The 55763-nt window shown below is 62.0% G+C and carries 57 protein-coding genes and 1 tRNA gene (2 of these 58 cut by a window edge); 21 read left to right on the forward strand and 37 right to left on the reverse strand.

The genetic code is table 11. The features are described 5' to 3' along the window. The 3 genes in view from CN673_RS02015 to CN673_RS02025 are tightly spaced (at most 25 nt apart) and all read left to right on the forward strand, a layout consistent with a single transcriptional unit that may run on beyond the window. Window positions 1-380: the 3' portion of a type III secretion system chaperone family protein gene (locus CN673_RS02015; protein ID WP_099864539.1), read on the forward strand. 121 nt of this gene lie to the left of the window's left edge; only the last 380 of its 501 coding nucleotides appear in the window; the start codon falls outside the window, past its left edge; its stop codon occupies window positions 378-380. Window positions 381-405: 25 nt separating this feature from the next. After that, window positions 406-1224, forward strand: a complete 819-nt coding sequence (proC, locus tag CN673_RS02020) for a pyrroline-5-carboxylate reductase (protein ID WP_099865005.1) — start codon at window positions 406-408, stop codon at window positions 1222-1224. A 4-nt stretch (window positions 1225-1228) separates the two neighbouring features. Continuing rightward, window positions 1229-1570: a tRNA-binding protein gene (locus tag CN673_RS02025; RefSeq protein ID WP_099864541.1), complete on the forward strand. Its 342-nt coding sequence runs from the start codon at window positions 1229-1231 to the stop codon at window positions 1568-1570. A 12-nt stretch (window positions 1571-1582) separates the two neighbouring features. Here CN673_RS02025 and CN673_RS02030 read toward each other — a convergent pair whose 3' ends face one another. The 3 genes from CN673_RS02030 to CN673_RS02040 form a co-directional block, all read right to left on the reverse strand. Further along, a complete protein-coding gene (locus CN673_RS02030; RefSeq protein ID WP_099865006.1) occupies window positions 1583-2965 on the reverse strand; it encodes an ATP-binding protein in 1383 nt (460 codons plus the stop codon). A 76-nt stretch (window positions 2966-3041) separates the two neighbouring features. Continuing rightward, a complete protein-coding gene (locus tag CN673_RS02035) occupies window positions 3042-3752 on the reverse strand; it encodes a response regulator (protein WP_370852995.1) in 711 nt (236 codons plus the stop codon). Window positions 3753-3857: 105 nt separating this feature from the next. Then, a complete protein-coding gene (locus CN673_RS02040; protein WP_099865007.1) occupies window positions 3858-4331 on the reverse strand; it encodes a MarR family winged helix-turn-helix transcriptional regulator in 474 nt (157 codons plus the stop codon). A gap of 198 nt (window positions 4332-4529) precedes the next feature. Between CN673_RS02040 and CN673_RS02045 the strand changes: the two genes are divergently transcribed. After that, on the forward strand, window positions 4530-5420 hold the full coding sequence (locus tag CN673_RS02045) for a branched-chain amino acid aminotransferase (RefSeq protein ID WP_099865008.1): 891 nt from the start codon (window positions 4530-4532) through the stop codon (window positions 5418-5420). A 154-nt stretch (window positions 5421-5574) separates the two neighbouring features. Then, window positions 5575-6222: an MBL fold metallo-hydrolase gene (locus CN673_RS02050; RefSeq protein WP_099864546.1), complete on the forward strand. Its 648-nt coding sequence runs from the start codon at window positions 5575-5577 to the stop codon at window positions 6220-6222. Window positions 6223-6310: 88 nt separating this feature from the next. Here CN673_RS02050 and CN673_RS02055 read toward each other — a convergent pair whose 3' ends face one another. From CN673_RS02055 to CN673_RS02065, 3 genes are all read right to left on the reverse strand, one after another. Then, entirely contained in the window at window positions 6311-6733 is a 423-nt protein-coding gene (locus CN673_RS02055; protein ID WP_099865009.1) for a BA14K family protein, read from the reverse strand. A 202-nt stretch (window positions 6734-6935) separates the two neighbouring features. Further along, a complete protein-coding gene (locus CN673_RS02060) occupies window positions 6936-7151 on the reverse strand; it encodes a cold-shock protein (protein ID WP_099865010.1) in 216 nt (71 codons plus the stop codon). A gap of 283 nt (window positions 7152-7434) precedes the next feature. Then, window positions 7435-8337: a DMT family transporter gene (locus CN673_RS02065; protein ID WP_099864550.1), complete on the reverse strand. Its 903-nt coding sequence runs from the start codon at window positions 8335-8337 to the stop codon at window positions 7435-7437. 117 nt (window positions 8338-8454) lie between these two features. Here CN673_RS02065 and CN673_RS02070 point away from each other — a divergent pair, with 117 nt between their 5' ends. Next, window positions 8455-9513, forward strand: coding sequence for a DUF1176 domain-containing protein (locus CN673_RS02070; RefSeq protein WP_157928759.1), 1059 nt, complete (start codon window positions 8455-8457; stop codon window positions 9511-9513). Here CN673_RS02070 and CN673_RS02075 read toward each other — a convergent pair. Next, window positions 9468-10001: a DUF1499 domain-containing protein gene (locus tag CN673_RS02075; protein ID WP_099864556.1), complete on the reverse strand. Its 534-nt coding sequence runs from the start codon at window positions 9999-10001 to the stop codon at window positions 9468-9470. The two genes, CN673_RS02070 and CN673_RS02075, sit on opposite strands and share 46 nt — an antisense overlap. A 57-nt stretch (window positions 10002-10058) precedes the next feature. Next, a complete protein-coding gene (locus tag CN673_RS02080) occupies window positions 10059-11009 on the reverse strand; it encodes an EAL domain-containing protein (RefSeq protein ID WP_099864558.1) in 951 nt (316 codons plus the stop codon). Between the two features lie 188 nt (window positions 11010-11197). Between CN673_RS02080 and CN673_RS02085 the strand changes: the two genes are divergently transcribed. After that, window positions 11198-12400: a pyridoxal phosphate-dependent aminotransferase gene (locus tag CN673_RS02085; RefSeq protein ID WP_099864561.1), complete on the forward strand. Its 1203-nt coding sequence runs from the start codon at window positions 11198-11200 to the stop codon at window positions 12398-12400. 162 nt (window positions 12401-12562) lie between these two features. On the opposite strand, the gene CN673_RS20785 is transcribed toward CN673_RS02085, so the two are convergent. The 3 genes from CN673_RS20785 to trxB all read right to left on the reverse strand — a co-directional run bounded on the left by CN673_RS20785 (window position 12563) and on the right by trxB (window position 14798). Beyond that, a complete protein-coding gene (locus CN673_RS20785; protein WP_157928760.1) occupies window positions 12563-12763 on the reverse strand; it encodes a hypothetical protein in 201 nt (66 codons plus the stop codon). 107 nt (window positions 12764-12870) lie between these two features. Continuing rightward, complete coding sequence (locus CN673_RS02090) at window positions 12871-13773, reverse strand: LysR family transcriptional regulator (protein WP_099864564.1); 903 nt, start codon at window positions 13771-13773, stop codon at window positions 12871-12873. 50 nt (window positions 13774-13823) lie between these two features. Beyond that, complete coding sequence (trxB, locus tag CN673_RS02095; protein ID WP_099864566.1) at window positions 13824-14798, reverse strand: thioredoxin-disulfide reductase; 975 nt, start codon at window positions 14796-14798, stop codon at window positions 13824-13826. Window positions 14799-15052: 254 nt separating this feature from the next. On the opposite strand from trxB, the gene CN673_RS02100 reads away from it, so the two are divergent. Continuing rightward, window positions 15053-15523, forward strand: a complete 471-nt coding sequence (locus CN673_RS02100) for an Lrp/AsnC family transcriptional regulator (RefSeq protein ID WP_099864569.1) — start codon at window positions 15053-15055, stop codon at window positions 15521-15523. 7 nt (window positions 15524-15530) lie between these two features. Here CN673_RS02100 and CN673_RS02105 read toward each other — a convergent pair whose 3' ends face one another. Beyond that, window positions 15531-16400 (reverse strand): FkbM family methyltransferase, encoded by an 870-nt coding sequence (locus CN673_RS02105; RefSeq protein WP_099864572.1) that lies wholly within the window; start codon window positions 16398-16400, stop codon window positions 15531-15533. 76 nt (window positions 16401-16476) lie between these two features. Between CN673_RS02105 and CN673_RS02110 the strand changes: the two genes are divergently transcribed. Further along, window positions 16477-17271: a glycosyltransferase family 2 protein gene (locus CN673_RS02110; protein WP_157928761.1), complete on the forward strand. Its 795-nt coding sequence runs from the start codon at window positions 16477-16479 to the stop codon at window positions 17269-17271. Window positions 17272-17274: 3 nt separating this feature from the next. Here CN673_RS02110 and CN673_RS02115 read toward each other — a convergent pair whose 3' ends face one another. The 5 genes from CN673_RS02115 to CN673_RS02135 form a co-directional block, all read right to left on the reverse strand. After that, entirely contained in the window at window positions 17275-18213 is a 939-nt protein-coding gene (locus CN673_RS02115; protein ID WP_099864575.1) for a glycosyltransferase, read from the reverse strand. Next, complete coding sequence (locus CN673_RS02120; protein ID WP_245409741.1) at window positions 18210-19241, reverse strand: glycosyltransferase family 4 protein; 1032 nt, start codon at window positions 19239-19241, stop codon at window positions 18210-18212. Before CN673_RS02120 ends, CN673_RS02115 begins: the two co-directional genes overlap by 4 nt. Window positions 19242-19310: 69 nt before the next feature. Then, window positions 19311-19787, reverse strand: a complete 477-nt coding sequence (gene greA / locus CN673_RS02125; protein ID WP_099864577.1) for a transcription elongation factor GreA — start codon at window positions 19785-19787, stop codon at window positions 19311-19313. Window positions 19788-19976: 189 nt separating this feature from the next. Then, entirely contained in the window at window positions 19977-23489 is a 3513-nt protein-coding gene (carB, locus tag CN673_RS02130) for a carbamoyl-phosphate synthase large subunit (RefSeq protein WP_099864578.1), read from the reverse strand. A gap of 191 nt (window positions 23490-23680) precedes the next feature. After that, window positions 23681-23905: a helix-turn-helix domain-containing protein gene (locus CN673_RS02135; RefSeq protein ID WP_099864579.1), complete on the reverse strand. Its 225-nt coding sequence runs from the start codon at window positions 23903-23905 to the stop codon at window positions 23681-23683. 284 nt (window positions 23906-24189) lie between these two features. On the opposite strand from CN673_RS02135, the gene ypfJ reads away from it, so the two are divergent. Both ypfJ and CN673_RS02145 read left to right on the forward strand, forming a co-directional pair. Further along, entirely contained in the window at window positions 24190-25092 is a 903-nt protein-coding gene (ypfJ, locus tag CN673_RS02140; RefSeq protein WP_099864580.1) for a KPN_02809 family neutral zinc metallopeptidase, read from the forward strand. Between the two features lie 116 nt (window positions 25093-25208). Continuing rightward, a complete protein-coding gene (locus CN673_RS02145; RefSeq protein ID WP_099864581.1) occupies window positions 25209-26873 on the forward strand; it encodes a vWA domain-containing protein in 1665 nt (554 codons plus the stop codon). Here the strand turns inward: CN673_RS02145 and CN673_RS02150 are convergent. The 8 genes from CN673_RS02150 to CN673_RS02185 form a co-directional block, all read right to left on the reverse strand. After that, window positions 26863-27660: a bestrophin-like domain gene (locus CN673_RS02150; RefSeq protein ID WP_099864582.1), complete on the reverse strand. Its 798-nt coding sequence runs from the start codon at window positions 27658-27660 to the stop codon at window positions 26863-26865. The genes CN673_RS02145 and CN673_RS02150 overlap by 11 nt on opposite strands. A gap of 157 nt (window positions 27661-27817) precedes the next feature. Next, entirely contained in the window at window positions 27818-28633 is an 816-nt protein-coding gene (locus CN673_RS02155; RefSeq protein ID WP_198585859.1) for a lipid II flippase Amj family protein, read from the reverse strand. Window positions 28634-28731: 98 nt separating this feature from the next. Beyond that, window positions 28732-29436, reverse strand: coding sequence for a response regulator (locus CN673_RS02160; RefSeq protein WP_099864583.1), 705 nt, complete (start codon window positions 29434-29436; stop codon window positions 28732-28734). After that, window positions 29433-32135, reverse strand: a complete 2703-nt coding sequence (locus CN673_RS02165; protein ID WP_099864584.1) for an ATP-binding protein — start codon at window positions 32133-32135, stop codon at window positions 29433-29435. The genes CN673_RS02160 and CN673_RS02165 overlap by 4 nt, the downstream gene beginning before the upstream one ends. A 4-nt stretch (window positions 32136-32139) precedes the next feature. Further along, complete coding sequence (kdpC, locus tag CN673_RS02170; RefSeq protein ID WP_099864585.1) at window positions 32140-32736, reverse strand: potassium-transporting ATPase subunit KdpC; 597 nt, start codon at window positions 32734-32736, stop codon at window positions 32140-32142. Window positions 32737-32747: 11 nt separating this feature from the next. Then, window positions 32748-34784, reverse strand: coding sequence for a potassium-transporting ATPase subunit KdpB (kdpB, locus tag CN673_RS02175; protein WP_099865013.1), 2037 nt, complete (start codon window positions 34782-34784; stop codon window positions 32748-32750). An 11-nt stretch (window positions 34785-34795) separates the two neighbouring features. Continuing rightward, complete coding sequence (kdpA, locus tag CN673_RS02180) at window positions 34796-36502, reverse strand: potassium-transporting ATPase subunit KdpA (protein WP_099864586.1); 1707 nt, start codon at window positions 36500-36502, stop codon at window positions 34796-34798. A 9-nt stretch (window positions 36503-36511) separates the two neighbouring features. Then, entirely contained in the window at window positions 36512-36601 is a 90-nt protein-coding gene (locus CN673_RS02185) for a potassium-transporting ATPase subunit F (protein ID WP_099864587.1), read from the reverse strand. A 338-nt stretch (window positions 36602-36939) separates the two neighbouring features. On the opposite strand from CN673_RS02185, the gene CN673_RS02190 reads away from it, so the two are divergent. Then, window positions 36940-38319, forward strand: a complete 1380-nt coding sequence (locus CN673_RS02190) for a TrkH family potassium uptake protein (RefSeq protein WP_198585861.1) — start codon at window positions 36940-36942, stop codon at window positions 38317-38319. 79 nt (window positions 38320-38398) lie between these two features. Here the strand turns inward: CN673_RS02190 and CN673_RS02195 are convergent. Continuing rightward, window positions 38399-38475 (reverse strand) — tRNA-Ile (locus tag CN673_RS02195). Window positions 38476-38632: 157 nt separating this feature from the next. Between CN673_RS02195 and CN673_RS02200 the strand changes: the two genes are divergently transcribed. Further along, window positions 38633-39394 carry an SIMPL domain-containing protein gene (locus CN673_RS02200; RefSeq protein ID WP_099864589.1) on the forward strand — a complete coding sequence of 254 codons (762 nt, stop codon included), beginning with the start codon at window positions 38633-38635 and terminating at the stop codon, window positions 39392-39394. Between the two features lie 77 nt (window positions 39395-39471). Here the strand turns inward: CN673_RS02200 and CN673_RS02205 are convergent, their stop codons facing one another. The 8 genes from CN673_RS02205 to CN673_RS02235 all read right to left on the reverse strand — a co-directional run bounded on the left by CN673_RS02205 (window position 39472) and on the right by CN673_RS02235 (window position 46828). Next, window positions 39472-39825, reverse strand: coding sequence for a hypothetical protein (locus tag CN673_RS02205; RefSeq protein WP_099864590.1), 354 nt, complete (start codon window positions 39823-39825; stop codon window positions 39472-39474). 147 nt (window positions 39826-39972) lie between these two features. Continuing rightward, a complete protein-coding gene (locus tag CN673_RS02210; RefSeq protein ID WP_157928763.1) occupies window positions 39973-40380 on the reverse strand; it encodes a nuclear transport factor 2 family protein in 408 nt (135 codons plus the stop codon). 25 nt (window positions 40381-40405) lie between these two features. Further along, window positions 40406-40657 carry a hypothetical protein gene (locus tag CN673_RS20790; RefSeq protein ID WP_157928764.1) on the reverse strand — a complete coding sequence of 84 codons (252 nt, stop codon included), beginning with the start codon at window positions 40655-40657 and terminating at the stop codon, window positions 40406-40408. A 135-nt stretch (window positions 40658-40792) separates the two neighbouring features. Continuing rightward, window positions 40793-41173: a hypothetical protein gene (locus CN673_RS21030; RefSeq protein ID WP_198585862.1), complete on the reverse strand. Its 381-nt coding sequence runs from the start codon at window positions 41171-41173 to the stop codon at window positions 40793-40795. Between the two features lie 105 nt (window positions 41174-41278). After that, entirely contained in the window at window positions 41279-41689 is a 411-nt protein-coding gene (locus CN673_RS02220; protein ID WP_099865014.1) for a secondary thiamine-phosphate synthase enzyme YjbQ, read from the reverse strand. Between the two features lie 66 nt (window positions 41690-41755). Beyond that, a complete protein-coding gene (gene rpoD, locus CN673_RS02225) occupies window positions 41756-43792 on the reverse strand; it encodes an RNA polymerase sigma factor RpoD (RefSeq protein ID WP_099864592.1) in 2037 nt (678 codons plus the stop codon). Between the two features lie 460 nt (window positions 43793-44252). Beyond that, window positions 44253-46232 (reverse strand): DNA primase, encoded by a 1980-nt coding sequence (dnaG, locus tag CN673_RS02230; RefSeq protein ID WP_099864593.1) that lies wholly within the window; start codon window positions 46230-46232, stop codon window positions 44253-44255. 146 nt (window positions 46233-46378) lie between these two features. Beyond that, window positions 46379-46828, reverse strand: a complete 450-nt coding sequence (locus CN673_RS02235; protein ID WP_099864594.1) for a GatB/YqeY domain-containing protein — start codon at window positions 46826-46828, stop codon at window positions 46379-46381. A gap of 289 nt (window positions 46829-47117) precedes the next feature. Between CN673_RS02235 and carA the strand changes: the two genes are divergently transcribed. Next, entirely contained in the window at window positions 47118-48338 is a 1221-nt protein-coding gene (gene carA, locus CN673_RS02240) for a glutamine-hydrolyzing carbamoyl-phosphate synthase small subunit (RefSeq protein ID WP_099864595.1), read from the forward strand. 7 nt (window positions 48339-48345) lie between these two features. On the opposite strand, the gene CN673_RS02245 is transcribed toward carA, so the two are convergent. Further along, window positions 48346-48786, reverse strand: a complete 441-nt coding sequence (locus tag CN673_RS02245) for a MarR family winged helix-turn-helix transcriptional regulator (RefSeq protein ID WP_099864596.1) — start codon at window positions 48784-48786, stop codon at window positions 48346-48348. A 97-nt stretch (window positions 48787-48883) separates the two neighbouring features. Here CN673_RS02245 and CN673_RS02250 point away from each other — a divergent pair, with 97 nt between their 5' ends. Together CN673_RS02250 and CN673_RS02255 are read left to right on the forward strand one after the other, a co-directional pair. Next, window positions 48884-49963, forward strand: coding sequence for a WD40/YVTN/BNR-like repeat-containing protein (locus tag CN673_RS02250; RefSeq protein ID WP_099865015.1), 1080 nt, complete (start codon window positions 48884-48886; stop codon window positions 49961-49963). A 10-nt stretch (window positions 49964-49973) separates the two neighbouring features. Then, complete coding sequence (locus CN673_RS02255) at window positions 49974-50267, forward strand: MoaD/ThiS family protein (RefSeq protein WP_099864597.1); 294 nt, start codon at window positions 49974-49976, stop codon at window positions 50265-50267. A 9-nt stretch (window positions 50268-50276) separates the two neighbouring features. Here CN673_RS02255 and CN673_RS02260 read toward each other — a convergent pair whose 3' ends face one another. Continuing rightward, on the reverse strand, window positions 50277-50561 hold the full coding sequence (locus CN673_RS02260; RefSeq protein ID WP_157928765.1) for a DUF6074 family protein: 285 nt from the start codon (window positions 50559-50561) through the stop codon (window positions 50277-50279). A gap of 126 nt (window positions 50562-50687) precedes the next feature. Beyond that, a complete protein-coding gene (gene cysQ / locus CN673_RS02265; RefSeq protein WP_099865016.1) occupies window positions 50688-51470 on the reverse strand; it encodes a 3'(2'),5'-bisphosphate nucleotidase CysQ in 783 nt (260 codons plus the stop codon). Between the two features lie 210 nt (window positions 51471-51680). Between cysQ and osmF the strand changes: the two genes are divergently transcribed. From osmF to CN673_RS02290, 5 genes are all read left to right on the forward strand, one after another. Next, window positions 51681-52595 carry a glycine betaine ABC transporter substrate-binding protein OsmF gene (osmF, locus tag CN673_RS02270; RefSeq protein WP_099864599.1) on the forward strand — a complete coding sequence of 305 codons (915 nt, stop codon included), beginning with the start codon at window positions 51681-51683 and terminating at the stop codon, window positions 52593-52595. Window positions 52596-52706: 111 nt separating this feature from the next. After that, a complete protein-coding gene (locus CN673_RS02275; RefSeq protein ID WP_099865017.1) occupies window positions 52707-53897 on the forward strand; it encodes an ABC transporter permease in 1191 nt (396 codons plus the stop codon). Continuing rightward, entirely contained in the window at window positions 53894-54832 is a 939-nt protein-coding gene (locus CN673_RS02280; RefSeq protein WP_099864600.1) for an ABC transporter ATP-binding protein, read from the forward strand. Before CN673_RS02275 ends, CN673_RS02280 begins: the two co-directional genes overlap by 4 nt. After that, a complete protein-coding gene (locus tag CN673_RS02285; protein ID WP_099865018.1) occupies window positions 54829-55584 on the forward strand; it encodes an ABC transporter permease in 756 nt (251 codons plus the stop codon). Before CN673_RS02280 ends, CN673_RS02285 begins: the two co-directional genes overlap by 4 nt. Window positions 55585-55611: 27 nt before the next feature. After that, window positions 55612-55763 carry the beginning of a protein adenylyltransferase SelO gene (locus CN673_RS02290; RefSeq protein ID WP_099864601.1) on the forward strand. Its footprint extends 1282 nt past the window's final position, so only the first 152 of its 1434 coding nucleotides appear in the window; it begins with the start codon at window positions 55612-55614; its stop codon lies beyond the right edge, outside the window.

Below are 55763 nucleotides of genomic sequence, written 5' to 3' on the forward strand. Positions count from 1 at the left end.
TCGACGGCAAATGGGCCGACTATCACATCTCGTTTTCCTGGATGGAGGAGTTCGAGGCGCTTCATCTTGCATGCGCATTCGACATGAAGGTCGCGCCAAGCCGGGTCACCGAGGTGGTTCGTCTCCTGTCGCAGATCAACAGCCAGGTGCTGATGGGACATTTCGATTTGTGGGAGCAGGAGGACGTCGTTATCTTCCGGCAGTCACTGCTGCTCTCGGGCGGTGCGGAGCCCACGAACCAGCAAGTGGAAGTCTTGCTCTCCAGCGCGCTGGAAACCTGCGAGACCTATTTCCAGGCCTTCCAGTTCGTCGTCTGGTCGGGCATGGAAGCCAAGAGCGCCCTGGAAACCGTTCTTTTCGAGACCGTCGGCGAGGCCTGATGTGCCGGACAGCAAGTCTGATGCAATGACCGAGGCCGGTCCCGTCGTTCTCGTCGGAGCCGGCAACATGGGCGGTGCGATGATGCGCGGCTGGCTCGATGCCGGGTTGTCCGGGTCGGATGTCGTGGTCGTTGATCCATCTCCTTCCGAGCATATGCGGGACTTCTGCAATGCCAGAAAGGTGCAGGTGCTCGCCGCCGCGAGCGATGACCTGAAAGCCGGCGTTCTCTTTCTCGCGGTAAAGCCGCAGATGATGGGCAAGGTCCTGCCCGGTCTGCGTTCCTTGGTGGGACCGGAGACTGTTGCCGTTTCCGTTGCCGCCGGAACAACGATCGATGCGCTTCAGCGCGGACTTGGCGATGTCGCGATCGTTCGTGCCATGCCGAACACCCCGGCAATGGTCGGGCGGGGCATCACAGCCGCGGTGCCCAACGGAAGGACGAACGCCAGGCAGCGTGCGGCCGTCGACGCGCTCTTGAAGGTATCCGGGCCGGTCGAGTGGCTCGACGACGAATCCTTGATCGACGCGGTGACGGCTGTCTCGGGCAGCGGTCCGGCTTATGTCTTCTATCTCGCCGAATGCATGGCGGAGGCCGGACGCAAGGCTGGTCTTCCCGCCGATCTTGCCATGCGGCTTGCACGGGCGACCGTGTCGGGTGCAGGCGAACTGATGCATCGTTCGGACGACGAGGTGGCGACGCTGCGAAAGAACGTCACGTCACCGAACGGTACGACAGCGGCCGCGCTTGAGATGCTGATGGCCGAAGACGGGATGCAGCCGCTTTTCGACAAGGCCGTGGCAGCGGCCAAGCGGCGGGCACAGGAACTGGCCAAGGACGACTGACGGCATGAGCGATACGATCAGCTGGGACGATTTCGAGAAGATCGATATCCGCGTTGGGACGATCGTGGAAGCAGAGCCATTTCCCGAGGCCCGCAAGCCTGCCATCAAGCTGCGCATCGACTTCGGGGATGATCTTGGCATCAAGAAATCGTCGGCGCAGATTACAAAGCACTACGTGCCGGACGAACTGGTGGGCCGGCAGGTGATGGCCGTGGTCAATTTTCCACCGCGTCAGATCGGACCGATGCGGTCCGAAGTGCTGACGCTCGGTTTTCCCGACGATGAAGGGGCGGTCGTCCTGGCGGCGATCGACAAGACGGTGCCCAACGGCGGCCGATTGTTCTGACGCCATGCCGGTCTAGGACGGCACCCGGATAATGGCACGCAAACCGCCCATCGGGCTTGCTTCCAGTGTCACATCACCGCCGTGGCTGCGCGCGATGTCGCGGGCGATTGCGAGGCCGAGACCGGTGCCGCTCTCGTTGAGATTGCGCGCCTCATCGAGCCGGAAGAATGGCTTGAACACGTTTTCCCGTGCACTCTCCGGGATGCCCGGCCCGTCATCATCCACGGTGATCGTCAGCCAGCGCGGCCCGTGGCTGGCCTTTAGCCGAACGCTGTCGGCATAGCGAAATCCGTTCGACGTCAGGTTGTTGACGAGCCGCGAGAATGCGTTCGGCCGAACGTTGACGAAGGGTTCGCCCTCTATCGCGATGTCCAGCTTCGTTTCCAGCAAGGCCGCGTCTTCCTCGATCCTTGCGAACAGCGCGCGAAGGTCGAGTTGGCCGATGTCCTCTTCGGCTTCGCCGCGGGCAAAGGAGAGATAGCCCTCCAGCATGGATTGCATGTCCTCGACATCCTGATTGAGGCTCTGCACCTCCGGCGTATCGTCGAGAAAGGCGAGTTGCAGCTTGAAGCGGGTCAGAATGGTCCGCAGATCGTGACTGACGCCCGACAGCATCGCTGTGCGCTGCTCGATCTGGCGTTCGATGCGCTGTCGCATCTGGATGAAGGCCTGGCCGGCGCGGCGCACCTCATCGGCACCGCGCGGCTGGAAATTCTCCGGCATCTTTTGGCCCTTGCCGAAGCTTTCCGCCGCTTCGGCAAGCTTAAGAATGGGGCGGATCTGGCCGCGCAGAAAGAGAATGGCGATGGCCAGAAGCACCAGCGAGGTGATCACCATCCACAGAAGGAAGATGTGCGTGTTGGAGGCGTAGGCCTGGCTGCGCCGGGCGAACACGCGAAGGATGGCGTCATCGAGCTGGATCCGAACCTCCACCAGATCGGAGTTTCCGACGGTGTCGATCCAGAATGGACGGCGCACCTGTCGGGACAGCTCTTCAGAGAGAATCCGGTCCAGGATGGAAAAGAACGGCTTGGGCCGCGGCGCCGGCAGGTCGCCTGGCGGCTCTATCGCGATATTCAGCGCCAGGCGCTCGCGGGCGATGCGAATGATTGCGGCGTGGTCGTCGTCTTGCGGATAGGTCTGGATGATGTCGATGATGGCCGCGATGTCGCGCGTCACGGCCGTCGAGAGACGCTGGGTCACCGTTTGCCAGTGCCGCTCCATGAAGTTGAATGCGATGACCGATTGCAGCAGCACCATCGGCACGATGATGATCAGCAGCGAGCGGGCATAGAGACCGGTCGGAACCCGTTTGCGCAACCACCGGCTCAGACGGCGCCACCCACGCGCCGGGTAGGTCTCGTATTCGCGTCTGATCGTGTCGAGTGGCGTCATCCCTGCATCGGTCCTTGCCGGATTGCGCAAGTGAGCGGACCGTGTCCCTCCCAGCCCTCGGCGCGCAAAGGCAACCTTATTCGACGCTCAGGCGATATCCAATGCCCCGCACAGTCTGCAGCCAGATGGGATTGGCGGGATCTGTCTCGATCTTGCGGCGAAGGCGATTGATCTGGACGTCGATCGTGCGCTCGCCGACGTCGGCATCGAGGCCGACCAGTTCATGGCGCGGAATGGTTTCACCGGCGCGCTCGGCGAACTGCGCCATGATCTCCTGCTCTCGGTCGGTCAGTCTGATCTGCTCGGCGCCGCGCTTCAGTTCCCGCTTGGTGATGATGAACGTGTAGGGGCCGAACACGACCTGCTCGATCTTGGGTGTCGAGGGCTGAGCGCCGCGCTTGAGGATGTTGTTGACCCGCAGCACCAATTCGCGCGGATTGAAGGGCTTGGGCAGATAATCGTCCGCCCCGGCCTCCAGGCCCTCGACGCGGTTGTTGGCCTCCGTCAGGGCCGTGAGCATGAGAATGGGGACATCCTTGATCTCTCGCAGGCTCTTCGTCAGATCGATCCCGCTTTCGCCGGGCATCATGACGTCCAGGATCAAGAGATCGAAGTCTATGCCCTCGAGCTTGCGCCGCGCCTCCGCCGCTTCGCTCGCAGTCGTCACGCGGAAGCCGTGCTCGGACAGATACCGCTTCAGGAGGTCCCGGATGCGGGTGTCGTCGTCAACGACCAGCAAATGCGGGGCATCGTCCGACAAGGGTTCGATCTTCGTCTCGGTTGTCACGCCTGTCCTCTCCCAAAGCGCCGACGCAAGGGTGCCGGGCATGCTGCAGTTCTCTGGCGGACGATTGGTCCGCATATTAGTGATAGCATCTGGAAACCTGTAGCTCTAGACGCTCGTCTTTCCCACCATCCCGGCAAGAAATCTGGCGACCGTGCGCCTGCTCTCCGGCCCCGCGGCTTCCAGTGCCTTGGCGATACGGCGAGACTGTGGCTCGGCAAGCGCCATGGCGAGCCTGTGGCCTTTTTCGGTGGTGTAGAGCTTGCGCTGGCGTCGATCCTCGGGACCGGCGACCTGGTCAATGTATCCGGTGTCAACCAACTGCTTGAGCACCCTTGCAAGGCTCTGCTTCGTGATCCTGAGCGTGTCGAGAAGATCGGCAACCGTCAGTCCCGGCTGACGGTCCACGAAATGCACCACGCGGTGATGCGCCCGGCCAAAATCGATGCCATCGAGAATCTGATCCGGGTCCGACGTGAAGTCGCGATAGGCGAAAAACAGCAGCTCGATAAGCTCGAAATCGATTGCGTCGTCCTCAAGCGCCGAGGACGTCAAAGGGTTGATTGTTACGCCTGCAGGCATTTCGAATTCCGTTCCTTGCAAATATGTCAGCCATGTTGACATATTTTTACCGAATTGCTAGCCTTGAGGTGCATTTCCGGTTTACGTTTCGGTGATGCGACCACGCGGATTGCGCAGACGTGTTCGCTCGCGACTGCCCGCAAGATGCGCTGCAAAGCTCAAAACACAAGAGACGCCCAGTCGGCGGAGGAAACTACGATGGCATCCGTTCCTTTTGATCAGCTTGACGGCCATATCTGGTTCAACGGCGAGTTCGTAGCCTGGAAGGATGCCAAGGTGCACGTGCTGACGCACGGTCTGCACTATGCGTCTGCCGTGTTCGAGGGCGAGCGGGCCTATGGCGGCCGGATCTTCAAGTTGACCGAACACACCGAGCGGCTGGTCAAATCTGCCGAAATTCTCGGCTTCGAGATCCCCTACAGCGTCGAAGAGATCGACGCGGCATGCAATGAACTGTTGGAGAAGCAGGGTTTTGCGGATGCCTATGTGCGGCCGATCGCCTGGCGCGGTTCGGAGATGATGGGTGTTTCGGCCCAGGCCAACCGCATCAATCTCGCCATCGCGATCTGGCAGTGGCCGAGCTATTTCAAGCCGGAGGAACGGCTGAAGGGCATTCGGCTCGATCTGGCCGAGTGGCGCCGTCCCGATCCGCGCACCGCGCCATCGAAGTCGAAGGCGGCCGGCCTCTACATGATTTGCACGCTTTCCAAGCACGCCGCGGAGAGGAAGGGATATGCCGACGCCCTGATGCTCGACTGGCGTGGTCAGGTCGCGGAGGCGACCGGCGCCAACGTGTTCTTCGTCAAGGACGGCGTCCTCCATACACCAACGCCCGATTGCTTCCTCGATGGCATCACCCGCCGCACGGTCATCGAACTGGCAAAGCGTCGGGGCTATGAAGTGGTTGAGCGGGCAATCATGCCTGAGGAGCTGGAAAGCTTCGAGCAGTGCTTCCTCACCGGTACGGCCGCGGAGGTGACGCCTGTATCGGAGGTCGGCCCTTACCGTTTCAGCGTGGGCGAGATCGCCAGCAACCTGATGAACGACTATATGGCCGAAGTGCAGCCCAAGCGGATGGCCGCAGAGTAATCAAGCCTTGTTTGGTGGCGCGCAGAGTTCGAGCAGGCGCCTTCCGGCGCCCGTCTCGTGCGTGCTTACGATTATCGGACATATCTGATAGGCGATGCCGGAGATCGGGCGCGGCCAAGGACGCGGCGCCCGTCTCCAGGCATAGGAGGTCCATTTGGGACAGTTACAAGCCGGAATCGTTCCGGTCACACCTTTCCAGCAGAACTGCTCCATCCTTTTCGACGCTGAAACCAAGATCGGCGTCGTCGTCGATCCAGGCGGGGAGGTGGCGAAGATCAAGGAAGCGCTGACCACGCAAGGCATCACGATCGAGGCCATCTGGCTGACGCACGGCCATATCGACCATGCCGGCGGGGCGATGGAACTGAAGGAAGCGCTCGGGGTGGACATCGTGGGTCCCCATCGCGATGACGATTTCCTGCTCAAGGGATTGGCCGTTCAGGCGCAGCAATTCGGTCTCGACGGAGCGGTGCGAAACTGCACGCCCGACCGATGGCTGAACGAGGGCGAAACGGTCTCCTTCGGAGGGCACGATTTTGAGGTTCTGCACTGTCCGGGCCATGCGCCGGGCCACGTCGTCTTCGTCAACCATGCAGCCAAATTCGCCCATGTCGGCGACGTTCTGTTTCGCGGCTCGATTGGCCGCACGGACCTGCCTGGTGGCAACCACGATCAACTGCTTGCTTCCATTCGCGACAAGCTGCTGCCGCTCGGGGATACGTTCGGTTTTCTGTGCGGACACGGACCGGGCGGCCAGATCGGCGAGGAAAGGCGGACCAACCCGTTCCTGACTGGACTTTGATTCCCGAACGGGTGGGCAGTCCGGCCCGCCAAGATAGCAAAAGGCCGGCACGAAGGCCGGCCTCCCGCATTCGGATGCCAATTTCAGATCAATTGGCGACGCAGAAATGCTCCCGGCCATCATAGCCACGATAGGTGCCGGTCGATGCGTTGAACGAGCGGTAGCGATCCGAGCAGTAGTCGTACCAAGCGCCAGACCACGGCTCGAGGCTCTCATAGACGACCGGCTGCGAGTAGCGCGGTGCCGGCGGATAGTAGGTCGGGCGAGGGGGCTCGACATAGACACGCTGGTTGGCGCGGCTGTCGGCGATCGCACCGCCAATGACGGCGCCTGCGGCAAGACCCAGCACACCGAGTGCGACACCATTGTTGTTGTGGTGATGGCGTTCGATGACCACGGGGCGGCCATGGTGGCGCCATCCGCGATGATCAGCCATCGCGGCTGACATGGAAACGAGGACCGTCGCCGCAGCGGCGCCGGAAAGAACGACTGCTTTTGCCAGTTTTTTCATGACATTCATCCTTGCGGGATCGCAAACCCGATTGAAGACCATCAGCCCCCGGAAAGATTGCCTGGAGCAATGTCGTCAAAATATGGCGGCTTAGCTGAATGGCATGTGAACGGACGGAACTGGCGGATCATCCGGCCAAAAAAACGCGCGACGGCTCCCGCCCGCAATGCCTGCGGACCTCAAGAGACATTGCGCGATCGGGTTAGCCTTCGACCGATAGATTGATCGCCTTCGGCCCTTTGCCGCGGCGATCAGGCTCCGTCTCGAAGCTGACCTTCTGGTTTTCCGACAGTTCAGTCAGTCCGGAGGCCTGAACCGCGGAGATGTGCACGAAGATGTCTGCGCCACCCTTGTCGGGTTTTATGAAGCCGAAACCCTTGTCGGCATTGAAGAATTTTACGGTACCACTTTCCGGCATTCCAAGACGTCCTTTTCCTGCCGCCGCCGCGACGCGTGCGGCAAACCGAATAAAACCCGTCCAACGCAACGGGCTTGAACAGGCTCGTACGAAAAGGGGTGGGAAAGGTCCTGTCATCTCGGGGCCGCCTCAAGGCATGGCGCCCGCCCGATTGGCCCGGAGAATCCATGCATCTCCGGAACGCGTCCATGGACGACTTTCCGCGTTCGCGACGTGCCCGAACACGGAAAGATTGCTGGAGTTGTCTACGGTTGGCAAGGAAAACTTTCGTGACGGGCGCGGCTCAGGCCCGCTCTGCCGATGGCGCGGCCTTGCGTCGTTGCAGTGCGGGAAGGGCTTCCACCGCGACGATTGCCACAAAGATGAGGAAGCCGCCGGCATAGCCGAGAGATCCGATCCTGTCCCCCAGGAACCAGGCTCCGAAGAAGGCCGCAAACAAGGCCTCTGTCGACAAGAGGATGGCGGCGAGGGCCGGGGAGGTATGGCGCTGGCCGATGGCCTGGAGGGTGAAGGCGAGGCCGCTTGCAATCGCTCCGGCATAGAGGATTTCCGGCAGCACGGCCGCTACCGCAGTCAGCGATATCGGTTCGAGCAGCGCCGCCCCCGCAAGGCCCAGCGCAGCACATATCGCAAATTGACAGGCTGAGAGCGTGATCGGACGGCCGGTCTGCGTGCCGAACTTGGCGATCAGGATGACCTGGACCGCCCAGAATCCGGCAGCGAGGATCGTCAGCAGATCGCCAGCACGCAGCGAAACGATCGCGCCTCCGCTAAGCAGGTATAGGCCGGCAAAGGCGAATGCCGAAGCGGGCCATATGACCGGATGCGGCGCGATGCGCAGCGCCAGCACCATGAGAAAGGGGACAAAGACGACATAAAGCCCAGTCAGGAACCCCGAATTCGTGACGGTGGTCGTCAGCAGGCCGATCTGTTGAAGGATGATGCCGGCAAAGAGCGCCAATCCGATCCAGACAAAGCCGATCCAGCCGTTGCGATCGACGGCGGTGCCGCTGCGGCTTGCTTCGATGAACGCGAAGGGCAGGGTGACAAGGGTGGCGATCAGGAACCGCAGGCCGACGAACAGGAATGGTCCGATTGACGCCATCGCTGTGGACTGGGCGATGAAGCCCATACCCCAGATCGCTCCGGCAAGCAGAAGCAGTCCGTTCGCGGTGGCGCGGCTCATCTATTCCTCATCGTCTTGTTCGATCCTTCGGCGCGACCGGCTACCAGTTGCGCTTGCCTACGGCAAATTCGAATGGTTGATAGTGCGATCAATGATCCGCCGACACCGGAGCGCGCCATGACCATTGTCCGTGCCGTATCAGGAAGCCTCCTCATGTTGTGCGTCGGGCTGGGGTCCGAGCAGGCCGATGCCGGCACCTTCAAGGAGGTGCGCGACTGGTGGGCCAGATGCAGCAACGGGCTGACGTGCTCGCTGGAGTACAACGACAGTGCCGGCGATGCGATGCTGCGAACCATCGCCATCGAACGTATTTCCGCGCCGGATGCGCCAGTGAATTTGCTGCTCGGTTTCGGTGAAGCGCTGAGCCACGCGGACGCGGAGATGGCCGAATTGATCCTGCGGATCGACGACGACGCGTCCTTTTCGTTCCTGCTTGCAGATGGCCAGACGGAAAGTGACGGTTGGCAGTGGCGGATCCCGGCGATCGAAGCGCCAGCAGACCTGCTCACTGCGATGACCGACGGCATCCGCATGACGGCCGAAATCGATGGGTTGGAGAACAGTGCAATCGAAGTCTCACTTGCCGGCGTCACGGCCGGTCTGGTTTTCATCGACGAGGCTCAGGGGCGCCTGCAGCGCCTTGACGCGCTTGAAACGGTCGGCAATCGCCCGGTGCCGGACGAAGCACGCGTGCGTGAGATCACTGCAGTAGCCGACCTTCCGCCGGAGATACGGGCAGATTTCGAGGATGAGCAGTCCGACTGTCACATGGAGCCGGATCGGTTCGCTGCAATCGGTGCGTTCGTCGTCGCGGAAGACGATCTTCAGGAACTGATCGGTGCGCCGTGTGGCCCAGGCGGAGCCTACAACCAGCCTTACGTTCTTTATTCCGGCCTGAGTGGCAAATTCCGGCCCCTGGCGTTGCCCACGATGACGGAGGAAGGGCCGACGACGTCGAGAATGGCCTACAACATCAGCTATGAGCCAATCGACGACAGGTTGACGAGTTTCTTCAAGGGGCGCGGGATCGGCGATTGCGGCGGGTATCAGGCCTGGGCGATCAAGGAGGACGAGTACGGGCTCAACCTGGTGCTGCGCGAAGAGCGCGCCAAGGGGGAGTGCGACGGAGATTATGCAGGTGGGCCGGAGAGTTGGCCGCTGACCTGGCCGCGCTGAGCGAACTCGAAAAGCGTCCGGAGCCGCTTGCGGTTGGCGCCCATGTCGCCCGAGCCGATCTTGGAACGCGAATAGGCCCGCACGCCCGTCCTGCCATCGGGCAAACGCGTGGCGGCGATATCGACCGTATCGGGATAGCGCATCAGCGGCGTGTGAATGACAAGCCGTGCATATCCGGCATCGTCGCCGTCGTCGACCCGGCGCAAATGGGGGTTCATCTCGCGCAGCCGGGCGATGATGGTTTCGATCACGGCCGAGGGGGCATCTTCAAAAGGTGCGACGTCGATGTCCGCAGTGCGGCACAGCCCCGGCGCACACGCCAGCGCATCGTTTGCCGTGGCGCTTCGGGCCTCCGCCTCGAAATCATAGCGTCCCAGATCTGCCGGACCAGCCAGCAACTCCCAGCTTCGCTCGCGACCGATCAACAAGAAGGCTGCAAGGCTGGCCAGGACGACGGCGCCGAGCGATAGGACGATGATTTTCAGCATGCTTCGCTCCGCTCGGCGTGGACAACTCAGGCAGATAGGGCATCGGTGTTCCACATGCTACCCGCCACGCCTTCCGAAGGTGCGGCGCGGGGGGCGCCTCACGGGAGCGGTAGCCACGCTCGCGGCAATCGCTGCGAGCGCCGGGCCATCCTCGCGCTGGTGTTGGCAAGCAAGGCTGGCGCCGTCCAATGCGACCCGCGGCTCCGGATCGGGATCAATGGGAAACAGCGTTGCGAAGGTTGTCGGCAGCATTTGTGGCTTGGCGATCGCGTAGCCCTGGAAGAGGTCGATCTTCATCGATATGGCGAGGTCGACCTGCCAGCTTTCTTCCAAGCCTTCAAAAAGAGTGGTGATGCCATTGGCACGGAACCGCGCGGCGGTCTCTTTAAGAAGGTCGATCCCCGGCTGATGCTCCATATAGCGAAGGACCCATTCGCCGTCGAACTTCACGATGTCCGGCCGCAGAAGTTCGATGCGATCAATATCGGATTCGGCGGCCCCATAGTCGTCAACCGCGACACGGAACCCGCGCTCACGGAAGTCCTCGACGATCGCCACCAGCGCCGATCGGTTGTGCGCCTTTTTTTCGGTGATCTCGCAGACGACCTGATGCGGTGCCAGCCCGATCTGGTAGGCGAGGTCGCAAACGCTGTCTGCCTCGCGTGCCGTCGTGCGCGCATCCTCAAAGAGACTGGGGTCGAAATTGAGAAAGAGCGCGGCGCCGGGCCGGTTCATCTGACCCATATTGAGCATGTGAAGGCGCCGGCACAGCGCATCCACCATGCCGCGGTCTTCTGGCGATACCGCGCGGAACAACGCGAAGGGCGGGCAGGAGACGCCGCTTTTCGATGGGCGGATCAGTCCCTCGAACGCCTGAAGGCGCAGCCCTCCGCCGGCGTTCTGACGAAATATCGGCTGAAACGCCGTGTGCAGCGCGAACGGTCCATAGATCGCGGCATAGGTGCCGTCGTCTTCACGGACGATGTTGGGTGGCAGGTTCGTCGACATGACCCTGGGCTTGATGCACAACCGTGCCACATTGGCACGAATTGCCTTTTAGGCCGTTAACGGCGTTTCATCGACGGATTCCTGCCAATTGGCTTGTATCTACGAGCGTGATTCGACATATCTGTGCCGCATTTCCAACGGCGCGCCGCCTTGCCGAGCGCATCATCTTCGAGACTGGAGTAGTGAACATGGCCTTTCTCGCCGACGCTCTTTCCCGCGTCAAACCGTCCGCAACCATCGCCGTCAGCCAGAAGGCTCGCGAGCTCAAGGCACAAGGGCGCGACGTCATCGGCCTCGGCGCCGGTGAGCCCGACTTCGATACGCCGGACAACATCAAGGATGCGGCCATCGAGGCGATCAAGCGCGGCGAGACGAAATACACGCCAGTGTCAGGCATTCCGGAACTGCGCAAGGCGATCGCGGCAAAGTTCAAGCGCGAGAACGGACTGGACTACGAGCCGGCCCAGACGATCGTCGGGACAGGCGGCAAGCAGATCCTTTTCAATGCGTTCATGGCGACGTTGAACAAGGGCGACGAGGTCATCATTCCTGCACCCTATTGGGTCAGCTATCCCGAAATGGTGGCGATCTGCGGCGGCGAGCCGGTTTTCGTCGAGACCAAGCTGGAAAACAACTTCAAGCTGACGCCGGAGGCGCTCGAGAAGGCGATCACGCCGAAAACGAAGTGGTTCATCTTCAACTCACCGTCGAACCCGTCCGGTGCCGCCTACAGCGAGGCCGAGTTGAAGGGGCTGACGGACGTCCTGATGCGTCATGAACACGTCTGGATCCTGACCGACGACATGTACGAGCACCTCGTCTATGGCGACTTCAAGTTCACCACGCCGGCGCAGGTGGAGCCAAGCCTCTACGATCGTACCTTGACGATGAACGGCGTTTCCAAGGCCTATGCGATGACCGGCTGGCGCATTGGCTATGCCGGGGGGCCGCTGGAACTGATCAAGGCGATGGACATGATCCAGGGCCAGCAGACGTCCGGTGCGTCGTCGATATCGCAATGGGCGGCCCTGGAAGCGCTGAACGGCACACAGGACTTCATCCCGGCGAACAAGAAGGTATTCGAAGGTCGCCGCGACCTCGTCGTTTCGATGCTCAACCAGGCAAAAGGCATCGAATGCCCATCGCCCGAGGGTGCGTTCTACGTCTATCCTTCCTGCGCGGGGCTCATCGGCAAGAAGGCGCCGAGCGGCAAGGTCATGGAGACTGACGAGGATTTCGTCACCGAGCTGCTGGAGACGGAAGGCGTGGCCGTCGTCCATGGCTCGGCGTTCGGCCTTGGGCCCAACTTCCGCATTTCCTACGCGACGTCGGAAAAGCTGCTTGAAGAGGCGTGCTCGCGGATTCAGCGGTTCTGTGCAGCCTGTGAATGATCGGGTCGGGCGGCGCTTGCCGTCGCCCACCATTTCATCCGGAAAAAAAAGAGGGCCACGGGAAATCCCGGGCCCTTTTTAGTTAGAAGGTCAAAAACCTCCAGAGGGGAACAGCAAGATGCGATGACGTGGGAGGAAATTAGTCATCCATGTGCATCTGCTTTAGGCGATATGATGCTTTAACCGGCATTCATCAAGTTGTTGCTCTGCAACGCTGCCATGCGTTCTCATCATATCAGGAACTGCTGCATCAAGCGTTGCCGCCAGCATGATGATGACGAATGACCTATCTTCCTCTGTTATTTGCGTTGTGAAATTGAGAATCCGTCGAAAGCCAGCGGTGTCTGCTGAATCAAGATCCACTGTCGCGCGTTACTGAGTTCGATTTGACGCCGACGGTGTCATGCTGAGGATTTAAGCAACATGACGAGGAATTATGCGCCCGCTGCCGCGGAATTCCGGCGCTGACCTCAATAGTTCCAGTTGCGTGCTTTCGATATCAGAAAGTCGCGGAATGCCTTGAGCTTAGCTGCGTTCTTCATCTCTTCAGGATAGCAGAAGTAGGTGTCGAATGCCGGCACTTCCGTGGTCGTCGCAAGTTGAACGAGTCCGCTTTCCCGGCCGATCATGTAGTCGGGAAGCATCGCGATGCCGACGCCCATCTGCACGGCCCGTTTCACCGAGGTAAGATTGTTGATCTGAAGATGCGGGACGCGCGGATTGTCGGGGCTGCGTCCGGCCAGTTCCAGGGAGTTCAAGCCGAGCAGGTATCCCGGTGCGGGCTCTCCGAACGTGATGATGCGATGATCGTCGAGGTCGTCTGAGGTGTGCGGCTCGCCGAAGCGGTTGATATAAGCCGGCGAGGCGTAGACGTGCAGATGCACCGTGAACAGCTTGCGCTGGATCAGATCCGGCTGCTGGGGCTGTCGCAGTCGGATCGCGCAGTCGGCATGGCGCATGTTGACGTCGAGTTCCTCGTTGTCGAGGAGCAATTGCAACTGCATGTCGGGATAGAGCTCCAGGAATTCCTGGACCTTTTCGGTAAGCCATCCCTGGCCGAGGCCGACGGTGGTGGTCACGCGCAGCTTGCCGCTGGGCTTGTTGCTCGTCTCCGTGAGCCTCGCGCGGACGGTCTCGAGTTTCAGCAGCACGTCATGAGCGGTGTGATAGAGCATCTCGCCCTGCTCGGTGAGAATGAGGCCGCGGGCGTGGCGATGGAACAGCTTGACGCCGACCTCATGCTCCAGCGCGCTGACCTGGCGGCTGATGGCGGACTGCGACAGATGCAGCGCTTCGGCGGCATGCGTGAACGAGCCCGCTTCCGCCGCGGCATGGAATATCCGCAGCTTGTCCCAGTCCAATGGTGCTACCATGCGTCTTTATCGTCCCCCGGCGCAGTCGCATCATGTCAGTCGTCGATCGACTATTCGGCGGCCTCGGCCACATGGACCTGAGCGGCCAGATATTTTTCGGCCTCCAGCGCCGCCATGCATCCCATACCCGCTGCGGTGACGGCCTGTCGATAGATATCGTCCGTGACGTCGCCGGCCGCGAAGATGCCGGGCACGTCGGTGGCGGTCGAATCCGCGGCGGTCCAGAGATATCCGTTCGGCTTCTGCTTCAGCTTGCCCTTGAAGAGATCCACGGCCGGCGCGTGGCCGATCGCCACGAATACGCCATCGACCGCAAGGTCCGTGACATTTCCCGTTTCCGCGTCCTTCAGCCGCACGCCGGTAACGGACGGCGGCATCGGCGGCTTGGCAGGTGTGCCGGTAATTTCGTCGATCACCGCATTCCACACCACCTTGACGTTGTCGCGGGCGAAAAGGCGCTCCTGCAAGATGCGTTCGGCGCGCAGCGCGTCGCGTCGATGGACCAGCGTCACCGTCTTGGCCAGATTGGAAAGATAGAGTGCTTCCTCCACCGCCGTGTTGCCGCCACCGACAACGACTACGTCCTTGTTGCGGTAGAAAAAACCGTCGCATGTCGCACAAGCGGACACGCCAAATCCCATGAAGGTCTGCTCGGTATCGATCCCGAGCCATTTTGCCTTGGCGCCGGTGGCGACGATCAGTGCGTCGGCCGTGAAAAGCACGCCGCCGTCCGTCTTGACGCGGAACGGGCGAGTGGTGGTGTCGACGTCAACGACGAGGTCGTTGACGATTTCCGTGCCCACGTTGATCGCCTGATTGAGCATCTGCTCCATCATCCACGGCCCCTGAACGGGATCGGCGTAGCCGGGATAGTTTTCGACGTCCGTGGTGATCATCAACTGGCCGCCCTGTTCCATCCCGGCGATCAACACCGGCTTCAGCATGGCGCGGGCAGCATAGATCGCGGCGGTGTATCCGGCCGGACCGGAGCCGATGATCAGGACCGGGGTATGGCGAGGGCTCATCGGCCAGTTCCTTCCAGCAAAGAGGGCGACAGTGCCCGGAAATTCATGTCGCCTAATTTACGAACGCGCCGCCCCCTCTTTCAAGGCCAAGGGCACAGTTTCGCACAACAGCCATCACGCTTTCGCGACCCTTGTGTCGCCAGCGCTTCCGTCGAGACGGGAAATGATCTAGGTGGTGACATGGGATTCGTTCAAGCAATATCCTTGCGCTGCAATGGCAGCGTTCGTCATTTTATGTCTTAGGGAATGGAAGCATGGTTTTTCGCGCGGACCTTGACGCGATCGACATGAAAATCCTGCGCGAGTTGCAGGCAGAAGGACGGATGACCAATGTGGATCTGTCCGAACGCGTGGGCATTTCCGCCCCGCCGTGTCTCAGACGGGTTCGCAAGCTGGAAGAAGCCGGCATCATCCGCGGCTACCGTGCGCTGCTGAACGCTCACGCGCTCGGTTACGATCTGGTCGCATTTTCCATGGTCGGGCTCATCCATCAATCCGAGTCCAATCTGAAGCAATTCGCGGCAATGACCGGTGAGTGGCCGATCGTACGCGAGGCATGGATGGTATCGGGCGAAAGCGATTTCCTGCTGCACTGCGTGGCCAAGGACCTTTCCAGCTTTCAGGATTTCGTGGTCGACACGCTGACAGCTGCCCCGAATGTCGACACGGTGCGCACCATGCTGACAATACGCCAGATCAAGGATGAGGGGATGGTCGAGGTCTGAGGACCCGTCAAGGCAAGAGCAGAAGATCGAACTGTTCGGGTCCGTCGGGAATGTCGGCGACCTTGATGGGCGTGATCTGGCCGCGCCGAAACAGCATCGCGTCGTCATAGAACGACGCGAGAAAGGCGCGGAACTCCGCGTGACCCTCTGCTCCATACATCAGCGGCGAATACTCCATCATGATCGGCACGCGGGCCGCCATCAATTCCGCCATGGAGCGGCAGGCCGCCGGCTCGGCGCCTTCGATGTCCATCCAGACAAGCGCGATCTCCTGCGGGCCGATATCCGACGTTGATACGATCTCGTCGACGCGGCGCATCGGAACGGTGATCGAACCGGCATCATGACGCGAGCGTACGATCGAACTGTCGCCGTGGTTGCCGTGGCTTCGGAAAAGCTCGATCGAACCGTCACTGTCGCCGGCGGCCGCCTCGATGATCTCGACAAGCCCGCCAAAGCCGTTCTCGACGACATTGCGCCGGAGCAGCATCAGGTTGCGCGGGTCCGGCTCGACGGAGACGATCTTGTCGAAGCGTTCGCTGAGGCAGAAATAGACGGTCTGCGTGCCGATGTTGGCGCCGAGCTCGAGGACGGCCCTGCGCCGCTCATCGAGCAAGCCGCGCTCTGCCAGTATCGCGATTACCTGCCTGACGTTGTCGCGATCGAAGTCACCATGGGCGAAAATCCGTCGGCCGATCAGTTCGTGCGGCGAGAAGGAGAGGCGGTGGTCGCCGCAATCGAGGGTCACGGCGAGGACAGCAGGGTCCATCATGTCGATCAGCGTCTTGCGGCCCCGCTTGCCGGACGCCAGCTTGCGCAGTGCGCCGCGGCGCATGCGGCGCCAGGCCGCGTCGATCCTGCGTATCGCATCCGTCATTCCATGTCCTTTGCAGTCGTGGCCAAGGGTGGTATCTGCGCCCAATCTGAAAAAACTGGATGACGGTTGCCCCTCGATGGACCACCAAACCAGCCCGATCTCGGCCTATATCATATGTCTCGACGAAGTCGACGCGCTCGGGCGATGTCTCGAGAGCCTGACATTCTGCCGCCAGATCGTCATCGTCGACGCCGGATCGACGGACGGAACGCTCGACCTCATCCAGGACTTCAAGGCGCGCGGCTTTCCGATTGATCTTCACCACAATGACTGGCCGGGTTTTGCGCGGCAGAAACAGTTCGCCCTGGAGCGCACCACTGAGCCGTGGTGCCTCAACGTCGATTGCGACGAACGGATCGATCCCGATCTTGCGGGTGAACTGACCGCGCTTGCGGCAACGGCGCCCGCTGATGTCGCGGCGATCACCGTGCGGCAGCGCGACTGGCTTCCAGGCTATGGCTATGCACACCCGATGGTCGCCGCGCAGCGCCATCCACGCATGACGCGCCAGGGCAGGGGACGCTACGATCCGAACCGCGTCATTCACGAGAAGATCGATGTCGAAGGTGGAATGCTTCCGGCGAAATCCGGTTGGCTTTTGCATGAAAGAGCGATCACCCTGGCCGAGGAGGTGAAGAAGGCCAATCGATATTCCTCGCTGAAGGTTCGGCAGCGCCGCGCTGCCGGCAAGTCGCCGTCGCTGGCCAAACTCGTCTTCAGCCCCTTTGCCACCTTCCTGAAATTCTATGTGGCGAAGCGGTATTTCCTCTGTGGGATTCCGGGGCTGATCTATGCGCGCATGATGGCGACCTACACCTTCATGTCCGAGGCGAAGGACTATCGCGCCGCGAACGGCGAAATCGAGAACTGAGGATTAGCCGAGCAATTCGCGCACCCGGCTGTGAAACGCACGGTCGGTTGCAAGGAAGGTCTTGCGTGCAGCCTCCCCGTACCGTTGCTTTTCCTCTTTCGGAAGAGCGATCAGAGACCTGATCGTTTCGGCCAGAGCTTGTTTGTCGACGAAATAGTTCGTGCCGAGATGGCGCGGCGCATCGCGGCACGGCGCGACGAGGCAGCCATTGGTGCCGTCGATATGTTCGTTCATCGGGGGCGCGTCGGTCGTGACCACGAGCGCGCCGCACGACATCGCTTCGACAAGATGGTGCCCCCATCCTTCCGACCGCGAAGGGCAAAGATGCATGCCGACGCGGTTCTGCAGCACACGCAGCGTTTCGTCGCCCTGGTAGCGGGCGATCAGGTTGACGTTGGCTGGGATTTCCCTGGGAGCAAGAGCGGCCTTCTGTACCAGATGCAGCGTTGGCCAGTCCGGATGGTCCGCCCAAAGCGCCAGGATATCTTCCGTGCCCTTGACCGTGCTGCCGCCGGCCAAATGGAAGAAAGCATCCCAGTCCTTTGCCACCGCGGCATCGTGGCGGTCTTCGGACGTGAAGCCGAGATAGTGGGTTTCAACGCCGAGACCGGCAAAGATCGTCTCGGCGTGATGGGTTTTGGCCAGAACCCGGTCGATGCGTTTCAACCGTCCGAGGTGGCGCTTTGGAAAGCGCTCCTGGTTGGGGATCAGGATGTGTTCCTGCGCGGCGCTGAACCATCGCGGAAAGGCGCGCTCGATATGGATAGCCCTCCGCGCGCGTCGTCGCCGCAGCAAACGCTCGAAAAGACCGCGATCGCGAAGGCCGACGATCTGGACCGTACCGCCGCCGCAATCCTCGATCGCTCGGGCAAGAATCTCGCCGTCGCGCGTCAGGCCGTACTTGCTGTCCTTGGCGATGATCAGCGTATCGACGGGTGTCATGGATTGCCCATCAGTTCGGCGTAAATGGCATTGAGCGCGGCGGCCTCGCGTTCCAGGGGAAAACTCCGTGCGACATGCTCAAGACCGCTGCGGCCTCGTTCGAGCCGCATTAGGTGGTCGTTCATATAGGGCGCCGTTGCCTCGATCATTGCTGCAAGATCGTCAGGCGGCACCACCGTCCCTGTCTCGGCCTCCAGGATCAACTCGCTGAATGCGCCGACATCGGCTGCGATCACCGGAACGCCAGTCGCCATCGCCTCCAGCGGCGTCAGGCCAAACCCTTCCCAGCGCTGCGGCGCGACGAAGAGATCGAGTCCACGATACCAGGCGTCGATATCGGTGTGTTCGCCGACAAAGCGGATGCGGTCGCTAAGGCCGGCAGCCTTGATCCGTTCTCGCAACCCCTGCTCGAAGCCGTGATGCTCGGCGGTGGTGCGGCCCGCGATGATGCCAATCCAATCGGGGTTGGCGGGCAACAACGCGATCATGGCGTCGACGAAGAGATCGGTGCCCTTTTGCCTCCGCACGCGGCCGAAACAGCCGACATGCAGCTTGTCGGGTTCGAGCCCGAGCCGCTTCTTCGCGGCGCTTTTTTCATCGGCGGGACGGAAGCGGGCGGTGTCGATCCCGTGCATGACGATCGTTGCGGGACGCTGGAGGTAAGCCGCCGTTTTCCGGCTCGTCGCAACGACGGCGTCCATGCGTGCAATGAGAAACCGCGACCATCGCGTATGCTGGCGCTGCGAGGCCGAGGTGAAGACGATCTTCAACGGCATGCGCGCGACATCGCGAAGGATGATGGCCGGAAGCATCTCGACATTGCGCCGGGCGTGCCAGACGCGTGGGCGGCCTTCTGCCCGTCGCCGCCAGAGGCGCCGCAGGTCGCGAAACCGAATGCGGGGGAGATCGTCGGGCAGACCGGGGCCCAGCGTGGCGATTGCCAAGCCAAGCGCGCGCTGGCGTGGCACGAGCTGGATGATCGTCGACGTGACGCCGGACAGGCGCCGCTTGAAATTGGGCGCGATCACGTCGACGGCGTCGACGTGGACAAGGGATGGCGCGGCGGGCACGGGGAAGGTGAGACGGCGCTGGCCGTCTCAACCCCAGTTGATGGCGAGGATTTCGTAAGCCTTGGATCCGCCGGGCGCGTTGACCTCGATGGAGTCGCCCACGCTCTTGCCAATGAGAGCGCGCGAAATGGGCGAGGAGATCGAAATCCGGCCCTGCTTCACGTCGGCTTCCTGATCGCCGACGATCTGGTAGGTCTTTTCCTCTTCCGTATCTTCGTCGACCAGTTTCACGGTCGCGCCGAACTTGATGGTGTCGCCCGACATCTTGGACAGGTCGATCACTTCGGCACGAGCCAACAGGTCTTCAAGCTCGGTGACGCGCCCTTCATTGTGGCTCTGCGCTTCCTTTGCGGCGTGATATTCCGCATTTTCCGACAGGTCGCCATGGGCGCGGGCCTCCGAGATGGCCTCGATGATGCGCGGGCGCTCTTCCTGCTGACGAACGCGCAGCTCCTCCTGGAGCTTTTGATAACCGCTCTGGGTCATCGGCACTTTGTCGACCATCGTCTTTTTCCTTTTCGTTCTCGGTCCCGTATCGCACGCTAAATGGCCGGGCATTGCGATCGCGCAATAGCCAGCCTGATGGGCTCGGGGCAAAAAAGAAAACGGTTCTCGAAGCGACAACCTCGGAACCGTTCTCAGTGTCCAGCGACGACCACTATCAAATAATGACGCAGAGTTCACGAAAAAAGATCATGCGCGCGAGCGATCTGCCGAAGCATCGCTGAAGTAAGCTTGCAGTGGGCGAACCTCGAGATTTCCTGCCTTGAGCGCGGCAATGGCCTGCGCGGCGGCTGCGGCCCCGGCCATTGTCGTGTAATACGGCACCTTCTGCATCAGCGCGGCACGGCGCAGCGATTTGGAATCCGATACCGCCTTGGCGCCGTCGGTCGTGTTGAACACGAGCTGAACCTGGCGGTTGCGAATCGCATCCTCGACGTGGGGACGACCTTCCAGCACCTTGTTGACCTTCGAGGCTTCGATGCCACGTGCATTCAGGAAGGCCGCGGTACCGGCCGTCGCCAGAACGCGGAACCCGGACTTGACGAGGGTCTCGACCGCCGGAAGAACCCGCTCCTTGTCCTCGTCACGCACCGAGACGAAGACGGACCCGTCGCGGGGAAGCTCGACGCCGGCACCAAGCTGGGACTTCGCGAAGGCCAGCGTGAAATCACGATCAAGGCCCATGACCTCGCCGGTGGAACGCATTTCCGGTCCAAGCAGCGTGTCGACGCCCTGGAAGCGGGCAAACGGAAACACCGCTTCCTTGACGGCGATGTGGTCGAGGCGCCCGGGTTCGGACGGTGCAGAATAGACCTCGAGGACGGATGACAGCTTTTCGCCGGCCATGACGCGGGCGGCGATCTTGGCGATCGGCGTGCCGATCGTCTTGGCGACGAACGGCACCGTGCGCGAGGCACGTGGATTGACCTCGAGGACGTATATGGTGCCTTCCTTGACGGCGTATTGCACGTTCATCAGGCCGCCGACGTTGAGCGCCTTGGCAAGCGCCCGTGTTTCGGCCTCAAGCTCATCCACGATCGCCTTGGGGAGTGAATAGACCGGCAGGGAGCAGGCACTGTCACCGGAGTGGATACCCGCCTCTTCGATGTGCTCCATGATGCCCGAGACATAGACATCCGTGCCGTCCGACAGGCAGTCGACATCGACCTCGATTGCGTTGGTGAGATAGCTGTCGAACAGGAGAGGGTTCTTGCCGAGTAGCGTGTTGATCTGCCCCGTCTTGTCGTTGGGATAGCGTGCCTTGATCTCCTCGGGCACCAGTTCGGGCACAGTGCCGAGAAGATAGTCGGAGAGGCCTCCTTCCTCACGGATGATCTGCATTGCCCGGCCCCCCAGAACATAGGAGGGCCGCACGACCAGCGGGAAGCCGATTTCGGCTGCTACAAGCCGGGCCTGCTCGACCGAATAGGCGATGCCGTTCTTCGGCTGCTTGAGATCGAGCTTGGTCAGCAGTTTCTGGAAGCGATCGCGATCTTCGGCGAGGTCGATCATGTCCGGGGCCGTGCCGAGGATCGGAATGCCAGCCTTTTCCAGCGCTTCGGCAAGCTTCAGGGGCGTTTGCCCGCCGAACTGGACGATGACGCCGTGCAGCGTGCCCTTTTCCTTCTCGGCACGCAGGATCTCCAGCACGTCTTCGGCAGTCAGCGGTTCGAAATAGAGGCGGTCGGACGTATCGTAATCAGTCGAGACCGTTTCCGGGTTGCAGTTGACCATGATCGCCTCGAAGCCCGCATCGGCGAGCGCGAAGGCGGCATGGCAGCAGCAATAATCGAACTCGATCCCCTGGCCGATCCGGTTCGGTCCGCCGCCGAGGATCACGACCTTCTTGCGGTCGGACACAAAGGCTTCGGAGCGCAATTCGCCGGCGAACGGCACCTCATAGGTCGAGTACATGTAGGCGGTCGGGGAGGCGAATTCTGCCGCGCAGGTGTCGATGCGCTTGAAGACGGGGTGGACGTCGAGCGTGTCGCGAAGCTTGGCGACATCGCGCTCTGACTGGCCGGTCAAGGAGGCGAGGCGGGCATCGGAAAAGCCCATGGCCTTCAGCATCCGCAGATTGTCGCCATCGCCGGGAAGTCCATGCGCGCGAATGCGGCCTTCCATATCGATGATCGCCTTGAACTGGGCAATGAACCACGGGTCGATCTTGCAGCTTTCGTGAATGTCACGCTCGCTCATGCCAAGGCGCAGCGCCTGGGCCACCATGCGCAGACGGTTCGGCGTCGGCGTGCCGAGCGCGGCCTTGATGGCGTTGCGGTCGTCGCCTTCGCCAAGGCCTGGAATCTCGATCTCGTCCAGTCCCGTCAGCCCGGTTTCGAGGCCGCGCAGCGCCTTCTGCAGCGATTCGGCGAAGGTGCGGCCGATCGCCATTACCTCGCCGACAGATTTCATCGCGGTCGTCAGGATTGGTTCGGCGCCGGGGAACTTCTCGAACGCAAAGCGCGGGATCTTGGTGACGACATAGTCGATCGACGGCTCGAAGGAAGCCGGCGTCGCGCCGCCCGTGATGTCGTTTTCCAGTTCGTCGAGCGTGTAGCCGACGGCCAGCTTCGCCGCGATCTTGGCGATCGGAAAGCCGGTGGCCTTCGAGGCCAGCGCGGACGAGCGAGACACGCGCGGGTTCATCTCGATTACGACGAGGCGGCCGGTGCCAGGGTTGACCGCGAACTGTACGTTGGAGCCACCCGTTTCGACGCCGATCTCGCGCAACACCGCGATCGAGGCGTTGCGCATGATCTGGTATTCCTTGTCCGTCAGCGTCAAGGCCGGCGCGACGGTGATCGAATCGCCCGTGTGGACGCCCATCGGATCAATGTTCTCGATGGAACAGATGATGATGCAGTTGTCCGCGTGATCGCGGACCACTTCCATCTCGTATTCCTTCCAGCCAAGGACGCTTTCCTCGATCAGCACTTCCGTGGTCGGCGAGGCGTCGAGCCCCGATGAGATGATGTCGAAGAATTCATTCCGGTTGTAGGCGATGCCACCGCCCGTGCCGCCGAGCGTGAAGGACGGCCGGATGATCGCGGGCAGGCCGATCGTATCCAGCGCCTGCGCGGCGATCGCCATCGCATGGCTCATGTAGCGCTGCTTGCGGTCCGTCTCGCCGAGATTCCATTTCGTCTCGAGATCATCGAGCGCGCCGTCGAGGGCTTCGCCGGAGAATTTCGCTCTGACCTCGGCCTTCAGCACTTCATGGGCCTTGCGGTCCTGATCCTTGATCTCCGTGGCGTTGGCGAGCATCGAACGCGGCGTTTCCAGGCCGATCGACGCCATTGCCTCACGGAACAGAGCGCGGTCCTCGGCCTTGTCGATCGCTTCCGGCTTGGCGCCGATCATCTCGACGTTGTAGCGCTCCAGCGTGCCCATCCGTTTCAGCGAAAGAGCGGTGTTGAGCGCCGTCTGGCCGCCCATGGTCGGCAGCAGTGCGTCGGGACGCTCCTTGGCGATGATCTTGGCGACGACCTCCGGCGTGATGGGCTCGATGTAGGTCGCGTCGGCAAGCTCCGGATCGGTCATGATCGTCGCCGGGTTGGAATTGACCAGGATGACCCGATAGCCCTCTTCCTTCAGCGCCTTGACCGCCTGGGTGCCGGAATAGTCGAACTCGCAGGCCTGCCCGATGATGATGGGGCCTGCGCCGATGATCATGATCGATTTGAGGTCGGTTCTTTTCGGCATGGCGATCCATCTTTCGGTCGGCACGGGGTATGCGCACGGCTGGACGCGGTGCGGGACCCGGGCTCGTTCTTTTCAGTTTTAAGGCTAGGCCGGCCTTATAGGGGAAAGGGTCCGGCAGGAAAACCCTGCGGAGACCGGTTTTCGCCGTTTTGCGCGGGGAAAATTTGCTGCCACGTTGCCGGCGGGAAGGATCACTCGGTTTCTTCGGCGAACTCGCTTGCTCGATAGTCCGTCACGCCCTTTGCGACGGCGAAGCAGGCCAGCGCGACGGTCTGTGGGATCGCAACCTTGCGTCCATCGCGATCACCTTTCTCATAATACTGGATCACGCGCTTCTTGAGGCCAAGGGCCTCGGCCGCTTCTTTCTGCTTCAGCCCCATCGCCTTGCGCCAGCGCCTGAACTCTTCAGCCTTCATGATCGCCGTCCCTTTTGCCGGAGCGGGGCTGCAAGCCCACTGTCGGTGAACCTGGCATTGCCCTTGGATGATCGACGTCGTCTTATCATCGCAAAGCTCCCTGCCAGGCGAGTGCGCTGCCGTTCTCGTTGCATCGTGTGCGCCTGATCATTGCCATTTCTCGCACGCGATTGTGACAGTTTGAAAAAGAGGTGCGGGATATCGCGGCACAAAGCGGTCCACCCGGAACCAATTCCGCTGATCGGCGCTTGAGTGTATCATTGCCAACAGAAGGATCGGGCGCCATGCGCTGGAGAGGGCGACGTCAAAGTTCCAATATCGACGACAGGCGCGGGCGCGGCTTCGGGGGCGGTGGTCGCCGGATGAGAATTCCGATGGGTTCCGTCCGGGGCGGGGGAGGGATCGGCGGGATCGTCGTCCTTGCGGTATTTGCGCTGATCCTCTGGGCTGTCGGCATCAATCCCATGGTGCTCTTTTCCGACGGCGGAGCCGGCGGCGGGTCGATCACCCAGACACAGGCTCCGACGGACGGTCTTGCCCCGGATCGGCGCGACGAGCATGCGCAATTCATCGCCACGGTTCTGGCCGAAACCGAAGACACATGGAACGGGATCATGGAGGCGGAGGGCGCGGACTATCCCGAGCCAACGCTGGTTCTTTTCGATGGTGCCGTGGAGTCCGCCTGCGGGCAGGCCAGCGCAGCGGTCGGGCCGTTCTACTGTCCTTCGGACCAGCATGTCTACATCGATCTGCGGTTCTTCGATGAGCTCGCCAGTCGGTTCGATGCGGCGGGGGATTTCGCGCAAGCCTACGTGGTGGCGCATGAGGTCGGACATCATGTCCAGAACCTCATCGGCGTCCTGCCGCAGTTCAACGAGATGCGGCAGGGGATGAGCGAGGCCGAGGCGAATGCGCTGTCGGTACGGGTCGAGCTGCAGGCGGACTGTTTCGCGGGCATCTGGGGCCATTTCACCGAAGAACGCGGTCTGCTGGAGGCTGGCGATCTGCAGGAGGCGCTAAATGCGGCCACGCAGATCGGTGACGATACGCTGCAGCGCCGCACGCAGGGCTATATCGTTCCCGAAAGCTTCAATCACGGCAGCTCGGAGCAACGACGCGAATGGTTTCAGCGGGGGTTCGAGACCGGCCGCCTGCAAGACTGCGACACGTTCTCGGCCAATCTGTGAGGTTCAGCAAGTCTCGGGGCAAATCCGTAGACTGTGCAAATTACGTTTCGATCTTTCACGGAAATTTCATGTCTAGCAGCCAAGGCTATCTCTCAATACTGTGGAGATAAGAGCTCATGTCCGAGCGGTTGCTTGACGATCGTCGCGGCAACGTGGCTGTCGCTTTTGCGTTCTGCTCGTTGCCTCTGCTGGCTGCTGCTGGGCTTGCGGTGGACTACGGATCTGCCTCGTCACAACGCTCCGCCATGCGCGATGCCTCCGATGGGGCGGCGCTGGCCGTCGCGCAGGCGGGCGACCGGTTGACCGTCATGCAAGCTCAGGAGATCGCCGCGAATTTCGTCGAGGCGAATTATGACGGTTCCACGACCAAGGTGACCGTCAGTCGAGCCGGCAACACCTGGACAGTTGCGATGGAAGATGACCCGCAGCTTTATTTCGGTGATCTTCTCGGATTGCAGCAGACCCGTCTCGGCGTCGTATCCTCGGCGAGTTACGCCTTCACCAGCTATGAGATCGGCCTAGTATTCGACACCAATGGCGGGATGGAAGGAGAGAAGCTCGACAGCCTGAAGGAAGCGGCCATTTCGTTCGTCGACCAGATGGAAATCGATGTCGGGCGCTCAGAGAATCTCAGCTTCGCCTCCGTGCCATTCTCGACCTTCGTCAATGTCGGACCGGAATACGGACCACAGTTTCGTGGCCGCAAGATGGTTCGTGGTGGTGCGCGGTGGCTCGACGTCGAGGGCAAGAACCCGGTTGCGCAGAGCGAGCTTCTGCCGGGGCTCAGCCGTTTCGAGGTCTTCCATCATCTGGGTGAAGCATGGGATGGCTGCGTGGAGACGCGCGTTGCGCACCGCTCGGCAGCCTATGACACCGCCGATATTCCCGCCACTCGCAAAGACCGGCGCTCCCTGTTCGTTCCGGCGTTCTCGATTGATGAGCCGAGCGATACCGACGGTCGATTGCCGCTCTACGCGAACGACTATCTCGATGATGCGGGAACGGACCTCACCGACAGCAAGGCCGATCGGCTGACGAACAAGTACAAGATCGAGATGACGGGTGGTGGCGCCGGGGGCGGGGAGGAGGACGATGATGACGACGACGAGGATGGCGGCGGCCTGCTCGGTATTCTTGCCGGGCTGAGTGAAGCGCTTTTTGGCCGGACCCCGGCAGTCGACGACAGTGTCTCCACGTTCTACGACGATTTCCGAAAGGCGAAGGGACCAAACTTCGACTGTGCCTCGCAGCCATTGCTGCCTCTCACCAGCGACATGGTGGCGGTCAAGCGGCACATCGCCTCGCTGGAGGCGAGCGGGCGAACCAACATGCTTGAAGGGATGATGTGGGGGTGGCGAGTGCTTTCGCCTGGTGAGCCGTTCACGGGCGGACGGCCCTCGTCCGAGGGAAGTAATGACAAGGTCGTCATTTTCGTCTCCGACGGGCGCAACGACTGGGACCTGTTGCCCAACGCGCTCGGATCGTCCTATTCGAGTTTCGGCTACATCGTCGACGAGCGCCTTGTTTCCGACGACACGCCGCTGACGCGCGTTGCCGAGACGATGGACGACAAGACGCTGAATGCCTGTGAGAACGCCAAAGCCGACGGCGTCACCATCTATACCATCCGCCTGGAGCGCAGCGATGATGAAACGGAAGAACTGCTGAAGGGCTGTGCGAGCTCGGCCGCGCACTACATCGACGCAAGGGACGCGGGCGAACTCGATAGTGCTTTCGAGCGCATCCGTCAGCGCATGCGCCATATCCACATCAGTTCCTGACCGGTTCTTCCAGGCGCGTTCCGATTTCCCCCTTCAACAGCTGTTGAAAGGCTTCGGGCTCCAGGCGACCGGGCTGCTCGAAGGGATTGGCGAAGGCATAGATGAAAAAGAGGATGACACCCGAATAGGCCCCGAAGATCGACATCAGGACCAGATGACTTCGAGTTGGGCGATAGACGTAGAGCGAAACAGACAGAAGACTGATCCCGATCAGCGCGGGGGCCCAGAACATGGAACCAAAGCCGCCTATCGCCGTCGCATCGCGCATCTGCCGATAACGGGCGACCTGCGTGATGCGGTCGCGCATCCGGCCGGCCAGAAAGGACTGGCGATCCGTCTCGGGAGTGAGGTCCAGCAAGGCCTCGTAGACGCCTTGCCACAAGCCCCACGCCGTGGGCGACAGCCCTTCGCGCCGACCCAGCATATCCCATTCCTCGTCGACGACGACGTCGAGATAGCGGGCGAGGTCGCCCTGAACCACATCGACGGCTTCGCCGCCGTAGCGTCGGATGTCGTTATAGACATCGGAGACGGCAACGGACTCCTCGGTCAACAGGTTGCGGATACCCTTGTAGTCATCGAGTTCCTGGGCATAGACCAGCGCTAGCATCAGGCCGTGGAGCGCGGCAATACGGGTTGCCACCGCGCCGACGACGTCATGCGTTCGATCGGCCGCGTCGCCGCTGTGAAGAAAGTGCCGGGCGATCGAATAACTGCCGAGCACCAAGGCGACCGCGAGCGTTGCAAAAAGCAGCCCGACGACCGCGGAGAGGACGAGGGTCAGCATCAAAGGTCTCCCGCCGCCTCGCCATTCGGCGTCTGACGGCTTCAGGTCAGATGAGCACGACGCGGCACGCTTGTCGACGCAGGAGTGCAATGTCCGGACGGCCAAGAGGCAAGGACGCTGGACGCCGTATTTTGTCTTTTTCCCGGATCGCTTCTGTTCAAAGCGCGCGCGCCATCCAGGCAATGGCATGGGCGGCCGGCAGGAGGAGCAACTGGGCGGCAAGGGTTCCGCACAGCCGGCTGATGACAAGCCAGGTGATCACACGCCGAAAGTGGCCATCGCTGACGCGCCCGGAGACGACGTCGTCGGTCATGCCGGACAGATACGGGTCGACCAGGATGAACATCATGATGGTGGCGATGCCATTGATCATCGATGAAAGCGAGCTTGCCGTCACCCGGAATTCCGGCTCCAGAATACCGGCATAGATCGATGCGAGGACGCCCACCGTCCAGAGCGCGCTTGCCAGGAAGTTCATGGCGATCATCGCGAAGGGGATATTCTTCGGCCGGGCGAGCTGGACCAGGTTGCGGTGGCTCGGCAGTGCGAGCGAATGCATCGCGAGCGAAGCCCCTCGCGGTGTGAGCGTCCGCAGGAGAAGACGGGGCATCGACCGCGTCCTGTGAAAGCTGCGCACGGCATTGGATGAGTAGCGCTGAAACGAAGGGATCAGCAGGCCGCCGACCACCGTCGCGACTGAGGCAGACGCCAGTATCAGGCTGAAATCAACGATGAGTCCGGATGCGGCCTGCGCAGAGATCGCCGTTTCGACTCGCTTGGCCATGAACGGCGCTTGCAGTGAGTTGGATAGCCGCGACACGAGAACGAGGACGTTGAACAGGGAAAACGCGATGGCGATGTGGCCCGTGCGAATTCCCGCGATGCGAAAGGCATAGGCCAGCGTCCCGATCAGGTGGATGACGAAGGTCAGAGCGATGATGACGAGGAGTTGGAAGTCGAGGATGTCGGACACCGGCGCGCCATGACTGCGAGTGGCTGATGGCGGAGCATAGCCTTGTTTTCGCGACGTGTCTGGTCATGGAAATGGCAGTGCAGGGATGAAAGGCACCATCAGCTGCCGGCTTCATCGATCAAGCGATAGCCAACGCCCGGTTCGTTCAGGATGAACCGCGGTGCGGTCGGGTCATCCCCGAGCTTCTGCCGCAGCCGTCCCACGAACACGCGAAGATACTGAACGTCATTTTCGTTGGCCGGTCCCCAGAGCTGCGACAGGAGTTGCTTGTGGGTGAGGATCCGTCCGGCGCTGCGCATCAGAAGAACGAGCAGGTCGAATTCCTTCCTGGTCAGCCGTATGTGTTCGCCATCGACCGTGACGCTGTGGCGGGCGAGGTCGACCACGAGGGCGCCTTGGGCAAGGGTCGAGGTATCACTTGGCTGCGCTTGACCATCGTCTTTCTTGCGCAAAGCGACGCGCATACGCGCCAGAAGCTCTGCAATGCCGAATGGTTTGACGATGTAGTCGTCGGCTCCCGCATCCAGCGCGGCCACCTTTTCGTCCTCGGCGTTGCGAACCGACAGGACGAGGATCGGCACCTTGCTCCATTCGCGGATGCGTTCGATCACCTGCTTGCCATCGAAATCCGGCAGCCCAAGGTCGAGGACAACGAGGTCCGGGGCCTCGGTCGCGGTCTTCGATATGCCATCTGCGCCACGGATGGCTTCATGGATCACGAAACCATGCGCCTCCAGCGCGACGCGCAGAAATTTCCTGATCTGCGAATCGTCTTCGACGAGGAGGATCGTCTCGCCGCTCATGAGGCGTCTCTTTCCTGGTAGGCAACGCTCGCGGCGACCGGCAGGGTCACCGTGAATTTCGTGCCTGACTGGCTCGCGTCGTTCGACGTGACTGCAATTCTGCCGCCGTGTGCTTCGACAATACCCTTGCAGATGGCAAGCCCGAGGCCGGTTCCCGCTGGCTGCCCGTCTCCGGCTCTTACGCGATAGAACATATCGAATATCTTGTCCCGGTCCACGGCCGGAATGCCGGGCCCCTCATCCGAAACTGCGACGACCAAATTGTCGCCCTCAAGGCGGGCGGACACCTCGATCTTCGTGCCCGCCGGGGCATATTTGGCTGCGTTGTCCAACAGGTTTGCCAGCACCTGTTCGAGCAGCACAGGATCACCGGCGATGGGCGGCAAATCGTGTGGTATCACGCGAACGAGCTGATGGTTCTCCAGGCCATGGCGAAGTTGCCGCAAGGCGCGTCCGAGGATGTCGGACAATTCCACCGCGTCGAGTCGCGGCTGCAGTGCGCCATATCCGAGCCGCGTCATGTCGAGAAGGTTCTGGACGTACCTGTTCAGTCTCTCGCCTTCGTCGCGGATGGTCTCGGCCATGGCAAGGCGGCCGCGTGCATCAAGGACATCTTCGCTCTCGACCAGGGTCGATGCCGCGCCGATGATCGAGACCAGCGGGGTCCTGAGGTCGTGGCTCACCGATGACAGCAGCGCCGCGCGCAGGCGCTCGGTTTCGGACAGGAGGCGGGTTTCCTCCATGTCCGAGGCGAGCAGCGTACGCTCGATGGCGATGGCGACCTGATCGACCAGCGCATCGAGAAGCCGCCGTTGTTCCGGGTCTAGCTGGTCGCGCGTGCCGAATTTGACGCCGAGCAGGCCACGTGTGCCCTGGGCGGTCTTCAAGGGCAGGAAAAGCCATGACGAGGTCGGCAGCGTTGAGGAGCTCCAGCCTGCGGGCTCACCGTTCTCCCAAGCCCATTTCGCCGCGCCGCGATCCTTGATGTCGAGACGATCCTCGGGCGGGAACCCGCCGATCACCTCCAACTGGCCCTTCTCGTCGGGCATCAGAATGAGAGAGGCGCATTGCAGGGTCGAGGCGACGTGGTGGACTGCCGCCCAGATGACATCGTCGAGGGCGGCCACGCTCGCGATCTTGCGGCTGAATTCATAGAGGTTGGACGTGCGTTTGGTGATTGCCCGCTGAGCGGCGATCTGGGTGCGCAGTCTGGCTGCAAGGTTGCCCGTGACGATGGCGACTGCCAGGAACAGAAACAGCGTCAGGATCAGGTGCTCCTGCGCAATGTGGAAGGTGTAGTAGGGCTCGGTGAGGAAGAAGTTGTAAGTCAGGAACGACAGGACGCTGGCATAGATCGAGGGCCACAGTCCGAAACGCGTCGCCGTCGCCAGAACGGCCACGAGAAAGAAGAGCGACAGGCTTTCCGTCGGAAGCACCTGGTTGGCCAGGGTGGCGACAAGCCCGGCTGCCGCCGTGGCCAGCGTTGCCACGCCATAGGCCTTTGGCTCCCATTTCGGCTTGGGCACGGCGCTGCCGACTGTGGCACCCGCACCGAGCTTTTGGTCGGGCGAGATGATGGTGATCTCGAATTTTTCACCTTCGCGAATGAGCCGGTCGGCGACTGTCTCGCGCTGAAAGCGCGCGAACCAGTTGCGGGCGCGCGGCCGCCCGATCAGGATGCGATTGACGTTCCGGTTCTGGGCAAAGCCAATGATTTCGTTGGCGACGTCAGATTCGGCGTTGAGCGTGACGACCTCGGCGCCAAGGCTGTCGGCGAGCCTGAGCGCTTCGGCGCGCGCATCCTTGGCGGTATCGGGCAGGTTCTCGCTGGCCGGGGTGACGACGGAAAGGGCAATCCACGGGACGCGGGCGCGTTCGGCCATGCGCTTGGCTGCCCGGATCATCGTCTTGGCGACCGGAGCCTCGTTCACGCACACAAGAATACGGTCCTGCGCTGGCCAGGGCCCGGCGATGGCATGGCTCTTCATGTGGGCCGTCATCTGCGCATCGACTCGATCAGCCGCGACACGCATCGCGAGTTCCCTCAGGGCGGTCAGATTGCCCTTCGAGAAGAAATTCTGAATCGCGCGGGCAATCTGGTCCTGCACATAAACCTTGCCCTGGCGCAGACGTTCGATCAGTTCCTCCGGTGGCAGATCGATCAGTTCGATCTCGTCAGCGAGTTCCAGAACGCCGTCCGGGATGGTCTCGCGCACACGAACGTTCGAGATGCGCGCCACGATGTCATTGAGGCTTTCAAGGTGCTGGATGTTCAGCGTCGCATAGACGTCGATGCCGGCATTCAGAATTTCCTCGACGTCCTGGAAACGCTTGACGTGGAGGCTGCCGCTGACGTTTGTGTGTGCCAGTTCGTCGACGAGAACGAGCGCGGGCCGCCGCTGAAGCACGGCATCGAGGTCCATTTCGGGAAGGTAGCGGCCGCCATAGGCAAGGTGCATCCGGGGGATCACCTCCAGTCCGGCAACCAGACGCTCGGTTTCGGCCCTGCCATGGGTTTCGACGACGCCAACGACCACGTCGATATTCGCTGCCTGACGCTGGCGCGCCGCCTCCAGCATGGCGAAGGTCTTGCCAACGCCCGGAGCCGCCCCAAGAAATATCTTGAGACGGCCTTTTCCTTCCTTGCTGGCTTCGGCCAGAAGCGCTTCCGGTTCCGGCCGTTTTTCCTTGTCGCTCATCGGCTCATTCTGTCTCCCCGCTCGCTGGAGTTTCCGCATCGGAGGTCAGATCGTCCAGTGCGATGTTCAGCGCCAGCACGTTGACGCGCGGCTCGCCAAAGAGACCGAGGTCTCGCCCCTCGACTGACTGTCGGATCAGCGCGCGAACGACGTCGATATCCAGACCGCGCGCTTGCGCCACGCGTGTTGCCTGGTAGGAGGCGGCGGCTGGCGAGATATGGGGGTCGAGACCGCTACCCGACGCCGTCACCAGATCGATTGGGACGCGATTGCGCTCGCTGGCCTCGAGGCGTTCGACGTCGGAGGTTACCCGCGCAATCAATGCGGCGCTGGTGTTGCCATAGTTGCTGCCGGATGAACGCGCCGCATCGTATCCATCGCCCGCCGCCGACGGACGCGGATGGAAATACGCCTCGCCTTCGAAAGCCTGACCAACGACCGCCGAGCCGAGTATGACGCCGTCCCTTTCGATCAGACTGCCATTTGCTTGTCCGGGAAACAGTGCCTGGGCGACGCCCGTCATGGCGAACGGATAGGCAATGCCGAAGACAATGGTGCAGATCGCCATCATCATGAATGCGGGTCTCAGATGAGAGAGCATGGCGCTGGTCCTTATACGATTGCGATGGCGTTGATCACGACATCAATCAGCTTGATGCCGGCGAACGGTACGATAAGGCCGCCGAGGCCGTAGATCAGAAGGTTGCGGCGAAGCAGGCTGGCGGCGCTCGAAGGCGCATAGGCAACGCCTTTGAGCGCCAGCGGGATCAGCGCGATAATGACCAGTGCATTGAAGATCACCGCCGAAAGAATCGCGCTTGCCGGGCTCTCGAGGCCCATGACGTTGAGCGCGTTCAGCGACGGATAGGCGGCGACAAACAGAGCCGGCAGGATCGCGAAATATTTGGCGACGTCATTGGCGATCGAGAACGTGGTCAATGCGCCACGCGAGATCAGCAATTGCTTGCCGACCAGCACGATCTCGATCAGCTTGGTAGGGTCGCTGTCGAGGTCGATCAGATTGCCCGCTTCCTTGGCAGCGGGCGTTCCGGTGTTCATCGCCACGCCGACATCGGCCTGGGCAAGCGCGGGTGCGTCGTTTGAGCCGTCGCCGCACATGGCAACCAGCTTGCCCGCCGCCTGTTCCTCGCGAATGAGTTCGAGCTTGCGTTCGGGTGTCGCTTCGGCGAGGAAATCATCGACGCCTGCTTCAGCTGCGATGGCGGCGGCCGTCAATGGATTGTCGCCGGTGATCATCACCGTTCTTACGCCCATCCGGCGCAGTTCGGCAAAGCGTTCGCGGATGTCGGGCTTGATGATGTCCTTGAGGTGGATGACGCCGAGCACCTTTTTGTCGCGGGCGACGAGAAGCGGTGTGCCGCCCGATTTCGCGATCGCCTCGACGAGACCCGTGATCTGCGACGTCGGCTCCGTTTCGCACCATTTGAGGATCGCGTCCGATGCCCCCTTGCGCAGCTTGCGGCCGTCCTTGAGATCGGCCCCGGAAAGCCGGGTCTGTGCGGAGAAAGGGATCGTTTCGGCGACGAGGTCGCTGCCGTCATGCGAACGGCCGAGTTGCTTGCGGGCGAGGTCGACGACGGATTTGCCTTCCGGCGTATCGTCGGCGAGCGAGGCGAGAAGTGCGGCCTCGGCGAGATCTTTCGGATCGATACCTGAGATCGGCTCAAATGCATCGGCCATACGCGCACCAAAGGTGATGGTGCCGGTCTTGTCGAGGAGCAATGTGTCGACGTCGCCTGCCGCCTCGACTGCGCGGCCGGACTTGGCGACGACATTGGCCTTCACGAGACGGTCCATGCCCGCGATGCCGATGGCGGAGAGAAGCCCGCCGATGGTCGTCGGGATCAGCGTGACGAGCAGCGCGATCAGGAAGACGATCGGCACGGCGGCTCCAGAATACATGATGAAGGGCTGCAGAGTAGCGACGACGACCACGAAGATGATCGTCATGCCAGCCAGCAGGATGTTAAGCGCGATCTCGTTCGGGGTCTTCTGGCGCTCGGCGCCTTCCACCATGGAGATCATACGGTCGAGAAAACTTTCGCCGGGCTTGGCGGTCACTTCCACCTTCAACCAGTCGGAAACGACCCGCGTGCCCCCCGTGACGGAGGAGCGGTCGCCGCCTGATTCACGGATGACAGGTGCTGATTCCCCGGTGATCGCTGATTCGTCGACCGAGGCGACACCCTCGATCACCTCGCCATCGGACGGGACGATGTCACCGGTTTCCACTAGCACGATATCGCCGGGCTTGAGCTTATGCGAAGAGACCGTCTCGCCCGTACGGTCGTCGGCAGTTTTGAGCCGTTTCGCCTTAGTCTCCGTCTGGGTCGCCCGCAGCGTATCCGCCCGCGCCTTGCCCCGGCCTTCGGCGACCGCTTCAGCCAAGTTCGCGAAATAGACGGTGAACCAGAGCCAGGCCGCGATCTGGCCGACAAGCGCGGCGTTCTCCGCGCCTGTCATCAAGTCTCTTATGAAGAGCAGGGTCGAGAGCGCCGCGACGATCTCCGTGACGAACATCACAGGGTTTTTCGCCAGCACACGTGGATCGAATTTGGCGAGCGCGGCACCGAATGCGGGGCCGATCACCCGTTTGTCGAACAACCCGATCTCGGACGATCTTTTCATGGAAGGCATCCTCAAAAGGTCTCGCCAGCCGTCATCGCCAGATGTTCGGCGATCGGCCCGAGAGCGAGAACAGGGAAGAAGGTGAGGCCGCCGATGATCAGGATGACCGCGATCAGCAGCGTCACGAAGAGCGGCGTGTGTGTCGGGAACGTTCCCTCCGACGCGGGGACCGTCTTCTTGGCGGCAAGCGAACCGGCAATCGCGAGCATCGGGATGATGAAGGCGTAGCGCCCGAGCAGCATCGCGATGCCTTGCATCGTGTTGTGGTACGGCACGCCTGCGCCGAAGCCTGCGTAAGCCGAGCCATTGTTTCCGGTCGCCGATGAGTAGGCGTAGATGATCTCAGATAGACCATGCGGGCCCGCGTCCTGCAGCGAGGCGACCCCGACCGGTAGGACAGCGGAAGCCGCGCCGAAGACGAGGACGCCGAGCGGCATGACGAGGAACGCTATGACGGAGAGCTTGACCTCCTTCGCCTCGATCTTCTTGCCGAGATATTCCGGTGTGCGCCCGACCATCAGCCCGGCGATGAAGACCGTCAGCAGGACGAAGGCGAGCATGCCATAAAAGCCCGATCCGACGCCGCCGAAGATGATCTCGCCGATCTGCATCTGCAGCATCAGCGCAATCCCGCCAAGCGGCGTGAAGCTGTCATGCATGGAATTTACGGAGCCGTTGGAGGCGGCGGTCGTCGCAACAGCCCAGAGCGCGGAGTTGCCGGTGCCGAAGCGCACCTCCTTTCCCTCCATGTTGCCCGCCGTCTGATCGATGGGCAGATCGTCGTAAAGCGCGTTGCCACTGACCTCTGCGGAATAGGTGAATGCGAGTGCGGCGACGAAAAGGATGCCCATGGCCGCGAAGATCGCGACACCCTGGCGGCTGTCCTTCACCATCTTGCCGAACATGAAGCAGAAGGCGGCCGGGATCAGCAGGATTGCAACCATCTGCACGATATTGGTGAGGGGCGTCGGGTTCTCGTAGGGCACGGCGGAGTTGGCGTTGAAAAAGCCGCCGCCGTTGGTGCCAAGCTGCTTTATCGCGATCTGCGAAGCGGCAGGTCCCTGTGCCAGCAATTGCGAACCGCCTTCGAGCGTCGTTGCCTGGACGTAGGCCAGGAGGTTCTGGGGAACGCCTTGCCAAACGAGAAAGAGCGTCGTCACGATGGAAAGCGGCAGCAGCACGTAAAGAAGCGTGCGGGTCAGGTCGACCCAGAAATTGCCGATCTCTTTCGTCTCGCGGGCGAAGAATCCCCGAATGACGGCGGCGCCCACAGCGATGCCCGTGGCTGCCGATACGAAATTCTGCACCGTCAGGCCCGCCATTTGCGAAAGATACGACATGGTGGTCTCACCGCCATAGGCCTGCCAATTGGTGTTCGTGACGAAGCTGACAGCCGTGTTGAAGGCGAGATCCGGCGAAAGTGCCGGAAGGCCTTCGGGGTTCAAGGGAAGAAGGTGCTGAAGGCGCAGGATTGCATAGAGGATCACCCATCCCGCCATGTTGAAGGCGAGGCAGGCGAGCGCGTACTGCGTCCAGCGTTGACCATGATTTTCGCGCACACAGAGCAGGCGATTGGTCATTCTCTCGACGGGCGCCAGCACTGGCGCAAGAACGGTCCGATGACCGGAATACAGTTGCGCCATATAAAGCCCCACCGGCCACGCCAGCAGCGTGACCAATGCGGCATAGATGATGAATTGCAGGATATCCGCAGCCATTTCCGGCTCCTAGAAACGTTCAGGCCGGGCGAGCGCAACGGCGAGATAAGCGATGAGGCCGAGCGCGGTCAGCCCGCCAATGACGAGATCGAAGGTCATATCCGGACCTCAGAGCTTTTCGCAGAGCCGCACGAAGGCGGCGGCTGCGAAGAAGAAGGCAACTGCGAAGGCGAAGAAGATGAGCGTGAACATGGCACGTCTCCAGGACGATGAAGATCGGCCAACAATGAGAGACGCGTCCGTCAATTCTCCATGCTCAAAACGGTCGGGAAGCGTAAACAACGCATAAACGGGTTATGGCCTGTCTATGCGACTTGGCTGTTCACGGCCCTTAGCGTGAGGCGACTTAGCCAAACCGAGCGCCGAACGCCTTGCCTGCCGTTTTCAGGAACATCCTGCCTGCCATAGCGGCCCTTTGGATGATGATGGGCCTATCCATGGGCATACCTGCCCTTGTCGACTGGGCGGACAGAAGCAGAGGGTATGTCGACTTTCTCTCCGTCGCGACGCTCGTGACGTTGTCCGGTGGTCTCGTCTTCGTCGCCATGCGCGGCCCGAGCGCGCAGTGGAAACGCCGCGAAGGCATCCTCTTCGTCAACGCGGCATGGCTGTCGATGTCGCTGGCCGGCGCGATTCCACTTTATCTTTCCGATCTCGATATCGGTTTCACCGATGCCTTCTTCGAGTCCGCCTCCGGCCTGACGACCACCGGCTCCACCGTGCTTTCGGGACTGGACTCCATGGATCGCGGAATTTTGATGTGGCGATCGATGCTGCAGTGGTTTGGTGGCATCGGCTTCGTCGTGCTTGCGACGTTCCTCCTGCCGGTCATCGGTTCGGGCGGTCAGCAGCTTTTCACGTTGGAGTCGTCCGATACCGCCGAAAAGCCGTTCGCGCGGTTCCGTCAATATGCCGTGCACATCGCCATCTTATACCTGGCGGTGACCGCGTTCTGCTTTGCCGTCTATCTCGCCCTCGGCATGAATGCGTTCGACGCGATCAATCACGCCTTCACCACCGTATCGACCGGCGGGTATTCGACATCGGATTCCTCGATGGGCAAGTTCCAGTCCGAGCCAGTCCTGTGGGCCTCGAGCTTTTTCATGCTGATTTCGAGCCTGCCGTTCATCTACCTGATCCAGATCGTCTTTGCCCGCCAGCACCGCCTTGAGCCGCAGATCGCCTGCTATCTCTCGACACTTGCGGTATCTGTGGCGCTCCTCATGCTGATCATCTCCTGGCGCGATGTGGAGACGCAGTTCGATCCGCTCGTCACGACCGTCTTTCATGTTCTCGCCGTCGTGACGACAACGGGTTATGCCGCCGAGGACTATACGCTATGGCATTCCAGCGTTGCGGCCGTCTTCTTCCTGATCACGTTTCTGGGCGGCTGTTCGGGCTCCACCTCCGGCGGGTTCAAGGCCTATCGCATGGTGGTCGTGGCGCAGACGATCCGCCAGCACGTCTGGCGTGTGATGTATCCCAGATGGAGCGGCAGCGCGCGCTACGGGGCTCAACGTCTTTCGTCGCGCGATACGGCGGATGCGATGACATTCGCCTTTCTCTACTTTTCGACATTTGCCGTCGTTGCCACAGCTCTTCAGGTCATCGGGCTCGATGTCGCAACGAGCGTCAGCGCGTCGGCCACCGCGATCGCCAACGTCGGTCCCGGCCTTGGCGAGATCATCGGCCCGGCCGGCAATTTTTCCACGCTGCCGGTCTCGGCCAAATGGATCCTTGTCTTCGCGATGATCGCGGGGCGACTGGAGATGATGGTGGTCTATGTGCTGGCGCTGAGTGCCTTCTGGCGCTGGTGATGCGAGCAGTCTGCTCTCGAACACGGCCATGGGCCAAAGTGCCATAGATCAGCCGGACAATCAGAGCCTGGAAAGTGTGTGGTGGGCCCGGAGGGACTCGAACCCCCAACCAAGCGGTTATGAGCCGCCGGCTCTAACCAATTGAGCTACAGGCCCCACCTGGGGCGCAATGGCCCCGTGCGCGACGCTCGATCGGGCGGCGCGGCTTCGCTCCTAAAGCAAATTTGCAGGGCTCACAAGCCGGTGCCGCAATTGCCACACATTCCCTTCTCAACACTCCGGCTTCACGCATCGCATTCAAGGAGCCTCATCAATGATCAGCACTCAACTCCGCATGGCCATGCTCGCGGTGCTCGTCGTGCCCGCCGGGATGAACAGCCCGGTTTTTGCCCAGCCGCAGGCGGTCGAGACGCGACAGGAACAGCCGGGCACGATCTCCGTCACCGGTGAGGGGGACGCGGCCGTCGCGCCGGACATGGCGCTGGTCACGCTGACGGTCCTGCGCGAAGCGGAGACGGCGCGTCAGGCGCTCGACGACAGCAATGAGGCGATGGAGGAAGTCCTTCAGGCGATGCGCGACGAGGACATTGCCGAGCGCGATCTGCAGACCTCGGGGTTCGGCATCAACCCGCAATATGTCTATCCGAATGGCGAGAACGAGGTGCGCGAGCCGCGTATTACCGGCTATGAGGTCTCCAACACGCTGACGGTGCGCTTGCGTGATCTCGAAAAGCTCGGGGCGCTTCTCGATGCATCGGTCTCGCTCGGGGTGAACCAGGGCGGCAACATCGTCTTCACCAATAACGATCCCGCGCAAACGCTGGCCGAAGCGCGGGAAGACGCGGTCGGGGATGCACGGGCACGCGCCGAGACACTTGCTGACGCCGCCGGGGTGTCGCTCGGACGCATCCTTCGCATCGATGAGAGCACGCAGGCCCCGCCGCCCATGCCGATGGCGCGGGCCGAGATGGCGAAAAGCTTTGCCGCCGATGCCAGCGTGCCGGTGGCGAGCGGCGAAAATCTCTACCACGTCACCGTCACGATGACCTTCGAGATCGACGAAGACGCGGAATAGTGCGAAACGCAGAAAGCCCCGCCGAGGTGACGTGGCGGGGCTTTCCACAGGCGGGGCCGATCGGCGTCCCTGGCTGATTAACGGGAAGCGATGATCGGGCAGCCGCGCTGATTTGCGAACACCAGGCGAACGGGGTGGCCGCGGCTGAATCCCTTGACAGCAACGCGGCGCGGCGCGTTGCGCACGACGTGGGCGCGATGCACGCCCATGCGGCTTGCCTTGTGAACAGCCTGACGCGGATCGCAGTAGTTGCGGGCATAGCGCGGCGGGGCGTGGCGGTGGCGCACGATGGGCGCATTGCCAAAGCGGAATTCGAAGCTGGCCTGCGCAGCCGCGGGCTGGCTGGTTGCGGCGGTTGTCGCCACTGCGCCGATGCCGCCGAGGGCCAGCATTGCACTCAGGGCAGCGGTCTTGATGATCTTTGCAAACATGTCTTCTCTCCACCAGACAAACAGGGCTTATCAATCTGAAACGCGATCACCGTCCCGAGCGATCTGTTTTCGAGATTAGGTCCTGATGCCTGAACGGAGATGGAACCGGCCGTTCATGGCCCGTTCATCCGCAAGGTGTGCAAGAAATCAGTCTTCGCCGAGCGCAGCGTGAAAGCGGTCCTGATCGAGATATCGGGAAAGCCGGGAAATCCGCCCGCCTTCCATTTCAGCGACGAGCACGGCGGGAACGGAATAGGATTGTCCCTCGGCAGGCCCGAACTGCGGCAGCGACATATCATAGATGCCACGCAGCGTGACTTCGGCGGCGACCCGGCTGCCATCGTCCGATGCCAGGAACAGGCGGTCGCCATGCCGTTCCTTGAGCGCCGTCGCCCGCTCGATCAAGGTGTCGCGAACGGCGCTTGCTCCGATGATCCGGTCACCGAAGCCCGGATCATAGGCCACCTCGGCGGATAGCAGCGAAGCAATGGCCGTTCCGTCCTGTCGGTCGAGCGCGTCAAGAAACGAATCGATAGGCGATGTGTGGTCGCTCATGGAGGCATCCTCAGGGTGTGATGGATCAGCAGACGACGGCAACACCTGTTGCAGGGTCAACGCAGAGGGCCGTACTCGACCGGTCGGTCGTCGCCCGTGCGCCACCGGGGCCGATCTCTGCGCGGCCGGTCCGGCTGTCGATCTCCACACGGCCGTTGGAGGCGCTGGCGGACGCGACGCCGCCTGTGACATATCCGCTGGCACATCCGCTCGCCGTAACGGCGATGAAGAGAAGGGCGATCGATTTCATGAAAGGGGTGGCGGGGCTGTCGGTCATGCTTTTGTGCATCGTTTCATCCCATTGCCTTGGAAATTCTCAATAAAGTCGCCCGGCATAAGCCGGGCGAAGTCGTTTCCGCGCGTTCTTGTTGTTACTCGGGATCACGGCGCGGACCGTACCCTCTATCTGGAATTACTGTGCCGGTGCGGGCTCCGCGTCGGCAGGGGCTTCCGTCGCCGGGGCGGCGTCGTCGGCAGGAGCGGCGTCATCGGCAGGCGCCGGAGCCTCTTCGGCCGGCGCGGCATCCGGCGCGGGCGCTGCATCGCCGCCACTGTCGGCAGGAGCCGTCACGTCGACATCAACGCCAGCTCCGCCTTCTCCGCCACCGCTGTTCATATAGAAGAACGCGGCTATGGCGACGACAACCACGAGCAGGCCCGCGATGAACCAGCCGGAACCGCCGCCGCTGCTGCCGGTGTTGTTGGTCACGACGGTTTCGCGCGTATGGGTGTGAACCGGGTCCACCGGGCGGGGCGGGGTGCTGGGGTCGTTGGGATCTCTGTGGTCAGCCATCGCGGCCTCCTTGTTGCGTTGATCGGCAGATGAACGCGGAGCGCGCAGTAACGTTCCCGTGAAGGTCAAGAGCCTGCTAAATGAGCATGTTTCGAAGCGACGGGCTCAGTCCGACAGCGAAAGGATGACCTGACGGCTGTGTGGTCGGCTGCGGTGCTCGAAAAGGTAGATTCCTTGCCACCTGCCGAGGAGCAGCCTGCCTGCTTCGATCGGAATGGTCAGCGCCGTTTGTGTCAATGCCGCCTTGATGTGCGCCGGCATGTCATCGGGGCCTTCGGTCGTATGTGTGATCCAGGCCATGCCTTCAGGAACCAGTCGGGTGAAGAAGGTCTGAAGGTCGCGGCGAACGTCCGGATCGGCGTTTTCCTGGATGAGCAGCGAGGCGGAGGTGTGACGGAGGAAGAGATGCACAAGCCCGCTGCTGTCCCGACCGTCCGCGACGAAGCGTGCGACATCGTCGGTTACCTCATAGAGGCCCCCACCATTTGTCTCGATCTCGATCGTCGTGCGCTGCATGGCCATCCTCCACACCGAATGAAAAAGCCCGGCACGAGGCCGGGCTTTGTTTGAATGATGGTCGCATCAGCTGTCGAGGAAGCTCCGCAGCTTGCGCGAGCGGCTCGGATGCTTGAGCTTGCGCAGCGCCTTCGCTTCGATCTGGCGGATGCGTTCGCGGGTGACAGAGAACTGCTGGCCGACTTCCTCCAGCGTGTGGTCGGTGTTCATGCCGATGCCGAAGCGCATTCTGAGAACACGTTCTTCACGCGGCGTCAGCGAGGCGAGCACGCGGGTCGTGGTTTCGCGCAGATTTGCCTGGATCGCCGCATCGATCGGGAGGACCGCGTTCTTGTCCTCGATGAAATCGCCGAGATGGCTGTCCTCTTCGTCGCCGACCGGCGTTTCAAGGCTGATCGGCTCCTTGGCGATCTTGAGCACCTTGCGGACCTTTTCCAGCGGCATGGCCAGTTTCTCGGCCAGCTCCTCCGGCGTCGGCTCGCGGCCGATCTCGTGCAGCATCTGGCGCGAGGTCCGCACTATCTTGTTGATCGTCTCGATCATGTGCACCGGAATGCGGATCGTGCGGGCCTGGTCGGCGATCGAGCGGGTGATCGCTTGCCTGATCCACCAGGTCGCGTAGGTCGAGAACTTGTAGCCGCGACGATACTCGAACTTGTCGACCGCCTTCATGAGGCCGATGTTGCCTTCCTGAATCAGATCAAGGAACTGCAGGCCTCTGTTCGTGTATTTCTTCGCGATGGAAATGACGAGGCGCAAGTTGGCCTCGACCATCTCCTTCTTGGCAATGCGGGCTTCGCGCTCGCCCTTCTGCACCATGTTGACGATGCGGCGGAACTCGGTGATCGAAATGCCCGTCTCGGTGGCCAGGTTCTGGATTTCCCCGCGCAGGTCGCGGATCGCCCCGCTTTCGCTCTTGGCGAATTCCTTCCAGCCCTTTGCGGAGAGGTTGCAGATCGATTTCATCCAGTTGGGGTCGAGCTCGGCGCCGCGGTACTGCTCGAGAAAGGAATCGCGCTTCACACCGTAGGACTCGGCAAGGCGCAACAGCCGGCCCTCATTCTGCATGAGGCGCTTGTTGATGTCGTAGAGCTGCTCGACGAGGCTGTCGATGCGGTTCTGGTTCAGCGCCAGCGACTTGACCGCGGTGATCAGTTCGTCCTTCAGCTTCTTGTAGCTGCGCTCCTGGGAGGGCGACAGCGTGCCGGTCGCCGCCAGCCGCGCCTCGACCTGCTGGTCCTGAAGTTTGCGCAGCTTCTTGTAGGTGTCGGCGATGAGGTCGAATGTCTCCATCACCTGCGGCCGCAGTTCGGCCTCCATCGCTGCGAGCGACAGGTTGGATTCGTCGTCGTCGTCCTCGTCATCCTCGATCGAGGTGCCTTCGCCGCCGACATTGGTGACGTCGTCGCTCGAGGCGCGTTCCCGGCGGGCCTTTTCCTTCTCTTCGGCGGCCTTGCGGTCGGCTTCGATCTTCTCGGCGGACTGGAACTGCGGCGCCGCCTTGGCCTCCGGGCCCGAATAGGTCGTTTCGAGGTCGATGATCTCGCGCAGCAGCGTCGAACCTTCGTTCAGCTCATCGCGCCAGATGATGATGGCCTGGAAGGTGAGGGGGCTCTCGCAAAGCCCGGCGATCATCGTCTCGCGGCCGGCCTCGATGCGCTTGGCGATGGCAATCTCGCCCTCGCGCGACAGGAGTTCCACCGAACCCATTTCGCGCAGATACATGCGCACCGGATCATCGGTCCGGTCCGTCGGTTCCTTTTTCTTCGCAGTGGTGACAGCCGTTCCGGCGCTCGTCGTCAGCTCGTTGCTCTCGCTTTCGTCGTCGCTGGAATCGTCCTTCTGTTCTTCCTGCTCCTCTTCATCCTCAACGACATTGATCCCCATGTCGGAAAGCATGGACATCGTATCTTCGATCTGCTCGGAGGTGACTTCCTCCGAAGGGAGGACGGAATTGAGCTCGTCCATCGTGACGTAGCCGCGTTTTTTCGCGGCCTTGATCATTTTCTTGACGGCATCGTCGGACAGATCGAGCAAGGGACCATCGCCCGAGCCTTCGCGCTCGACTTCCGCCTCGTCGTTTTCCTTAACCTTCGTTGCCATATGTCCTGATCACTTTCCCTGACGCCTGGATTTAGCGGTCTTCCGCGCCTGTCGTTCGTTCAGTCGCGCTCGGCCCGCAAATCAGCTTTGCGGCGGTTTAACGGTCCATCGTTTTCCAAGTGGTTGCGGCCTGCCGTGCCCGCGGGCAGACGGCCTTGATCGGCAAGCGTGACTGGTGACACGTCGCTGTAATATGATTTGCCTGGACCTCAAATGATGCCATCAGCAATGGTGATTCCCACAAATTCTACCGACGTCAAGGCTGGCACGGAAAAAACCGCGCCTTCAACGCAAATCACGAGCAAAACGAGTTGAGCCGCTTGCCGGCTCATTCTTCGGGCCACCGGTCGGCCCGGACCCTGGCCGACCGTCCAAGGATCACATTTAGGTTTCGAACGTCGTTCTGCAAGGCGCGGGATACCGCTTTCCCGCTCCCGTGGCAACTCGTGGCCCCGCGGCATCATGCGCGCGCCGGTCCCTTGATCCGGCCGGAGAGGACCCCGAACCCGTCGATGATCGCGTGTTGCTGCTCGAGCCGGGTGATTTCGTCCTGAACCTGCTGCAAGCGCAGCATCAGAGCCGAAATCGATCCACCGTCGCCGTCTTCGGTCGCATCGGCCACCTCGCGCTCGATCTCCAGTCGCTGCCATCGAAGGGCCCGGGTGCGCTTGTGCAAAGACAGCGCCTGGAAATACCCCTCGCTCGCGTCCTCACGAACAGCTTCGGCCGTCGCCGTCCATATTCGGGCATTGCGAATCTGCCGTTCCAGGGCTTCGACAAGTGGTGCGAACCCGGCCTGTGACAGCGATTCCAGCATCGTTTCCCGGTTCATGGCACTGCCGTCGGACGACGCGCCGAGCACTGCTGCCCAAAGGCGCGTCAATTCTCGGTTGTCGAATTCGATTGCGGCGATTTCGTCGAATTCCTCGACGATCAGTTCCGGATGATTGACGACGGTGAGCGCCAGCACGCTCTCGCGCAGAGCGGGCAGATCGGAAATGCCGCGCACGAGCGCCGACCGTGTCAGTCGATCGGACGCGGTGAACCGCTCCGATGCCGGGCCGAATGCGTTTTGCTGTGCACGCTTTCCACCGAAGCGCTGCTGGCCGTTGCGGTTGGCGGGCCGGTTGCCATAGGCCGTGGTAGCAGGGCGGAAGAAGGCCTGCATGCGTTCGCGCATATCCTGGGCGTAGTGGAACCGGACGCTCTCATCGCCGATCGCCGAAGTGATGCTCTTCAGGCGCGCCTCCAGTTCTGCGCGCCGCTCGGGCGTATCGAAGGTTCCGGCGCTGCTTTCGCGCTGCCAGATCATGTCGGCCAGCGGCCGGGCATTGGCGAGGATCTGGTCAAACGGCGCGCGTCCGTCATGGCGCACGAGGTCGTCGGGGTCCTTGCCCTCCGGCAGCAGAGCGAATCGAACGGAGCGACCGGGCTTGAGGGCAGGCAGTGCGAGATCTGCGGCCCGGTTGGCCGCTCGCCTGCCAGCTTCGTCGCCGTCGAAACTCAGCACCGGCATCGGCGTCATGCGCCACAGCAGTTCAAGCTGCATCTCGGTCAGCGCGGTGCCGAGCGGCGCAACGGCATTCTCGATGCCGGCCTGATACAGCGCAATGACGTCCATATAGCCTTCGACCGCGACCACGGTGCCAGCTCCGTCGGCGCCCTGCGCGGCGCGGCGGGCGCGGGTGAAATTGTAAAGGACGTTGCTCTTGTGAAAGAGTTCGGTTTCGTTGGAATTGAGGTATTTGGCGGGTGCGTCCGGCGCCATTGCGCGACCGCCGAAGGCGATCAACTTCTCGCGCGACGACAGGATCGGGAACATGATGCGGTCGCGAAAGCGGTCGTAGGATACGGGAATGTCCGGGCCGTGAACGAGCAGGCCGCAGGCTTCCATCTGAGCCCGCTCCACGCCTTTCGAGGCCAGATATTCCTTGAGGCCGTTGCGGGCAGCCGGCGCATAGCCGAGGCGGAAGGTTTGAATCGTGCGGCCCGTGAGCCCGCGTTCTCTGAGATAAGCGCGCGCGGGGGCGCCCTCGCTGCGCTGAAGGCAATCTTCAAAATACGCCGTTGCCAATTCCATGACGTCGGTGAGGGTCGCCTGCTGGCGCTCGTGGCGCTCGGCCTGGGGATCGGGCGCCGGCATTGCCACACCGGCCAGATCGGCGACACGCTCCACGGCCTCGGGAAAGGAAAGACCCTCCAATTCCGTCAGAAATCGGAAATGGTCGCCGGAAACGCCGCATCCGAAGCAGTGGTAGCGGCCCTTGCGATCCTCGCAATGAAAACTCGGTGTCTTCTCGCCATGGAACGGACAGCAGGCCCACCAGTCCCCACGCCCGGCATTGGTCTTGCGCTTGTCCCACGATACGCGCGTGCCGATGACTTCGGAGATCGGCACGCGATCGCGGAGTTCGTCCAGGAAGTTGGGGGAAAAGCGCATTGTCGGTGTCTCTCGTCACCCGTTCTTACCACGGTCGCCACGCCGAGCGCACGGAAACACCTGCCGCTATGCCCGATGTTCACAGCACCGACGAAAAAAGGGCGACCCGCAAGGGGCGCCCTTATCGGTCGTTAGAGGCGGCGCAGTTACCGCAACATGCCTTTGACCTTGCCCGATGCCTTGGAAAAATCCATCTGACCGGCATAGCGTTCCTTCAGCATGTTCATGCATTTGCCCATGTCGCGCAGGCCATGGGCGCCTGTTTCGGCCACCACCGACGCGCACACCTGATCGACTTCGGCCTCGGACATCTGCGCCGGCAGGAATTGCTGAATAACGGTGATTTCCTCGCGCTCCTGCTCCGCAAGCTCGAGGCGACCCGCTTCCTCATAGATACGCGCTGATTCCTCGCGCTGCTTGATCATCTTGGCCAGGATCGCGTTGATATCGTCGTCGCCGACCGGATCCTTGCCGGCGCTGCGGTTGGCGATATCGCGATCCTTGATCGCAGCCTGAATGAGCCGCACGGTGGAAACCTTGCGGCTGTCGCGGGATTTGAGGGCATCCTTCAACGATTGTGCGAGTTTCTCGCGCATCGCATCTTACTCCTGGTTCGAGACCAGCACCCTTGCCCCGCATGCTCGATGCAGAATCTGGCAAAGGTGCAAAGCTTTGTTTTGTTTGTGTTTTTAATTCGTGTCTATTAAGCCGAACTCATTGACCGGGCCGGGCCGATTGACTATTTTCCGGCTCGAACAGCCCGCACAGCCTACATCAATCAGGCCGCCTTTTGAAAGGTCGGCGTTCGGCAGCGCGCGGTCGACGACATTAAATGGCGTGTTCGGCCCCTGCATTCAAGTGGGCCCCGGCCAAGGGAAGACCTTGATGAACGACAGCAATACTCCAACACCCCCCCCCTGGACCACCGACAAGCCGACCGCCGTGATCGTGCTGGCTGACGGAACGGTCATCGAAGGAAAAGGTCTCGGCGCCGTCGGCGACGTGGTGGCCGAGATCTGCTTCAACACGGCGCTCACCGGCTACCAGGAAATCCTGACCGACCCGTCCTATCTCGGGCAGATCGTCACCTTCACCTTCCCCCACATCGGCAACATCGGTGCCAATGACGAGGATATCGAGGATCTGACACCGGCGTCGCGGCACGGTGCGGTCGGCGCGATTTTCAAGGCGGACATCACGCAACCGTCCAACTATCGTTCAGCAACGCATCTCGACCAGTGGCTGAAGGGCCGGGGGATCATCGCGCTGAGCGGCATAGATACACGGGCGCTGACCGCATGGATCCGGGAGAACGGCGCTCCCAACGCCGTGATCGCGCACGATCCGGGCGGTGTTTTCGACATCGAGGCGCTCAAGGCGAAGGCCAAGGCATGGCCGGGTCTGGTCGATCTCGATCTCGCAAAAGAGGCAAGTTCCGGCCAGTCTTCGCAGTGGACCGAAAAACCCTGGGTCTGGAACCAGGGATACGCTGCCTCCGGTGACGCGCCCGCCTACCACATCGTCGCGATCGATTTCGGCGTGAAGCGGAACATCCTGCGGCTCTTTTCAGGTCTCGGTGCCAAGGTTACCGTCGTGCCGGCGAATACCAGCGCGGACGATATTCTCGCCCTTCAGCCTGATGGCATATTCCTCTCCAACGGCCCGGGAGATCCGGCTGCGACGGGACGCTACGCGGTTTCGGTTCTGAAGACCTTGATGGAAACGGACATTCCGATCTTCGGCATTTGTCTCGGCCACCAGATCCTCGCGCTGGCACTCGGTGGACGCACCACGAAGATGCATCAGGGTCATCATGGCGCGAACCATCCGGTGAAGGATCACACAACCGGCAAGGTCGAGATCGTTTCGATGAACCATGGTTTTGCCGTCGATGCGTCGTCGCTGCCGGATGGCGTCGAAGAAACGCATGTCTCGCTGTTCGACGGATCGAATTGCGGACTTGCGGTGAAGGGGCGACCGGTCTTCTCCGTTCAGCACCACCCTGAGGCTTCGCCGGGCCCGCAGGACAGCCACTATCTTTTCCGTCGTTTCATGAACCTGGTACGGGCGCGCAAGGGCGAAGAGGCGCTCGCCGAGCGCGCCTGATCGGCGATCAGAGAAGCCGGCCGAGTTCGCGGCGCAGATCGTCCGCGTTCTCAAGCGTGTTCTCGACCTCTTCGTGCGTCCGGCACCAGATGGGCAGCGCCTCGGCCAGAAGCGCGCGACCCGAAGCGGTCAGGTTCAGCCGGCGCGCACGCTTGTCGGATGGGTCGGGCGCGATCTGGAGCAGGCCGCGGCGCTCCAGCGGCTTGAGGCTCGCCGTCAGCGTCGTGCGGTCCATGGCGAGCAGTTCGGCCACGCTGCCGATCGTCGGCGGTTCAGGCCGGTTCAGCGCCATCAGGATCGAGAACTGACCGTTTGTCAGGTCAAGCGGGCGGAACGCCTCATCGAAAAGACGCGCCAGACGGCGGGCCGCGCGTTGGGTGTGAAGGCAAAGGCACGCGTCGCGCACCATCATCGTCGCCGAATACGGCGTGGCTTCGGACTTTGACATCGAACCATAATGTTGATATCAACTCATTTTGTCCAGCTGTGGTAAGGGCGCTGCGCGGTGATGTCGCATGCGCCGGCCTGAGGGAGAGAGTGTCACGATGGCCAAGGTTCTCGTTCTGCTCGGCACCAAGAAGGGTGCATTCATTCTTCAAGCCGATGAGAACCGTTCGAACTGGCGCCTCAGTGGGCCGCATTGCGATACCTGGCCGATACAGCACGTCATCGGCGACGAGGAAACCGGCGTCATCTATGGCGGCGGCGGCAATGAATGGTTCGGTCCCGCCGTCTGGCGATCAGAGGACACCGGATCAAGCTGGCGTCACTCGAGCCAGGGTCTCGCCTATCCCGAGGGCAAGGATCCGGTGAAATCGGTCTGGAGCCTCGCCCGCGGCCAAGACGCGCTCTATGCCGGCGTGGAGCCCGCAGGTCTCTTCAAAAGCACCGATGACGGTCAGACATGGGAGCACATCGATGGTTTGCAGAACCATCCAACGCGGGAGCGCTGGATGCCGGGCGGAGCGGGCCTCATACTCCATTCTCTGCTCATTGACCGGAAGGACGAAAGTGCGATCTGGGTCGGGATCTCCGCGGCGGGCGTTTTCCATTCCTCAGACGGCGGAAAGAGCTGGGACGCGCGCAATCGCGGCACGCGGGCCGATTTCCTGCCGGAAGACCAGCGCTACCCCGAATTCGGTCAATGCGTGCACAGCCTTGTCATGGCGGGCGACGGGTCGGGACGTCTTTATCAGCAGAACCATTGCGGGATGTATCGGAGTGACGATGGCGGCCTGAAATGGGAAAGCATAGAGGATGGCCTGCCTTCCAGTTTCGGGTTTCCGGCAGCGAGTCATCCGCGCGACGGGGAGACGCTGTACCTGATACCGCTCAACGGCGATTCGGCCGGTCGCTACATGCCGGATGGCAAAGCCGCGGTCTGGCGCACGCGCGACGGCGGCCAAAGCTGGCAGGATTTGCGCGCGGGTCTCCCGCAAGACAACGTCTTCTTCAACGTGTTGCGTCAGGCAATGGCGACCGATCGCATGGATCCCGCCGGCGTCTATTTCGGCACCGCATCGGGGGCGCTCTATGCCAGCGCAGACGAGGGTGACAGCTGGACGCTCATCGCCGAGCATCTGCCATCCATCCTTTCCGTCGAGACGATGGTCGTGAACGATTGAAGGCCGCCCGATGCCTCAGGAACGTTTGGCCCCTGAACAGAGTGTGACCGTCAAGTTGCCGGCGGTGCTCGTCGACCTCTTCCCCGGCTCGGAACGGGTCGTGTGCGTTGAAGCAACGACAGTCGGCGAGATGATCGATGCGCTCGACCGTCGATGGCCGGGGATGGCTGACCGGATCCGGGATTCACGGCCTGCGGTGCGCAAGCACATAAACATCTTCGTGGAAGGCGCGCGAAGCAGCCTTTCAACGCCGCTTCGCGCGGGCAGCACTGTCTTCGTCATCACCGCCATCAGCGGCGGCTGAGACATGCCATCAGACGTGCAGGCGAATCCGTTCGTAGTGCAATTCGGCCATCTCGCGCTCGACTTCCGTCAGGAACGCGCCGACAGCTTCATCCTGCTCGTCTTCACTGAGGCCGAGCGCCGCGAGCTCGGCGAACTTTTCCTGAGCAAGCGTGTGACGGTACCTGTTGGCTGCGGCAGCAGTGCGGCTTCTCAACAGCTTGGCCGCGGCGACACGGACCGCGCCCGACCGACGATGGAGTGGAAAGACGACCACCTGTCCTGATGCATCCGCAACCGCATTCAAATTACTCATGATATGTACCGCCCGCTTTTCATTCGCCATGAGCCGGTTCTCGACCGGCATCATGCACCCCACGCTCAATCGCGAATCGTTTCCGATCCATAAAGACGACAGTGATGGCACGAGGTTTACGGTTGGTTAGCGCTGGGCGCGCGCGATGAAATCGGGATTGACGAAGTGCTTGGCGCAATTGCCGTAACGCAGCGGCTCGCCATTGATTGTCTTCGTTGATCCGCCGGCCGCGCGAAGCACCGCATCGCCCGCCGCCGTGTCCCATTCCATGGTTCTGCCAAAACGCGGATAAACGTCGGCAAGGCCCTTTGCCATCATGCAGAATTTGAGCGAGGAGCCGACCGACAGGCAATCGGTTATGCCCTCGGCCGCGAGATAATCATCCGTTTCGCGGGTCCGGTGCGAGCGGCTGGCTAGGGCAACGACCTTGCTGGACGACGGCTTCACCTTGATCGGGTGCCGCTCGCCCGGGTTCGTCTCGTCAATGAAGCAGGCGCCGTTCGCCGAGCCGAGATAGGTTTCGCCTCTCGCCGGGGCATGCACCACGCCGGCGACCGGCACGCCATCGTCGATCAGCGCGATGTTGACCGTGTAGTCGCTGTGCCCGGCAACGAATTCGCGGGTGCCATCGAGCGGATCAACAAGAAAGAAATGCGCCTCGGTCAGCGTCGGTGTCCGGCCGGCGGCAACGGACTCCTCGGCGACCACCGGGATTTGCGGGAAGGCCTCGGCCAGCCGGGCAAGAATGATCTGCTCGGCCGCGAGGTCGGCCTCGGTCACCGGCGAGCCGTCCTGTTTCTCGTCGGCTCCGGTGGTGCGCGCGGCAATCTGGAGGATGATGCGACCGGCCTCGCGCGCAATCGCCTCCAGCGTATCGATCAAGGCGGGCGGGACGCTTTTCGGTTGCATCGGATCCGTTCCTTCGGTGTCGCCCGCACTACCCGCACAGACCGTGTGCTGCAAGCGATAATGACGAGCACGGTCTCGTCGCGACAAGGGGCGTGGCAGGGCCAATCCCCGGAATCGCCATCTCCCGCCTTGAATCGTCGCAAGCTTCCGCAACATAATGACGTTCAACGCGTTTCGAGAGGCGCAAATTTCCCGCATCAGGAGGCCAGCATGATCCGCCTTTCCCTCAAAGCCCTGACCTTCGCTGCGACGACGGCGTGGTTCGTTTCGACAGCGCACGCGCAAGTCGTCGTTTCTTCAAAGATCGACACGGAGGGCGGCGTTCTGGGCAGCATGATCCTGCAGATGCTCGAAGCCAACGACATCCCCACGGAAAACCGCTTGCAGCTGGGCGGCACCCCTGTGGTGCGCGAGGCGATCACGGCGGGTGAGATCGACATCTATCCCGAATACACGGGCAATGCCGCGTTCTTCTTCGAACGGGCAGACGATGATGTGTGGCGCGATGCGCAGGCCGGTTACGAAGAGGCCAAGAAACTCGACTACGAGGCGAACCAGATCGTATGGCTGACGCCGGCGCCTGCCAACAATACCTGGGCAATCGCCGTGCGCGAGGACGTGGCCTCTGAAGGCGGACTTCAGACGATGAGCGATTTTGCCGAGTGGGCGAATGGCGACGGCAATGTCGTGCTTGCCGCGTCGGCGGAGTTCGTCAATTCCGAAGCAGGGCTTCCGTCTTTCCAGGAAACCTACGGGTTTGAACTGACGTCGGAACAGTTGATCACGCTTTCGGGCGGCGATACGGCGGCGACGATCCAGGCGGCGGCGCGCGAGACGAACGGCGCCAATGCGGCCATGGTCTACGGCACTGATGGCGGCATCGCGCCGTCGGGGTTGGTCGTCATGGAAGACGATGAGAGCGTCCAGCCGGTCTACAACCCGGCACCGATCGTGCGCGAAGAGACGCTGGAAGAATACCCGGCCATTGCCGATATTCTCGAGCCGGTCTTCACGTCGCTGTCGCTGGAAACACTGCAGGAGCTCAACGGCCGTGTTCAGGTGGGCGGCGAACCGGCCGATGCTGTGGCGCAGGATTACCTGACGGAAAACGGCTTTCTGGAATAGCGTTCGCCTCCTGTTGTCGGCGCGCTGCCGGCGAAAGGCGATCCAGGGCGCGTTGGATGGATGAAGCCTGACGGCGGAAGGATTGACAGTCGCGCCATGGATGCCAGAGCGATGATCGCTTCCCCACGGCACAAGGTGCTGCCGGCCCTCGACAAGCTCGGTGTCTTCATCGCCATCGGGCTGCTGGCGACGCTGGGCTTTGCGCCTCTCATGGTCTTCAGGGCAAACCGCATCGTTCTCGGCGAAACGGTTGATATTGCACAAGCCATGCCGCCCGGGCCGATGGTGGTTCTGCTTGCTTCGATCGGCGTGGCTGGCGTGGCGGCGCTCTTGAAGACCTCGGCCATGATGCGTCTGATTGCCAGTCTTGCAGCGATCGCGGTTCTCGCCTGGGTCGTGGGTGTGTCCGCGTCGTTTCTCGTCGAAGGCGCCGACGCGGTCGCCCGGGCGTCCCCTGCCTCCGGCTTCTGGTTGCTCTTCGGCATTTTCGCGTTGATGGCGACCGACGCGCTGACCCGCATGGATCCGAAGCCATCCTTGCGGATCGGCCTCGTCCTGCTGGCCGGGCTGGCACTCGCCGCCTTTCTTGCGAGCGGCATCTGGGACGATCTTTCGGTGATGCGCGAATACGAGAACCGCGCGGGCAGCTTCGCCCGTGAGGCACGGCGACATCTGTTTCTCGCCTTCGGGTCGCTTTTCATGGCGGCGCTGGCCGGTATTCCGCTAGGAATCCTCTGCCATCAGGTTCGCGCGGTTCGCGGGCCCGTGCTGAGCGTTCTGAACATCATGCAGACGGTGCCATCGATCGCACTGTTCGGCCTTCTGATCGCGCCGCTCTCCTGGCTGTCGACGGAACTGCCGATCCTGCGCGCTATCGGCGTCAGTGGCATCGGCGCGGCGCCGGCCTTCATCGCCCTTTTCTTCTATTCGTTGCTGCCGGTGGTGGCGAACACGGTCACGGGCCTTGCTGGCATCCCGGCAAATGTGAGCGAGGCAGCGACGGGCATGGGCATGACGGAGCGCCAGCGCCTGTTTTCCGTGAAGCTGCCACTGGCGTTCCCCGTCATACTGACCGGGATACGCATCGTGCTCGTCCAGAACATCGGACTGGCCACGATCGCCGCGCTGATCGGCGGCGGCGGGTTTGGCGTCTTCGTGTTTCAAGGTGTCGGTCAGACCGCGATGGATCTCGTCCTGCTCGGCGCGTTGCCGACCGTCACGCTGGCCTTCGCGGCCGCCGTCATCATGGACGCGCTGGTGGACATCATGCGTCCGTCCGGTGTGCAGAAGGGGTCTCAATGATCGACATCGAACACATCACCAAGCGCTACGGCGAGGAGGCGGTCGTCGATGACGTCTCCATGACGGTGGAGCGCGGCAAGGTCGCCGTCATCGTCGGCACATCGGGGTCGGGAAAGACGACGCTCCTGAGAATGGTGAACCGGCTGGTCGAACCCAGCGAGGGGCGCATTCTCATCGACGGCAAGGACACGCACGAGATACCCGGCCATCTTCTTCGCCGTCAGATTGGATATGCGATCCAGGGGCATGGACTGTTTCCCCATCGCACGGTCGCTGAGAACATCGCTACCGTGCCCAAGCTGGCGGGCTGGGAAAAGCGGCGCATCGACGATCGTGTCGACGAGCTGATGACGCTTTTCCAACTGGAGCCGTCACAGTATCGCGATCGCCACCCCGGCGAGCTCTCCGGCGGCCAGCAGCAGCGCGTCGGCGTTGCCCGAGCGCTTGCCGCGGAGCCGGACGTTCTCCTCATGGACGAGCCATTCGGCGCTCTCGATCCCATCATCCGGGCCAAGGCCCAGGACGACCTGCTCGAAATCCAGCGCAGGTTCGAGACGACCGTGCTGCTCGTCACGCACGACATGGACGAGGCGATGCGACTCGGCGATCAGATTGCCGTCATGGCAGAAGGCAAGATCGTTCAGTATGCTGATCCGGCGACGCTGCTCGTGAAGCCCGCGAGCGAGTTCGTCGACAATCTGGTCGGTACTGCCGACCGGCCCTTCAGGCTCTTGTCGCTGCGCAAGGTGGGCGACATCGTCGAGCCCGGTAGCTCCGAGGGCGAGCCGGTGCAGCCGGCCACGTCGCTGCGCGAGGCCTATGCCAACATGTTGTGGCAGGGCAGGGATACCCTTCCGGTCGTCGATGACCAGGGCAACGCGCTGGGGCGGGTCCGCATGGACGCGATTTCGCCATGGGCGGCTCGTCCGGCATGACAATCACGACGGCAAGGCTCCTGCGCGCGGTGACACTCGTCGTGCTCCTCATCTTTCTTTTCCGGCCGGAGACATTCGAGCCTATGCTTGCCCTGCTGGTCGCGAACAACGCACCGGCGATCTACAATCAAGGCAGCCTTCTGTCGCTGACGATCAGTCATCTGGCGATCGCGATCGCCGCGACGGCGGCCGCGGCGCTTATCTCGGTGGGCTTTGCCATTCTGGTCACGCGTGATTTTGGCCGTGAGTTCCTGCCATTGTCGCGCAGTGTCGCCAATATCGGCCAGACGTTCCCGCCCGTTGCGGTCCTGGCGCTTGCGGTTCCGATCGTCGGGTTCGGCACCAAGCCGACGCTGATCGCCCTCTTTCTCTATGCGCTGCTTCCGATCTTCGAGAATGCGCTGACAGGGCTGACGGGGCTTGCACCGACCGTGCGGGAAGCCGCGCGCGGTGTCGGCATGACAGGCTTCCAGCGTCTGCTGCGCGTGGAGCTTCCGCTGGCCTTTCCCGTCATCTTGACCGGCATCCGTCTTGCTTTCGTGATTTCGCTCGGTACGGCGACAATCGGGTCCACCGTGGCTGCACCGACACTCGGGGAGGTGATCATCGCAGGGCTCTTGTCCAGCAATACGGCCTTCGTTCTGCAAGGCGGGATCATCGTGGCGGCACTGGCCGTTCTGTCCTATGACGGGCTCACCGCCCTGGAGCGGCTGACAGCACGACGCACCGGCCGGGTTGCGACCGCCGTTTGACGACGGACCAGCGCGAATTGGAGTTTTATGGCCTACGCACCGCATTATGATCCATCGGTTCGCCATTCGACGCTTGGCGAGGGATTTTTCGACGTCGTCGAGCCGGCGGACTTTCCTCGCCACACGATCCGCTACCGCAACGACCGCGCGGCTGGCCCGGTTGGTCTCGCGACGTTGTC

The organism is Neopararhizobium haloflavum (genome assembly GCF_002750855.1).
Taxonomy (GTDB): Bacteria; Pseudomonadota; Alphaproteobacteria; order Rhizobiales; family Rhizobiaceae; genus Georhizobium; species Georhizobium haloflavum.

Excerpts from the sequence above, each read along its gene's own strand:
- proC (WP_099865005.1), top strand. The coding sequence starts at position 406 with ATGACCGAGGCCGGTCCCGTCGTTCTCGTCGGAGCCGGCAACATGGGC.
- CN673_RS02025 (WP_099864541.1), top strand. The coding sequence starts at position 1,229 with ATGAGCGATACGATCAGCTGGGACGATTTCGAGAAGATCGATATCCGC.
- CN673_RS02030 (WP_099865006.1), bottom strand. The coding sequence starts at position 2,965 with ATGACGCCACTCGACACGATCAGACGCGAATACGAGACCTACCCGGCG.
- CN673_RS02040 (WP_099865007.1), bottom strand. The coding sequence starts at position 4,331 with ATGCCTGCAGGCGTAACAATCAACCCTTTGACGTCCTCGGCGCTTGAG.
- CN673_RS02045 (WP_099865008.1), top strand. The coding sequence starts at position 4,530 with ATGGCATCCGTTCCTTTTGATCAGCTTGACGGCCATATCTGGTTCAAC.
- CN673_RS02055 (WP_099865009.1), bottom strand. The coding sequence starts at position 6,733 with ATGAAAAAACTGGCAAAAGCAGTCGTTCTTTCCGGCGCCGCTGCGGCG.
- CN673_RS02060 (WP_099865010.1), bottom strand. The coding sequence starts at position 7,151 with ATGCCGGAAAGTGGTACCGTAAAATTCTTCAATGCCGACAAGGGTTTC.
- CN673_RS02065 (WP_099864550.1), bottom strand. The coding sequence starts at position 8,337 with ATGAGCCGCGCCACCGCGAACGGACTGCTTCTGCTTGCCGGAGCGATC.
- CN673_RS02070 (WP_157928759.1), top strand. The coding sequence starts at position 8,455 with ATGACCATTGTCCGTGCCGTATCAGGAAGCCTCCTCATGTTGTGCGTC.
- CN673_RS02075 (WP_099864556.1), bottom strand. The coding sequence starts at position 10,001 with ATGCTGAAAATCATCGTCCTATCGCTCGGCGCCGTCGTCCTGGCCAGC.
- CN673_RS02080 (WP_099864558.1), bottom strand. The coding sequence starts at position 11,009 with ATGTCGACGAACCTGCCACCCAACATCGTCCGTGAAGACGACGGCACC.
- CN673_RS02085 (WP_099864561.1), top strand. The coding sequence starts at position 11,198 with ATGGCCTTTCTCGCCGACGCTCTTTCCCGCGTCAAACCGTCCGCAACC.
- CN673_RS02090 (WP_099864564.1), bottom strand. The coding sequence starts at position 13,773 with ATGGTAGCACCATTGGACTGGGACAAGCTGCGGATATTCCATGCCGCG.
- trxB (WP_099864566.1), bottom strand. The coding sequence starts at position 14,798 with ATGAGCCCTCGCCATACCCCGGTCCTGATCATCGGCTCCGGTCCGGCC.
- CN673_RS02100 (WP_099864569.1), top strand. The coding sequence starts at position 15,053 with ATGGTTTTTCGCGCGGACCTTGACGCGATCGACATGAAAATCCTGCGC.
- CN673_RS02105 (WP_099864572.1), bottom strand. The coding sequence starts at position 16,400 with ATGACGGATGCGATACGCAGGATCGACGCGGCCTGGCGCCGCATGCGC.
- CN673_RS02110 (WP_157928761.1), top strand. The coding sequence starts at position 16,477 with ATGGACCACCAAACCAGCCCGATCTCGGCCTATATCATATGTCTCGAC.
- CN673_RS02115 (WP_099864575.1), bottom strand. The coding sequence starts at position 18,213 with ATGACACCCGTCGATACGCTGATCATCGCCAAGGACAGCAAGTACGGC.
- greA (WP_099864577.1), bottom strand. The coding sequence starts at position 19,787 with ATGGTCGACAAAGTGCCGATGACCCAGAGCGGTTATCAAAAGCTCCAG.
- carB (WP_099864578.1), bottom strand. The coding sequence starts at position 23,489 with ATGCCGAAAAGAACCGACCTCAAATCGATCATGATCATCGGCGCAGGC.
- CN673_RS02135 (WP_099864579.1), bottom strand. The coding sequence starts at position 23,905 with ATGAAGGCTGAAGAGTTCAGGCGCTGGCGCAAGGCGATGGGGCTGAAG.
- ypfJ (WP_099864580.1), top strand. The coding sequence starts at position 24,190 with ATGCGCTGGAGAGGGCGACGTCAAAGTTCCAATATCGACGACAGGCGC.
- CN673_RS02145 (WP_099864581.1), top strand. The coding sequence starts at position 25,209 with ATGTCCGAGCGGTTGCTTGACGATCGTCGCGGCAACGTGGCTGTCGCT.
- CN673_RS02150 (WP_099864582.1), bottom strand. The coding sequence starts at position 27,660 with ATGCTGACCCTCGTCCTCTCCGCGGTCGTCGGGCTGCTTTTTGCAACG.
- CN673_RS02160 (WP_099864583.1), bottom strand. The coding sequence starts at position 29,436 with ATGAGCGGCGAGACGATCCTCCTCGTCGAAGACGATTCGCAGATCAGG.
- CN673_RS02165 (WP_099864584.1), bottom strand. The coding sequence starts at position 32,135 with ATGAGCGACAAGGAAAAACGGCCGGAACCGGAAGCGCTTCTGGCCGAA.
- kdpC (WP_099864585.1), bottom strand. The coding sequence starts at position 32,736 with ATGCTCTCTCATCTGAGACCCGCATTCATGATGATGGCGATCTGCACC.
- kdpB (WP_099865013.1), bottom strand. The coding sequence starts at position 34,784 with ATGAAAAGATCGTCCGAGATCGGGTTGTTCGACAAACGGGTGATCGGC.
- kdpA (WP_099864586.1), bottom strand. The coding sequence starts at position 36,502 with ATGGCTGCGGATATCCTGCAATTCATCATCTATGCCGCATTGGTCACG.
- CN673_RS02185 (WP_099864587.1), bottom strand. The coding sequence starts at position 36,601 with ATGACCTTCGATCTCGTCATTGGCGGGCTGACCGCGCTCGGCCTCATC.
- CN673_RS02190 (WP_198585861.1), top strand. The coding sequence starts at position 36,940 with ATGGGCATACCTGCCCTTGTCGACTGGGCGGACAGAAGCAGAGGGTAT.
- CN673_RS02200 (WP_099864589.1), top strand. The coding sequence starts at position 38,633 with ATGATCAGCACTCAACTCCGCATGGCCATGCTCGCGGTGCTCGTCGTG.
- CN673_RS02205 (WP_099864590.1), bottom strand. The coding sequence starts at position 39,825 with ATGTTTGCAAAGATCATCAAGACCGCTGCCCTGAGTGCAATGCTGGCC.
- CN673_RS02210 (WP_157928763.1), bottom strand. The coding sequence starts at position 40,380 with ATGAGCGACCACACATCGCCTATCGATTCGTTTCTTGACGCGCTCGAC.
- CN673_RS20790 (WP_157928764.1), bottom strand. The coding sequence starts at position 40,657 with ATGACCGACAGCCCCGCCACCCCTTTCATGAAATCGATCGCCCTTCTC.
- CN673_RS21030 (WP_198585862.1), bottom strand. The coding sequence starts at position 41,173 with ATGGCTGACCACAGAGATCCCAACGACCCCAGCACCCCGCCCCGCCCG.
- CN673_RS02220 (WP_099865014.1), bottom strand. The coding sequence starts at position 41,689 with ATGCAGCGCACGACGATCGAGATCGAGACAAATGGTGGGGGCCTCTAT.
- rpoD (WP_099864592.1), bottom strand. The coding sequence starts at position 43,792 with ATGGCAACGAAGGTTAAGGAAAACGACGAGGCGGAAGTCGAGCGCGAA.
- dnaG (WP_099864593.1), bottom strand. The coding sequence starts at position 46,232 with ATGCGCTTTTCCCCCAACTTCCTGGACGAACTCCGCGATCGCGTGCCG.
- CN673_RS02235 (WP_099864594.1), bottom strand. The coding sequence starts at position 46,828 with ATGCGCGAGAAACTCGCACAATCGTTGAAGGATGCCCTCAAATCCCGC.
- carA (WP_099864595.1), top strand. The coding sequence starts at position 47,118 with ATGAACGACAGCAATACTCCAACACCCCCCCCCTGGACCACCGACAAG.
- CN673_RS02245 (WP_099864596.1), bottom strand. The coding sequence starts at position 48,786 with ATGTCAAAGTCCGAAGCCACGCCGTATTCGGCGACGATGATGGTGCGC.
- CN673_RS02250 (WP_099865015.1), top strand. The coding sequence starts at position 48,884 with ATGGCCAAGGTTCTCGTTCTGCTCGGCACCAAGAAGGGTGCATTCATT.
- CN673_RS02255 (WP_099864597.1), top strand. The coding sequence starts at position 49,974 with ATGCCTCAGGAACGTTTGGCCCCTGAACAGAGTGTGACCGTCAAGTTG.
- CN673_RS02260 (WP_157928765.1), bottom strand. The coding sequence starts at position 50,561 with ATGAGTAATTTGAATGCGGTTGCGGATGCATCAGGACAGGTGGTCGTC.
- cysQ (WP_099865016.1), bottom strand. The coding sequence starts at position 51,470 with ATGCAACCGAAAAGCGTCCCGCCCGCCTTGATCGATACGCTGGAGGCG.
- osmF (WP_099864599.1), top strand. The coding sequence starts at position 51,681 with ATGATCCGCCTTTCCCTCAAAGCCCTGACCTTCGCTGCGACGACGGCG.
- CN673_RS02275 (WP_099865017.1), top strand. The coding sequence starts at position 52,707 with ATGATCGCTTCCCCACGGCACAAGGTGCTGCCGGCCCTCGACAAGCTC.
- CN673_RS02280 (WP_099864600.1), top strand. The coding sequence starts at position 53,894 with ATGATCGACATCGAACACATCACCAAGCGCTACGGCGAGGAGGCGGTC.
- CN673_RS02285 (WP_099865018.1), top strand. The coding sequence starts at position 54,829 with ATGACAATCACGACGGCAAGGCTCCTGCGCGCGGTGACACTCGTCGTG.